At 53.6% G+C, this 57,671-nt stretch carries 47 protein-coding genes (1 of these 47 running past the window's edge); 3 read left to right on the top strand and 44 right to left on the bottom strand.

Annotated elements, in window-relative coordinates:
* The 23 genes from ACTQ52_RS01720 to ACTQ52_RS01610 all read right to left on the bottom strand — a co-directional run.
* Positions 1-19: the start of a transketolase family protein gene (locus ACTQ52_RS01720; RefSeq protein WP_441981595.1), read on the bottom strand. 914 nt of this gene lie to the left of the window's left edge; the window shows 19 of its 933 coding nt (coding positions 1-19); its start codon is at positions 17-19; its stop codon lies off the left edge, out of view.
* Positions 20-24: 5 nt separating this feature from the next.
* Positions 25-825: a transketolase gene (locus ACTQ52_RS01715; protein WP_441226128.1), complete on the bottom strand. Its 801-nt coding sequence runs from the start codon at positions 823-825 to the stop codon at positions 25-27.
* 120 nt (positions 826-945) lie between these two features.
* A complete protein-coding gene (locus ACTQ52_RS01710) occupies positions 946-1,779 on the bottom strand; it encodes a carbohydrate ABC transporter permease (protein ID WP_441226129.1) in 834 nt (277 codons plus the stop codon).
* On the bottom strand, positions 1,779-2,651 hold the full coding sequence (locus ACTQ52_RS01705) for a carbohydrate ABC transporter permease (protein ID WP_441226130.1): 873 nt from the start codon (positions 2,649-2,651) through the stop codon (positions 1,779-1,781). Before ACTQ52_RS01705 ends, ACTQ52_RS01710 begins: the two co-directional genes overlap by 1 nt.
* A gap of 122 nt (positions 2,652-2,773) precedes the next feature.
* Complete coding sequence (locus ACTQ52_RS01700; protein ID WP_441981594.1) at positions 2,774-4,117, bottom strand: ABC transporter substrate-binding protein; 1,344 nt, start codon at positions 4,115-4,117, stop codon at positions 2,774-2,776.
* Positions 4,114-4,818 carry a FadR/GntR family transcriptional regulator gene (locus ACTQ52_RS01695; protein WP_441226132.1) on the bottom strand — a complete coding sequence of 235 codons (705 nt, stop codon included), beginning with the start codon at positions 4,816-4,818 and terminating at the stop codon, positions 4,114-4,116. Before ACTQ52_RS01695 ends, ACTQ52_RS01700 begins: the two co-directional genes overlap by 4 nt.
* A gap of 372 nt (positions 4,819-5,190) precedes the next feature.
* Entirely contained in the window at positions 5,191-6,555 is a 1,365-nt protein-coding gene (locus ACTQ52_RS01690; RefSeq protein ID WP_441981593.1) for an MATE family efflux transporter, read from the bottom strand.
* A gap of 99 nt (positions 6,556-6,654) precedes the next feature.
* Positions 6,655-8,616 (bottom strand): fructose-1,6-bisphosphatase, encoded by a 1,962-nt coding sequence (locus ACTQ52_RS01685; protein ID WP_441981592.1) that lies wholly within the window; start codon positions 8,614-8,616, stop codon positions 6,655-6,657.
* Positions 8,617-8,897: 281 nt separating this feature from the next.
* Positions 8,898-10,970, bottom strand: coding sequence for an ATP-dependent zinc metalloprotease FtsH (gene ftsH / locus ACTQ52_RS01680; RefSeq protein ID WP_410042482.1), 2,073 nt, complete (start codon positions 10,968-10,970; stop codon positions 8,898-8,900).
* A gap of 209 nt (positions 10,971-11,179) precedes the next feature.
* Positions 11,180-11,494, bottom strand: coding sequence for a metal-sensing transcriptional repressor (locus ACTQ52_RS01675; RefSeq protein ID WP_410042481.1), 315 nt, complete (start codon positions 11,492-11,494; stop codon positions 11,180-11,182).
* Positions 11,495-11,620: 126 nt separating this feature from the next.
* Positions 11,621-14,212, bottom strand: a complete 2,592-nt coding sequence (locus ACTQ52_RS01670; protein WP_441981591.1) for a heavy metal translocating P-type ATPase — start codon at positions 14,210-14,212, stop codon at positions 11,621-11,623.
* A 171-nt stretch (positions 14,213-14,383) separates the two neighbouring features.
* Complete coding sequence (locus tag ACTQ52_RS01665) at positions 14,384-15,883, bottom strand: hypothetical protein (RefSeq protein ID WP_441981590.1); 1,500 nt, start codon at positions 15,881-15,883, stop codon at positions 14,384-14,386.
* Positions 15,884-15,961: 78 nt separating this feature from the next.
* Positions 15,962-17,107 (bottom strand): lactaldehyde reductase, encoded by a 1,146-nt coding sequence (gene fucO / locus ACTQ52_RS01660; protein WP_410042478.1) that lies wholly within the window; start codon positions 17,105-17,107, stop codon positions 15,962-15,964.
* Positions 17,108-17,370: 263 nt separating this feature from the next.
* Positions 17,371-17,934 (bottom strand): phosphodiesterase, encoded by a 564-nt coding sequence (yfcE, locus tag ACTQ52_RS01655; protein ID WP_410042477.1) that lies wholly within the window; start codon positions 17,932-17,934, stop codon positions 17,371-17,373.
* Between the two features lie 25 nt (positions 17,935-17,959).
* Entirely contained in the window at positions 17,960-19,774 is a 1,815-nt protein-coding gene (gene argS, locus ACTQ52_RS01650; RefSeq protein ID WP_441981589.1) for an arginine--tRNA ligase, read from the bottom strand.
* 171 nt (positions 19,775-19,945) lie between these two features.
* Positions 19,946-20,503, bottom strand: coding sequence for an elongation factor P (gene efp / locus ACTQ52_RS01645; RefSeq protein ID WP_410042475.1), 558 nt, complete (start codon positions 20,501-20,503; stop codon positions 19,946-19,948).
* Between the two features lie 303 nt (positions 20,504-20,806).
* The gene (locus tag ACTQ52_RS01640; RefSeq protein WP_441226139.1) at positions 20,807-21,979 is read right to left on the bottom strand and encodes a [citrate (pro-3S)-lyase] ligase; all 1,173 of its coding nucleotides are present in this window, start codon (positions 21,977-21,979) and stop codon (positions 20,807-20,809) included.
* Between the two features lie 10 nt (positions 21,980-21,989).
* Positions 21,990-23,099 (bottom strand): triphosphoribosyl-dephospho-CoA synthase, encoded by a 1,110-nt coding sequence (locus tag ACTQ52_RS01635; protein WP_441981588.1) that lies wholly within the window; start codon positions 23,097-23,099, stop codon positions 21,990-21,992.
* A gap of 108 nt (positions 23,100-23,207) precedes the next feature.
* A complete protein-coding gene (citX, locus tag ACTQ52_RS01630; RefSeq protein ID WP_441981587.1) occupies positions 23,208-23,741 on the bottom strand; it encodes a citrate lyase holo-[acyl-carrier protein] synthase in 534 nt (177 codons plus the stop codon).
* A 242-nt stretch (positions 23,742-23,983) separates the two neighbouring features.
* The gene (citF, locus tag ACTQ52_RS01625; protein ID WP_441226142.1) at positions 23,984-25,546 is read right to left on the bottom strand and encodes a citrate lyase subunit alpha; all 1,563 of its coding nucleotides are present in this window, start codon (positions 25,544-25,546) and stop codon (positions 23,984-23,986) included.
* 2 nt (positions 25,547-25,548) lie between these two features.
* Positions 25,549-26,451, bottom strand: coding sequence for an aldolase/citrate lyase family protein (locus ACTQ52_RS01620; protein WP_441226217.1), 903 nt, complete (start codon positions 26,449-26,451; stop codon positions 25,549-25,551).
* On the bottom strand, positions 26,451-26,750 hold the full coding sequence (gene citD, locus ACTQ52_RS01615; protein WP_441226143.1) for a citrate lyase acyl carrier protein: 300 nt from the start codon (positions 26,748-26,750) through the stop codon (positions 26,451-26,453). Before citD ends, ACTQ52_RS01620 begins: the two co-directional genes overlap by 1 nt.
* A gap of 325 nt (positions 26,751-27,075) precedes the next feature.
* A complete protein-coding gene (locus tag ACTQ52_RS01610) occupies positions 27,076-29,373 on the bottom strand; it encodes a hydratase (RefSeq protein WP_441981586.1) in 2,298 nt (765 codons plus the stop codon).
* Positions 29,374-29,657: 284 nt separating this feature from the next.
* Here ACTQ52_RS01610 and ACTQ52_RS01605 point away from each other — a divergent pair, with 284 nt between their 5' ends.
* Positions 29,658-30,575: a LysR family transcriptional regulator gene (locus tag ACTQ52_RS01605; protein WP_441981585.1), complete on the top strand. Its 918-nt coding sequence runs from the start codon at positions 29,658-29,660 to the stop codon at positions 30,573-30,575.
* On the opposite strand, the gene ACTQ52_RS01600 is transcribed toward ACTQ52_RS01605, so the two are convergent.
* Together ACTQ52_RS01600 and ACTQ52_RS01595 are read right to left on the bottom strand one after the other, a co-directional pair.
* Positions 30,553-31,842, bottom strand: coding sequence for an aconitase family protein (locus tag ACTQ52_RS01600; protein ID WP_441981584.1), 1,290 nt, complete (start codon positions 31,840-31,842; stop codon positions 30,553-30,555). The genes ACTQ52_RS01605 and ACTQ52_RS01600 overlap by 23 nt on opposite strands.
* A gap of 148 nt (positions 31,843-31,990) precedes the next feature.
* Positions 31,991-32,962 carry a LysR family transcriptional regulator gene (locus tag ACTQ52_RS01595; RefSeq protein WP_441981583.1) on the bottom strand — a complete coding sequence of 324 codons (972 nt, stop codon included), beginning with the start codon at positions 32,960-32,962 and terminating at the stop codon, positions 31,991-31,993.
* A gap of 177 nt (positions 32,963-33,139) precedes the next feature.
* Here ACTQ52_RS01595 and ACTQ52_RS01590 point away from each other — a divergent pair, with 177 nt between their 5' ends.
* A complete protein-coding gene (locus tag ACTQ52_RS01590) occupies positions 33,140-33,355 on the top strand; it encodes a type II toxin-antitoxin system Phd/YefM family antitoxin (RefSeq protein ID WP_441981582.1) in 216 nt (71 codons plus the stop codon).
* 136 nt (positions 33,356-33,491) lie between these two features.
* Here ACTQ52_RS01590 and ACTQ52_RS01585 read toward each other — a convergent pair whose 3' ends face one another.
* The 6 genes from ACTQ52_RS01585 to ACTQ52_RS01560 all read right to left on the bottom strand — a co-directional run bounded on the left by ACTQ52_RS01585 (position 33,492) and on the right by ACTQ52_RS01560 (position 40,713).
* Complete coding sequence (locus ACTQ52_RS01585) at positions 33,492-34,436, bottom strand: AEC family transporter (RefSeq protein WP_410042464.1); 945 nt, start codon at positions 34,434-34,436, stop codon at positions 33,492-33,494.
* A gap of 239 nt (positions 34,437-34,675) precedes the next feature.
* Positions 34,676-35,851, bottom strand: a complete 1,176-nt coding sequence (locus ACTQ52_RS01580; protein WP_441981581.1) for an isocitrate/isopropylmalate family dehydrogenase — start codon at positions 35,849-35,851, stop codon at positions 34,676-34,678.
* 220 nt (positions 35,852-36,071) lie between these two features.
* On the bottom strand, positions 36,072-36,947 hold the full coding sequence (locus tag ACTQ52_RS01575; protein ID WP_441981580.1) for a LysR family transcriptional regulator: 876 nt from the start codon (positions 36,945-36,947) through the stop codon (positions 36,072-36,074).
* 192 nt (positions 36,948-37,139) lie between these two features.
* Positions 37,140-39,122 carry an aconitate hydratase gene (locus tag ACTQ52_RS01570; protein WP_441981579.1) on the bottom strand — a complete coding sequence of 661 codons (1,983 nt, stop codon included), beginning with the start codon at positions 39,120-39,122 and terminating at the stop codon, positions 37,140-37,142.
* Positions 39,123-39,459: 337 nt separating this feature from the next.
* Complete coding sequence (locus ACTQ52_RS01565) at positions 39,460-40,044, bottom strand: nitroreductase family protein (protein WP_410042460.1); 585 nt, start codon at positions 40,042-40,044, stop codon at positions 39,460-39,462.
* Positions 40,045-40,059: 15 nt separating this feature from the next.
* Positions 40,060-40,713, bottom strand: coding sequence for an HAD hydrolase-like protein (locus tag ACTQ52_RS01560; RefSeq protein ID WP_441981578.1), 654 nt, complete (start codon positions 40,711-40,713; stop codon positions 40,060-40,062).
* A 268-nt stretch (positions 40,714-40,981) separates the two neighbouring features.
* On the opposite strand from ACTQ52_RS01560, the gene ACTQ52_RS01555 reads away from it, so the two are divergent.
* Positions 40,982-41,908, top strand: a complete 927-nt coding sequence (locus tag ACTQ52_RS01555; protein WP_410042458.1) for a LysR family transcriptional regulator — start codon at positions 40,982-40,984, stop codon at positions 41,906-41,908.
* 142 nt (positions 41,909-42,050) lie between these two features.
* Here ACTQ52_RS01555 and ACTQ52_RS01550 read toward each other — a convergent pair whose 3' ends face one another.
* The 13 genes from ACTQ52_RS01550 to ACTQ52_RS01490 all read right to left on the bottom strand — a co-directional run bounded on the left by ACTQ52_RS01550 (position 42,051) and on the right by ACTQ52_RS01490 (position 57,442).
* Entirely contained in the window at positions 42,051-42,911 is an 861-nt protein-coding gene (locus tag ACTQ52_RS01550; protein ID WP_441981577.1) for a YitT family protein, read from the bottom strand.
* Between the two features lie 205 nt (positions 42,912-43,116).
* Complete coding sequence (locus ACTQ52_RS01545; RefSeq protein ID WP_410042456.1) at positions 43,117-44,025, bottom strand: hypothetical protein; 909 nt, start codon at positions 44,023-44,025, stop codon at positions 43,117-43,119.
* Between the two features lie 127 nt (positions 44,026-44,152).
* Entirely contained in the window at positions 44,153-45,490 is a 1,338-nt protein-coding gene (locus tag ACTQ52_RS01540) for a 2-hydroxycarboxylate transporter family protein (protein WP_441981576.1), read from the bottom strand.
* Positions 45,491-45,746: 256 nt separating this feature from the next.
* Positions 45,747-46,553, bottom strand: coding sequence for a type I 3-dehydroquinate dehydratase (aroD, locus tag ACTQ52_RS01535; protein WP_441981575.1), 807 nt, complete (start codon positions 46,551-46,553; stop codon positions 45,747-45,749).
* A 43-nt stretch (positions 46,554-46,596) separates the two neighbouring features.
* Positions 46,597-47,073: a transcriptional regulator NrdR gene (nrdR, locus tag ACTQ52_RS01530; protein WP_410042453.1), complete on the bottom strand. Its 477-nt coding sequence runs from the start codon at positions 47,071-47,073 to the stop codon at positions 46,597-46,599.
* On the bottom strand, positions 47,070-48,044 hold the full coding sequence (locus ACTQ52_RS01525) for a DUF975 family protein (protein ID WP_441981574.1): 975 nt from the start codon (positions 48,042-48,044) through the stop codon (positions 47,070-47,072). The genes nrdR and ACTQ52_RS01525 overlap by 4 nt, the downstream gene beginning before the upstream one ends.
* Before the next feature lie 158 nt (positions 48,045-48,202).
* A complete protein-coding gene (gene nrdG, locus ACTQ52_RS01520; protein WP_410042451.1) occupies positions 48,203-48,760 on the bottom strand; it encodes an anaerobic ribonucleoside-triphosphate reductase activating protein in 558 nt (185 codons plus the stop codon).
* A 106-nt stretch (positions 48,761-48,866) separates the two neighbouring features.
* On the bottom strand, positions 48,867-51,113 hold the full coding sequence (nrdD, locus tag ACTQ52_RS01515) for an anaerobic ribonucleoside-triphosphate reductase (RefSeq protein WP_441226156.1): 2,247 nt from the start codon (positions 51,111-51,113) through the stop codon (positions 48,867-48,869).
* 349 nt (positions 51,114-51,462) lie between these two features.
* Complete coding sequence (locus ACTQ52_RS01510) at positions 51,463-52,410, bottom strand: MetQ/NlpA family ABC transporter substrate-binding protein (RefSeq protein WP_441226157.1); 948 nt, start codon at positions 52,408-52,410, stop codon at positions 51,463-51,465.
* A gap of 83 nt (positions 52,411-52,493) precedes the next feature.
* Positions 52,494-53,156 (bottom strand): methionine ABC transporter permease, encoded by a 663-nt coding sequence (locus tag ACTQ52_RS01505; protein ID WP_410042448.1) that lies wholly within the window; start codon positions 53,154-53,156, stop codon positions 52,494-52,496.
* Between the two features lies 1 nt (position 53,157).
* Positions 53,158-54,183: a methionine ABC transporter ATP-binding protein gene (locus ACTQ52_RS01500; protein ID WP_410042447.1), complete on the bottom strand. Its 1,026-nt coding sequence runs from the start codon at positions 54,181-54,183 to the stop codon at positions 53,158-53,160.
* 162 nt (positions 54,184-54,345) lie between these two features.
* Positions 54,346-55,743: a Sapep family Mn(2+)-dependent dipeptidase gene (locus ACTQ52_RS01495; RefSeq protein ID WP_441226159.1), complete on the bottom strand. Its 1,398-nt coding sequence runs from the start codon at positions 55,741-55,743 to the stop codon at positions 54,346-54,348.
* A 106-nt stretch (positions 55,744-55,849) separates the two neighbouring features.
* Positions 55,850-57,442: a peptide chain release factor 3 gene (locus ACTQ52_RS01490; protein WP_410042445.1), complete on the bottom strand. Its 1,593-nt coding sequence runs from the start codon at positions 57,440-57,442 to the stop codon at positions 55,850-55,852.
* Positions 57,443-57,671 lie beyond the last annotated feature (229 nt).

Here is a 57,671-nt window from a genome sequence, read left to right as displayed (position 1 = left end):
CTCTTAATGACTTTCCCATAATTCTCAAACCTCCTGCTGTGCAAGTGCCTTCTCAAACTGTTCCTGATTCATCGGACTTCCGTGCCACTGGAACTGATCCTCCATGAAATCAACACCCTTGCCCTTGATGGTATGGCAGCAGATAAACTTCGGCTTTCCGTTATGCGGAGCAGCAAGTGCCTCATCGATCGCCTTGATATCATGACCATCTACATCATATACTTCCCAGCCAAATGCACGGAACTTCGCATTCACATCGCCGAGGCTCATAACCTGGTCGTTTGAACCATCGATCTGAAGATGGTTGAAGTCGAGCATCCAGGTCAGATTATCAAGCTTGTAGTGTGCGGCAGACATCGCAGCTTCCCATACAAGACCCTCCTGGCACTCACCATCACCGAGAACCGTATAGGTCTGCCAGCTTGCCTTCTTCAGCTTCGCACCCAGTGCAAGGCCGATTGAAATCGATGCACCCTGACCGAGAGAGCCGGTATTCACGTCCACGCCCGGTGTCTTCTTGCAGTCCGGATGACCCTGAAGATGGCAGTGAAGCTTACGAAGATTTGCGAGATCCTCCTTCGGGAAGTAGCCAAGGTCTGCAAGAATCGCATAGAGTGTCGGGCAGGCATGACCCTTACTTAATACAAAACGATCTCGGTCTTCATTCTTCGGATTCTTCGGATCCAGATTCTTCATCGTGTCATAATAGAGAGCCATCAGCATCTCAACACATGAAAGAGATCCGCCCGGATGTCCTGACTGACACGCATACAGCATTTTTAAAATTTCTGCGCGGATTTCTTTCGCCTTCTTCTCGTAATCCATAAAAATTCCTCCTTTTTATCAGCCGTCCTTCTACGACATGATTATATTGTACTTATGAAATGTATGACAATCAATGTGTTTTCCCAGATTCATTATTATAATTTTACAAATTGTAGGATATTATCCCTTTACAGCACCCGCAGTCAATCCTTCTACCAGCCTCTTCTGTGCGAAGAAGAACATGATACATACCGGAATGATCGTAAGGATACCTCCCGCCGTCAGCAGATCCCACTGAACACCCAGCTGACCGATCAGCGACTTCAGTGCCACCGGAATCGTTCTGCTTGATGTATTCGTAAACATCATCGCAAAAGTATACTCATTCCAGGACTGCATGAAGATATATACGCCGGTCGCAATGATACTCGGTCGAAGTAACGGGAAGATAATTTTCATAAATGCCTGCCCACGGTTACATCCATCCACCATCGCTGCTTCCTCCAGCGAAGCCGGCAGATCGTTGATAAATCCGATCAGAAGCCATACAGAGAATGGAATCGTAAAGGTGGTATAGGAAAGGATCAGCGATACCGGTGTAAACAGAAGCTGAAGCTTTCGCATGATAGAGTACAGTGGAATCAGAAGCAGTACGGTCGGGAACATGTTGTTGCACAGGAAGATACTCATCAGCACCTTTCGTCCCACAAAATCGTATCTCGAAAACGCATACGCTGCCATCGTCGCCACAACCAGTGTCAGCAATGTAGTACATGCCGCAACCAGAAGACTGTTTTTCATCGCAGACAGGAAATCTACCGTACTGGTAAACAGCTTTTTATATGCTTCAAAGGTCGGATGTACTGTCCAGTACGTCACAACCTTTCCATATAGCTCATTTTCCGGTTTGATCGATGTAAGGAACGTCCAGTAAAACGGAAAGAGCAGGAACAAGAGCATAAGCGCCAGAAGCACGGTCCGGAGGATGCGGATACTCATCGATTCACATTTCATCACTTCTCCTCCTTAAAGCTTGATTTCAGATACGGGATGACGACCACCAGAAGCATGATGGCGAGACTGATCGCCATGGCGGATGCATACCCCAGGTTCAAAGCATTGGCCTTATTATAGATATATACAGACAATGTCTGCGTGCTGTACGCCGGACCACCCTCCGTCATATTAAAGATGACATCAACAGAATTCGCCACCCAGATGATACGAAGAAGACCGGTAATAAAAATCGTATTTTTAATCGACGGAATCGTAATATAGAACAGCTTCTGCGACTTCGTTGCGCCATCGATTTCCGCAGCCTCATACATATCCGTCGAAACGCCCTGCAGCGCCGCGAGAAGCATCAGTGCGAAGAACGGAATTCCCTGCCAGATGATGGTCACGATAACAGACGGAAATGCCGTCGTTGTCTGACTCAGGAAAGCAATTTTTCCGTCGGTCAAATGCAGCTTCATAAGAATATCATTCAGCACGCCGGAGTTTCCATCATAAATCCACCGCCACATGAGGCCGATCAACACACCTGGAGTCACCCAAGGAACCATACTGATTGCTCTGACAACTCCACGTCCGCTGAAGTGCGAGTTCAATATAAGTGCCAACATGAATCCAAACAGAAACTGTAATCCAACACCGAATACGACCCAGATAATCGTACGGATGACCGCATTCAGGAACTGTGGATCACCGAATGCCTGAATGTAGTTTGCCAGCCCGATAAACGCAATCTGCTTCGGTCTTCTGAGATCATAGCTCTGAAAGCTCATCATAATGGCGTTTATAACCGGCACAAACACAATGCAAAGGATGATCAGTGTTGCCGGTGCGACCAGCAAATATGGCCATATTGAACGTTTTTTACTCATGTCCATCTTCTCCTATTTATCTTTACATGATTTGTGAGAATGCAAATGCATTCTCACAAATCCGTAATTTACAAGTCTACATATATAAGTAACAAACGAGGTCAAAAGAACATGCAGAAGTATTAATTCTCCCAAAGGCCACTCTGGAGCGTCTTCATGGCATCCTCTGCAGAAATGGCACCTGTCAGAGCCTGTGAAACGGTATTCGGCCAGAGATTACTGATCCACTCCGTTGTCGTATCACGAATCGGAAGGATACCGGCATAACCCTCTCCTTCAATCGATGCCTTCATGAAACGGTTGCTCTGGAAGTAGTCACCCTGTGCTACGGTCTTAGAAACAGGAACATTACCTGTACCCTCGCACCACATCTTCTGACCTTCACCGGTTGCGAGATACTTACACCACTCAAAGGCAGCATCCGGATTCTTGCAGGAACTGAAGATAACGGTCTCGGTATCGCCCATGGATGTCCACTGGCCCTTACCTGCCGGGAAAGCAAATGCAGATACATCATCACCGAAAATCTCTTCCATCTTCGCAGAAGAACCAGTGTGATGAATGGTCATCGCCGTAAGGCCGGACTGGAAGTTTGCGATAATCTCATTAAATCCATCCGATGTTGCTGTAGACGGAACATATCCATTCTGATAAAGATCGATGAAATCCTGCATACCCTTTACAGATTCTGCAGAAGTAAGATCTTCGAAGGAACCACCCTCGCCATAAATGAAGGAACCCCATGGCTCCTGACCACCCTTGGCGCCTCTCATACCGAAGCCATATACATCGGTCTTGCCATCACCATCCGTATCCAGTGTGCACTTCTTCACATCCTCAAGGAACTCTTCATAAGTCTTCGGAACATCAGTAATTCCGGCCTTCTCAAAAATAGATGGTCTATAGTAAACATACAGCACCTGGATGTTCCATGGCATAACGAACATCTTTGTGTCGTCACCGCCAGCTTCTCTCATAACGCTGTAGATATTGTCATCGATATCCGCCTTGGTATCCATCGCATCGACATACGGTGTGAGATCCAGAAGGAGATCATTGTTTGCAAAAAGCGGTGTGGAAGTCAGCTTCCAGGTAGAAACATCGACATCGGATCCACCCATCTTTGCATTGAACAGGTTTTCCGCATACGCGCCGCCATCCCATGGCTGCTCTTCACCGACAACCGTAATGCCCTTACCGTTTTCATCGTTAAACTTTTTGATGATGTCCTGCATCAATGCAGAATAGTCTGTATTATCTGCCCAGTACTGAAACTTGATGGTCACCGGCTCTGCGCTTTCTTCCTTCGCAGCCTCGGTCTCTGCCACCTTCGTCTCAGCTGCTGCCTGTGTTGCGGCTGCCGTCGTCTCTGTCTTCGATGATCCACAACCCGCAAGCATGCTTACAGCCATAGCCGTCGTCGCAGCAATTGCGGTCACTTTCTTTGCCAGAAGTCTTTTTTTCATGATTTGTCCTCCTTGGATTTAATGTCGTTCAGAGTTTCCCAGATATGGCGTTCCACCAGAAACTTCGCTTCCATATAATCCCGTTCTGCGATGGCTCTGTAGATGCCGAGATGACTTCGTTTCGCTCTATAGAAGCTGGCCGTGTCATCATGGGTTTCCACATGTCCCCGCCGGATAGATTCGTTGATGATCGGAACCACTCTTGTCAGCACATCATTATGGGTACACTCTGCAATTGCAGTATGAAAACGTATATCCATTTCCTCCGTATAAGAGTCATTGGAATCCGACGCATACATGGCATCCACAATCGTCTTCAGTTTTTGAATGTCCGATTCTGTCGCCCTGTGCGTTGCAAGCTCTGCAATCTGCGGTTCAATCATCATCCTTGTTTCCAGAAGATTGTAAAGAAGTTTGTCCTGATTTGTAAAATGAAGTCCCAATGGGTCTTCTCCGATGCCTGTTTCCTGGCTGATAAACGTTCCGGAACCCTGACGGGAAACAATAACATTTTCCGCCTTCAGAATTTTCATAGCTTCACGTAAAGTCGAACGTGAAATGCCAAATTCTTTCATAAGCTCTTTTTCCGTCGGAAGCTTATCACCCGGTTGCATCTTGCGCTTGATAATCACTGCTTTCAACTGCTGCGCAACAGACATATGGAGAACAGAATCCTGAGGGTTCATTATTACATCCTGCATATCTTTTCCTCTCCAAGCCGTTCTAATTTGTATGTCATTATGATAACACCTTGTCCGACTTTTGTAAAACAGTTTTTATGCATTATTACTTATTTTTATCGTTTTTTTCACAGTCTTTAGTGTTTTTTGTTGGCTATCATGAAGTTTATGTTATATATTTGTATGACCTTTTAATAGACTTGATTATACAAAAAAAGTGGCTTCCGCGTTTTTCCAGTGAAAGCCACACCAGCATGTCCGATTTCCGTGTTTCAAACGAATATCACATCGTTTAAATTCACACATCCACTCTGATAACTTGTCGAAAATTTGTATTTTATGAAAATTATTTTCATCTTTTTAGACAGCAAAAATGTAATTAGAATTTTTACGTCATGACATCGAATTTGTTTCTTCTTTTCCCAGTTTACGCACGCAGCGGTAGAAGCAGGGAATCAAAAAGGCATCGGCAAACAGCCATGCAAGCGGTGCCGCCAGACAGGCTGCTGTATATCCGAAATAACGAACGCCCAGAAATCCAGCCAGCCCTCTGCCGAACATCTCACATATGCCCGCGATAATCGCAATACCGGAAAATCCCATGCCTTGAATAGAAAAGCGAAATACATTTACCGCACAAAGCGGAATAAAAAACAGCACCTGCGTCATCAGATATTGATGTGCACCGGCCACAACCTCTGCATTTCCATTGGTTACAAACAGAAGTGGTAATTTCCAGCCAATCGTCGCAAGAACAGCCACCGCAATCACAGAATACACGGCGCCAATCTTCATCGCCGATGCTGCGCCTGCTTTCAGACGGTCGTATTTAAGCGCACCTCGATTCTGCCCCTGATAGGTTGCCATTGTACCGCCCAGAGAATCAAAGACGCATGCAAATAAAACGATGATACGATCACCTGCCGTGACTGCTGCAACCGAAATAACACCCAGTGTATTGACCGCCGTCTGCAGGATGATGTTTCCGATACTTGTGATTGAATACTGAAGTCCCATCGGAATCGCCATCCACAGTAAGCGCTGAACACATTCTGCCCGCATACGCAAGTCATCCTGTTTCAATTTCAGAATGTCGAATCGTCTTACCATATAAAAGAAGCAGAGAACGCCGGAGACCAGCTGACTGATAATCGTCGCCAGCGCCGGGCCGCGCACGCCCATTCCTAAACTTCGAATCGTTACGTAATCAAGAATAATATTCAGTACAGACGAAATCATCAGGAAATATACCGGCGATTTCGAATCTCCCAGAGATCGCGCGATGGAAGCCGTAATATTATAGAGGTAGGTCGCCGAAAGCCCCATAAATATAATAACGATGTAACTATACGCCTGTTCCAGAATTTCATCCGGTGTATGCATCCATACCAGCACCTGATGTGCGAGCACGCTCATGCACGCCGTCATCACCGCGGAAAACAATATCGTCAGCCATACGATATTTCCGACATACTGCCGCATCCCATCAAAATCACGCGCACCGAATCGCTGAGCGACCGGAATCGCGAATCCTGCTGTCGCACCGATGACGAAACCGTTCACCATAAAATTGATGGCACCGGTAGATCCCACTGCCGCAAGTGCATCCGCGCCGAGAAAGCGTCCGACCATTACGGTATCCACCATGCTATAAAGCTGCTGGAAAAGAATGCCTAGAAGCATCGGCACGGCAAAGCCGAGAATTAAACGCATCGGACTCCCTGATGTCATATCCCTGATTGTCTTTTTTGTATCCACTTGTTTCCTCTTCTTTTCTGTCAGCGTTCTTGATGAAATCATCAAAAAACGAGATCTGTAATTTGATCCCGTTTTTTATAGCACCATTCTTTTTTTGAATCAACGTCTCTTTTGCACAATTTCGCCCTTTTCACGGATATCACCGTTGCGATACGCTGTGAGCAGCTCCTCGAGGTCGGCGATCTGACGCTGCAGCTCCTGTCCATTATCGGTTTCACCGACATGGATGCGGTGCTTCATCTGCTCCACGATCTGAATCTCCGGCGTATTCTCGGATCCCTTTCGGAAGCCCTTATGCTCTGCCAGTGCCAGATGGCGGGAGTTGAAGATGAGCGTATAGCCGGCGATGCCGGTGCGGGAATGGTAGGCCTTCGAGATACCGCCATCGATGACGAAGAGCTTGCCGTTTGCCTTGATCGGAGACTCGCCACGCTTCGTTTTCACCGGCACATGGCCATTGACCACATGGCCCCTCTCCGGATCCACACCGAATTCCGCGAAGATCCGGTCGACATAGCGCTCCTCCTTCGAGAATTCATAGTAGATGTTAAACTTCTCCACATGTGTATCCGGATCCTCGATGAAGCAGTGCTCGAAGGTCGTCATCTTATCCTTTCCGAAGAGTGGTGAGCATGGTCCACACCACATGTACCAGAAAAGATCCGTTGCATAGATCTTACCCTTCGGGTCATTTTCTCCATTCAGGAAATAGGCATCGATCGCCCGCTCATAGAAGTAATCCATGAGGGCCTTTCCGCCGACACTGCCCTTCGCCGTCTCGAGCTGCAGGAAGGAGCCGTCCATATTCATCGGGATACAGCCATGGTAAAGGATGTTGTTATTGACCACCTTATACATCGCGCCATTCGTAAAGAAGAAACGGATGTGCTTCTGCAGCAGCTGCGAGTGGGTGAAGCTGTACACCAGGGTGTTCATCAGCTCCTTTTCCTTCTCTGTCATCTTATACGGATCCTTCGGGTCGATGGTCGGGAAATTCGTATCCCGGAGCGGATAGCTCTCTCCATCGATGGTCACCGTGCCCTTTTCATAATCGATCTTATCGAGGAGCATACGGTGGTCGAGCTTATACTCCGGATGGCGGCGGATCAGTGCCCCCTCCTCCTTAAACAGGATGATACTGATGGCCTTGCACATCTTCGCGGCGAGGCGAGGATCTACCGAGTCAGAGACATTGGTATCCAGGAGATGCGGCTGAAAGCAGTCACATGGATCATCACCATACACCTCCTCCGCATACATCGAAAGCGGGCGCAGATTGATGCCATAGCCATCCTCGAGCACATCGAAGGAGTTATAGGAGGTGGCGATGCGGAGAACGCTTGCGATGCAGGCCGGATTACCACAGGCGGCCCCCATCCACTCGGCATCATGATTTCCCCACTCGATATCCACATCATGGAAGCTCATCAGCTCCTCCATGATCTGGTCCGCATGCGGGCCTCGGTCGAAGACATCGCCGATGATATGGAGATTATCGACGACGAGGTTCTGGATCAGCTCCGACAGGGCCACGATGAAATCATCGCCCATGTCGATGTCGATGATGGCATCCATGATGCCGCGGAGATAGCCCCGCTTATCCTCATCATGACTGTCGAGGTGCAGGAGCTCATCGATCGCGTAGGCATACTGCTGTGGCATCTTCTTACGCACCTTCGAGCGGGTGTACTTGGAGCTGACGCAGCGGCAGATATTCACGAGACGATTGATCGTGATGCGCTGCCACTCCGGTGTATCCTTCGCCTTGTGTGCCGGATTCGAAAGAATGTCTCTCGGATAGTAGATCAGGTTCGCAAGCTCCAGCTGTTCCTCCTCCGGCAGCAGATTTCCGAAGGTTTCATCGATCTTATCACGAACGATTCCGGAGGCCGACCGCATCAGGTAGATGAAGGCGTCACTTTCACCATGCAGGTCTGAAAAGAAATACTCTGTACCCTTCGGGAGTGCACAGATCGCACGCAGGTTGATAATCTCCGCACCTGCAGCCGTTGCAGTCGGAAACTGCTTCGCGAGCAGCTTCAAATAATCAAGATCACGCATAATACTTCCCTTGTAAAAAAATCGCAGATACCCCTTCCGCGAAGGCCCTGGCGGTCCCTGCCCGAATGGTATCTATAGTTGGTTTTATTATACGTAAACTAAATCGGTTTTGTCACCGTTCCGGCAGATTGTTCAGAATAAAAAAAGGCTCGTTACAGTTTTCTCAAACTGTAACGAGTCTTCACATTCTACATATATGGCCATACGGGATACGATTCGGTTTATCCGGATTTTCTATCCGATGTACACATCCTCCATCCGCATCCTTTCAGGCAGGATGCTCAGACCTGTGTGCCCGGTGCCACTACCGACGGATCGATCTCCTTCCGGTTCAGGATCTCCATGAACTCTGCGCCGGTGATGGTCTCCTTCTCATAGAGGTACTTCGTGATCTCGTGGAGCTTCGTGATGTTGTCACTCAGCAGCTGATAGGCCTTATCATGCTGCTTCTTTACGAGGTCCACGGTCATCTGGTCGATCTTCGTCTGCGTTTCCGGCGAGCAGGTGAGGGATGCATCGCCACCGAGGTACTGGTTCTGGACCTGCTCCATCGCCACCATACCGATATCATCCGCCATACCATAACGGGTAATCATCGCACGGGCATACTTCGTTGCCTGCTCGATGTCGTTGCTTGCACCCGTCGTGCAGGTATGGAAGATCAGTTCCTCGGCACAGCGTCCACCGGTGAGCGTCGCGATCTTATTCTCCAGCTCCTCCTTCGAGTAGAGGTAGTGGTTTCCTTCATCCTCGACCTGCATGGTGTAGCCCAGTGCACCGGAGGTTCTCGGGATGATCGTGATCTTCTGTACCGGTGCCGAGTTCTTCTGAAGTGCAGCGACCAGTGCATGACCGACCTCATGGTAGGAAACGATCAGCTTCTCCTTATCCGTCATCACGTTGTTCTTCTTCTGATAACCGGCGATGACGACCTCGATCGACTCCTCGAGATCCGACTGGATCACGCGCTCACGACCGGCACGTACCGCACGAAGTGCTGCCTCGTTGATGATGTTCGCAAGCTCGGCACCACTCGCGCCGGCGGCTGCCTTCGCGATGGCACTGAGATCGACATTTTCCGCCATCTTGATGCCTCTGGAGTGCACCTTCAGGATGTCCACACGTCCCTGGAAATCCGGAAGCTCGACCGGTACACGACGGTCGAAACGGCCCGGACGAAGCAGTGCAGGATCCAGGGAATCCGGCTGGTTCGTCGCTGCCAGGATGATGATGGCCTTCGAGCTGTCGAAACCGTCCATCTCCGTCAGGAGCTGGTTCAGGGTCTGCTCACGCTCATCATTGCCCCCCATCGCACCGTTGCCACGCTTCTTACCGATGGCATCGATCTCATCGATGAAGATGATACATGGCGACTTTTTCTTCGCCTGCTCGAACAGGTCACGTACCTTCGCCGCACCCATACCGACGAACATCTCGACGAACTCGGAGCCGGCGATGGAGAAGAACGGTACGTTCGCCTCACCGGCTACGGCCTTCGCAAGCAGGGTCTTACCGGTTCCAGGAGGGCCGACGAGCAGCGCGCCCTTCGGGATATGCGCACCGATCTTCGTATACTTATCCGGCTCCTTCAGGTAGTCGACCATCTCGGACAGAAGCTCCTTCGCTTCATCCTCGCCGGCGACGTCCTTAAAGGTCACCTTGTTTCCGTCCTTCGCCTCGTACTCACGGGCGTTCGACTTGCCGAAGCCACCCATACCGCCGAAGCCGCCGCCCGCACCGAGCGAGCTCGCCATGCGCTTGCTGAGCCAGTTGCCGAGCGCCCAGAACAGAAGAATCGGGAAGATCCAGGTCAGCAGGAAATTCAGCAGCGGGCTGGTCTCCACTGGGATCGTCTCATCGAAGTTGACACCCTGCCGGTAGAGCTCCTGCAGTACCTGTGCCTCGGTGTACTCGTTCTTCAGTCGGCCGGTCTGGCAGGTGAGATCCTCCCCGTTTACCGTCGCGACATATGTGATGGTATCATCACTCAGATTCACCTTCGTGATGGCCTGGTTGTTCACGGCGTTCATGAACTCCGTATAGCTCGTCTGCCGGATCGACCGTGTCAGGAGCGACGGAAATACGAAGGTATTCAGCAGCAGGATGATGAGAAGCGCGATGAAATAATAGAAAATCAGCGGCTTTTTATTCTTCGGTTGATAGCTGTTATTTCCGTTGTTCCCATGATTTCCACCATTCGCGCCGTTCTGACCGTTCGTGAACTGGTTAAAGAAATCATTGAAATTACCGAAACCATGATCGTCCTCCGGATGGTTCTGGCCGTTATTTCCATTTGCGAGCGTCATCTGCCTTTTCAGCCGATGCCGCTGGAAGATCTGTACTATATTTCCCATAAGATTCATCCTTTCATGTGACAGAGGATACCTTTCCTCCATCTGATGCTCCTAAATATAAAGCAGAAATGTGTTAACTATGTGAACGAAGCAAAAAATTAGCAGTCTTTTCAAAAGACTGCTAATCACGCTATCCTTATGTCACATGCACAGAGCCGACGCCATCAAATGTACCGGTGGCCCAGGCACCAGCGGACGCTCTCGTGGGCCTACTTCATCGTTTTCTTCAGCAGCTCGCAGAGCTCGTCCACCGCTTCCTCCTTCCCCTCCCGGATGTCATCGACGACGCAGGTTTTGATATGCGTCGCGAGCAGCTCCTTATTAAAGGAATTCAGCGAGGACTGCACGGCGCTGACCTGCATCAGAACATCCGGACAGTACCGATTTTCCTCGATCATTTTTTTGATGCCGAGGATCTGCCCGTCGATGCGGTTCAGGCGCGTCACCAGCGACTTCACCTGCTCCGGCGTCCGCGGCTTATGCTTCTGTCTTCCGCTTTCATCCTGTCCACAGCAGCATGCCATGTTTCCACCTCCTCTTTCCACAAGCTTTCGACAGCCATACACAGAGCAGAGGCCAACGTCATCGCCCGGGGCGGCAACTACCCTCCCGCTCGTCTGCATTGTCCTCCGCCCCATGCGGCACAGCGTTTACTTTACGATCGATACGAACTCGAAATCGAGGGCCTCGATCGCCTTCTGAATCGCCGCATCGTCAACCGGCGCACTCAGCTTCAGCTCTGCGGTACCACTGGTGTGGGAAACCACGGCCTCCTCGACACCATCCAGCTTCTCGAGAGCCTTCTTTACGCTGGCCTCACAGTGTCCACACATCATACCCTTGATATTTACAGTCTCTGTCATCTTTTTACTCTCCTTTTTCGTTCTCTTTCTGATTTTTCTATCCTGTGAAGCGTCATGTACCTTACAGAGGTTGAGACGCAACGCATTCATACATACGGTGAAGCTCGACAGGCTCATCGCCGCCGCGCCGACCATCGGGCTCATCTCGAATCCGAGTCCCAGCACAGCCGTGTAGAAGCCGGCCGCCAGCGGGATACAGATCACGTTATAGAAGAAGGCCCAGAACAGGTTTTCATGGATGTTCCGAAGGGTCGCCCGCCCGAGACGGATCGCCGCCGACACATCCGTGAGCCGGTTCTTCATCAGTACCACATCCGCCGCATCGATCGCGACATCTGCACCGGCACCGATCGCGATGCCGAGATCCGCGCGGGTGAGGGCCGGTGCATCGTTGATGCCGTCTCCGACCATCGCGACACGCCCCTCGGTCTTCAGTCGACGGATCACCGCTTCCTTCCCATCCGGCAGGACACCAGCGATGACATGTGTGACACCAGCCTGCTGCGCGATGGCCCGCGCCGTTTTTTCATTATCGCCCGTGATCATATAGACGTCAATGCCCATATGCTGAAGTTCTGCGATGGCCTGCGCGGAATCCTCCTTGATGGCGTCCGCGACCGCGATGATCCCCACCGGATGCCCGTCACGCACGAAGAAAAGCGGGGTCTTTCCCTGCTCCGCGAGGGCCTCATACTGCTGCTCCATCCCGTCCGTGACACCGAAGCGCTTCTTCATATACGTATAGGAACCTCCGCAAAGCTCCGCCGCATCCTGCATCGCGTGCAGTCCGTTGCCGGGCAATGCGGAGAACTCCGTCACCACGCGTGGGGTCATGGCCTGCGTCTCCGCGTAGCGCACGATGGCACCTGCCAGTGGATGCTCGGAGTACTGCTCGAGGTCGAGGGCCAGCTGCAGGAGCGTTTCCGCCGATACCCCGGCGGCCGGAAGAACATCCGTCACCACCGGCTGCCCCGACGTAATGGTACCGGTTTTATCCAGCGCGACGATCTCGATGCGACCGGCCTGCTCCTGCGCCGCTGCCGTCTTGAACAGGATGCCGTTTCGTGCGCCCTGTCCGCTGCCGACCATGATGGCCACCGGTGTCGCCAGGCCGAGCGCGCACGGGCAGGACACCACCAGCACGGCGACGGCTCGCGGAATCGCAAATTCCACACCCTTCCCGGCCAGCATCCAGGCGATGAAGGTCAGCAGCGAAACGAGGATCACGGCCGGCACGAAGATACCGGCCACCTGATCCGCGATCCGGGAGATCGGTGCCTTCGTCGCAGCTGCGTCCGACACCATCCGGATGATCTGGCTGAGCGTCGTGTCCTCTCCGACACGCGTCGCCCGCAGCTTCAGGAAGCCATCCGTGTTGATGGTCGCCGCGGATACAGGATCACCGACGGTCTTATCCACCGGGATGCTCTCACCGGTGAGGGCGGCTTCATTGACCGCACTGCTGCCCTCGAGGATGACGCCATCGACCGGGATGCTCTCGCCCGGACGTACCACGAAGAGATCCCCGGACTGCACCTCTGCGATCGGCACCGTCACTTCCTTCCCATCCCGCAGCAGCACCGCGGTTTTCGGTGCCAGCTTCATGAGACTTCGAAGCGCATCCGTCGTCCGTCCCTTCGACATCGCTTCCAGCATTTTTCCGACCGTGATCAGCGCCGGAATCATCGCCGCGGTTTCGAAATACAGATTGTGGTGCAGGTGATGCACGGTCTCCATCTGTCTGCCCGCCAACGCAAGGCTCATCAGAAAGAGCTCCACCAGCGAATACAGAAAAGCAGCACTCGAGCCCAGTGCGACGAGGGCATCCATGTTCGGCGCCCGGTAAAGGAGCGAGCGGAAGCCACCGACGAAGAATTTCCGGTTGATATACATGACGGTGAGCGCGAGCAGCATCTGTACGATGGCACCATTTACCGGATTTTCAAAAACAGTCGGAAGCGGCCAGCCCGCCATATTATGGCCCATGCTGAAGTACATCAGCACGGCGAGCAGCAGAACGGACTGAAGGAGACGCTTCTTCAGCTTCGGCGTCTCATGATCCCGCAGGGCCTCTTCCTCTGCCGCCATCGGATCGAGACCGCAGCCCGCAGCGGAGCAGGCTGCCCCCTGCATCCCCACATCCTGTTTACTTCTCGGGCGGATGCCTCCATCTGGATGCCCGCCCTTCTCGCTGGCGCCATAGCCCGCGTTCACCACGGCCTTTATGATGTCCTCCGGTGCCGCATCGCCCTCGACGGCGAGGGTATTGGTCAGCAGAGAGACCGTCGCCTCCCGCACCCCCGGCACTGCCCGCGCGGCCTTCTCGACACGCGCCTGGCAGGCTGCACAGCTCATACCGGTCACGATATACTGTTTCATAGATGCCTCTTTCTGTGTACAAGTCACGGTAGGGATATACCCCCACCCCGTATATTCAGCCGATATCAATATACCCATTAGGGGTATGCGTTGTCAACAGAAAATATACTGTTGCCTGCCATACCGGAAGCCCAGGAGGGCAGCCGGCTTCGCAGCAAGTGGCTGTATTCATCAACCCATCGGGCCACCCTGGAGGAGATCATCGGATGCGCCCGGACCGGCGGGTGCGGCGGATGGATCCGGGCCGACCGGTGCGGCTGGCTGTGGTGCAGGAGAAGCGGCGGTTTCTGCCGGCCTCTGCGCCTCTTCGATTTCTACATGCTTTTCGCTCGTTTCGGTTTTCTTCTCGGATTCGTGCGTTTTCTCGCCCTCTTCCTTCTTTTCATCGCTCTTTTTCTTCTCGCCCTCCTCTTCTGTTTCGTTTTCGCGTTTTGTATGATTTTCGCGCTTTATGTCATCCTGCTTCTGATCCTGCTCTGTATCTGTGTCCTCACGCTTCTTCGATTCGGTATTCTCGTACTCGTCCTCATCTTCGTCTTCTGAATCATTTCCATAGGATGCCGCATCATCGTATCGACTCACGGAACTGCTTTCCTCCGGCTCCGTCACAACATATCCATAGTAGAAGTCTTCACCTGGGATACTGCGGCCGATGGCTGCCGAATCAGCCTCCGCGATGGCGATGAGGTAGGCACCGATCTGACTCTTCATCTGGTCACCGGTGATGCACTTGAGATTCGCATACGGGAGGGCCAGCGGAACGACCGCAGCCTGTGTGATACCGAACTTTCCGGCGAGCTTCGCCGTCTGATTTGCAGCCCGCTCCGCCTTTACGATCGACATCGCGGTCTCTCGAAGAAGATGATCTACAGATGAGCGCTTATTCTCATAGTCATTCCGGTGTACGAGGGTCACACTGGAGATCAGGCTGCCAGTCGCGGTGACATTCTCCCAGCTGTCCTTCAGTGAAAACGCACGCACGGTACCCGGCACGCCGGCCAGAAGGCTCGAGGCATCCGGCTCTGCGACGATGGCGGCCTTCGACGGATCCGCCGTAAGCTGCGCCGTGATGTCCTCGATGCTCGTATACTGTACATCGAACTGCGTGCCATATTGACTCTTCAGGTACCGAAGCACATACTCCGGCTGCTCGCCCTGTCCGACGCTCAGTACGGTCTGTCCCTTCAGTCCCTGAAAGCTCTTCAGTTCGCTGTTGCCGGTGATGCAGTACAGCTCGTTGCCTGCATTGATATTGACGATGACCGCACCGTCCTTCGCATCATGGTAGGCCCGTGCTGCACTTTCCGGTGAAAGGACCGCGACATCCGCCGCTCCGGTGATGAAGTCCGACAGGACCTCTGCTTCACTGCTCTTCAAATCGAAATGGTAGTCTCCCTGTGTCGCACCCAGCTCGGACTCCTCCATGAGATGCGCGAAGCCGAGGGCTGCTGCCCCCTGGGAAAGCTCGATCCGCATCGCATCTGAATCTGCCGGCTCCACGACCTGTTCCGCCGGGATGGTCGTTTCCAGGATCGCCTGCGTTTCTTCCGCCGTCGTCTCCTGCTTCGACGCGACATGCTCCACAAGCTCCGTAAAGTGTCCACATCCGGACAGGAGCAGCATCAGGGCTACCGGGATCATCCTGTATTTCCATGCTTCTTTCATCATCATCTGGCCTTTTCTTTCTGATAAACTCTGATGCCTATGGTAGCACAAAAAAGCCCCCGGAGAAAACTCCGGGGGGAATATTTACATTAACTTTCTGAACATAGCTTCGAAGTCAGCGATGCTTGCCTCTCTCGGGTTACCAGGTGCACATGCATCAGCGGCAGCGGACTCACACAGGAACGGAAGATCCTCTTCCTTGAGTGCCTCCAGCTTCGTCGGGATGCCAACATCTACAGAGAGCTGCTTCACGGCATCGATGGCCGCCTTACGATAGGTCGCTGCATCCATACCGGTCGTGTCGATACCAAAGGCCTCTGCGATGGCCTTGAACTTCTCGCCAGTGTACTCCTGGTTGAACTCCATCACGATCGGAAGCATCATCGCACATGCAACACCGTGCGGTGTGTCATAAACCGCGCCGAGGGTATGTGCCATGGAGTGTGCGATACCGAGGCCTACGTTCGAGTATGCCATCGCGGTTACATACTGTGCAAGTGCCATACCTTCACGTCCATCCGGATCGTTCGTTACAGCCTTACGAAGGTTCTTTGCGATGAGCTTGATGGCCTCGAGGTCGAGTACATCTGCGAGCTCCCATGCACCCTTGGTGGTGTAGCCTTCGATCGCATGTGTCAGCGCGTCCATACCGGTCGAAGCCGTGAGGCCCTTCGGCATGGAGGACATCATATCCGGATCAACGACGGCGATATCCGGGATATCGTTTGCATCGACGCAGACGAACTTTCTCTTCTTCTCAACATCGGTTACGACATAGTTGATGGTGGACTCTGCGCCGGTGCCACCGGTTGTCGGAACGGCGATGGTGAATACGGTACGATGCTTGGTCGGTGCGACACCCTCGAGCGAACGGATATCTGCAAACTCCGGGTTGTTGATGACGATACCGATGCCCTTACCGGTATCCATGGAAGAGCCACCACCGATGGTGATCATGCAGTCTGCGCCGCAGGACTTGTATGCCTCTACACCGTGCTGGATGTTCTCGATGGTTGGGTTCGGCTTGATGTCATCATACAGGAAGAAGTCGATGCCGTTCTCCTTCAGAAGATCCGTCACCTTGGCTGTTACGCCGAACTTTACGAGGTCAGGATCGGATGCAACGAAAGCCTTATGATAGCCTCTTGCCTTGATGAGACCCGGGATCTCCTTGATTGCACCATGTCCATGATAAGAAATACCATTTAAGACGAAACGATTCACAGCCATAATTCTACTCCTTTAAAATAATATGAATGCCCTGGCAGAAAGACCCATTCTTCCTGTGCAGGCATAATGATACCAACCATTCGATTACGTTGTGCACTTTGTCTACTATGCACAACCAAAACCTTTTTTATCTTAACAGATTGTAGATTAATTATCAATAAGCTCGCAGAATATGACAAAATTCTACTTCTTCGGCTTAAAAAAATACCCTTCGGCCGTCAATATGCCGAAGGGTACGATAAAACATCTCGTCAATATGTCGTTTACGCATTCAGTGAAATCGAGGCGATCGTGTGGTCATCGAAGTCATATACCGTGAACATATCCTCATCGAGGATGGCATAGGTATTCGGGTTTCCACCCTTCGGAAGGGAGGTGCTGCCCGGATTCAGATGGAAGAACGTACGTCCATCCTCTGCCGTCAGCTTCTCCGCCTTCAGAAGATGGGTATGGCCATGCAGCAGTGCATCGCCCGCCATCAGTGGCGGAAGCTTCGTCTCATCGAAAAGATGCCCATGGGTCGCAAAAATCGTATGACCGTTCAGTGCGAGGATCGCATAATCCGCCATCACCGGGAACTGCAGCACCATCTGATCGACCTCCGCCTCACAGTTGCCACGTACCGCCCAGATTCTGTCCTTCAGCGGATTCAGCATCGCGATGACCTCCTTCGGTGCATACTCCTGCGGAAGGTCGTTACGTGGTCCGTGATAGAGGATGTCTCCGAGGAGGATCAGGCGCTCTGCGCCGCTCTTCTCGAACTTCTCCAGGGTCCTGCGGCACCAGTATGCAGAGCCGTGGATATCACTTGCAATGAAATATTTCATATTCTGTCTTCTCCTTTATTCTCGATTACATCCGCTCTGGTGCACCGAATCCCAGTGTATGGATGCAGGTGCTCAGTACACGGAAGGTCAGCATCAGAAGCGCCATGCAGCTCTCCTTTTCCTTCTCCGGCAGGCTCAGGAACTTCACATCATGGTAGAGACTGTTGAAGTTGTTCGCCAGTGCATAGATATAGGAACAGATGCGGTGCGGCGCGAGATCCTTCCATGCACCGTTGATCTCATCCTGATAACGTGTGAGAAGCATCTGGACATCATGTGCAGACTTCTCCTTCATCGGCAGGATCTGGAAGTCGGTCGCATGGGCCTTCACATAATCCTTTACATGCACATCATCGCTTACGCCACGCTCCTGCATGAACTTCCGAAGGATCGAGTTGATCCGTACGATGGTGTAGAGGATGTATGGACCGGTGTTGCCCTCGAAGGACGTGAATTTATCGATGTCGAAGATGTAATCCTTCGTCGCCTGATTCGAGAGATCACCGTACTTCAGTGCGGCGAGACCGACACGAACGGCGATGGCGGCTGCCTCCTCCTCGCTGAGCTCCTCCCCACGGGATGCGCGTACACGCTCGAGGACCTTTTCATTCGTCTCCTGGATCAGCTTCTCGAGACGGAGCACACCACCCTCGCGGGTCTTAAACGGCTTTCCGTCCTTGCCGTTCATCGTACCGAAGCCGATGAAGCGAAGCTCCTCCTCCGAACGTACGAGGCCTGCCTTCCGTGCCACACGGAAGAACTGGGTATAGTGAAGAGACTGTCGGCTGTCCGCGATGTAGATGTACTCATCCGGATGATACAGCTTCTCACGCTCGACGATGGTGCCGAGGTCAGAAGTCGCATACAGTGCCGCACCGTCCGACTTACGGATCATGCATGGCGGAATCTCCTTCGCATCGCTCTCCTCCGCGACATCCACCACCAGCGCGCCCTGGGACTCATACGCAAGTCCTTTATCAATCAGTTCCTGAATCAGACCAGGAATGTACTGCTGCGCATCACTCTCACCCTTCCAGAGGTCGAAGTGAACGTCGAGGTTTCCATAGTTCTTCTTCAGATCCGCGATGGAAACCTTCATGATTTTATTCCATACCGCACGGTAGGTCGGATCACCATTCTGCAGCTTCAGCGTCGCCTGATGTGCACGCTCGGCATACTCCGGGTTGATCAGCTCACCCTTATGCGGGCCATCCTCATACTTCGCCTTCGCCTTTGCAGAGGCGAACGGATAGATCTCCTCCAGCTGGGAGATCTCGAGATCTGCATCGAGCTGTCCGCGGTCCTCGAGCTCCGTGATGATGAGGCCCATCTGAAGACCCCAGTCACCGAGATGTACGTCACCGATGACATCATTGCCCTGCTGAATCGCCATCCGCTTGATCGCCTCACCGATGACGGCCGAACGAAGGTGGCCGACATGGAGCGGCTTCGCCGCATTGGCTCCGCCGTAGTCGATGATGATCTTCTTTCCCTCATGGGCATCGAGACCGAGGTCCTCATGGAAGTTCATCTCATTCAGATACTTCGTGGTGAGCTCCTCGGACACGTTCAGGTTGATGAAGCCCGGCATCACCGCAGACACCTCGGAGAACATCACGATATCGCCCTGCTGCATGGTCTTCAGCTTCTCCACCACCTCGCCTGCGATATCCATCGGCTTCTTATGATACTGCTTCGCACCGGCCATCGCTCCGTTCGACTGGTACTCACAGAGGTCCGGACGGTTGGAAATCGACACGCGGCCGAGCTCTGCGTCATAGCCGGCCAGCACAAACGCAGTCCGCACGGCGTCGGTGATAACATTCAGAATCGTAGTCAAATCAATACTCCTTTAACTATGCCATGAGAGGCGCGGCCTCCCATGAATCGACGGTTTCTTAAGAATTTCGTAAGGGGGTCTGACCCCATAAACTCGAAAAAAAGAAGGCTTCCCGTTTGGGAAACCTTCTCACAAACGGATCGCTCCGTATATGTTCTGATCACGCAGATATCAGCCGCGGGACTCGTACTCACCGGTCTGGGTAGATACGATAACCTTATCACCGATGTTGATGAACAGCGGAACCATGATCTCTGCACCGGTCTCAAGGGTTGCCGGCTTCTGAGCACCGGTTGCGGTGTTGCCCTTTACGCCCGGCTCCGTGTGGGTAACCTCGAGGGTAACCTTCAGAGGCGGCTCAACAGCGAATACCTTACCCTGGTAGGAGTCTACACGAACGGTCTCGTTCTCCTTTACGAACTTCATCTCATCTGAAATCTGCTCGTGGGAAAGGGAAATCTGCTCGAAGGTCTCCGGGTTCATGAAGTTGTACATGTCACCATCATCGTAGAGATACTGCATATCCTGACGGTCGATGTGTGCTGGCGGGAACTTCTCGGTCGGACGGAATGTACGCTCGATTACACCACCGTTGATAACGTTTCTAAGCTTCGTTCTTACGAAAGCTGCGCCCTTACCAGGCTTTACATGCTGGAACTCGACGATCTGAACAACCTGACCATCAATCTCAAGTGTGACACCGTTTCTGAAATCACCTGCTGATACCATAAAATCCTCCTAAAATGAAAAACCAAAATATCTCTATTCTGGAAACATGAAGTTTTTATATTCTAATCGTACTTTCAGGCCCGAATCAACGTCCCTTCGGATGCGCCAAGCTCACAAAATACTGATGTATTTTAATATAAATACATCAGCAATGCAAGCATTTCTTAGGTTTCCGGCCTATTCTCCACTGTTTTTCCGTAACTGTTCAGATCGAGGAGGCCGGAGGGCGGCAACGGAGGCACAGTACTTCGAGACTGTCCCTCCGGGTCCGCCGGTCTGAACTGCTGCCATTTTCGAAACCAATCAGTAATGTACGACCTCTTCTGCTGCCCGGATCCGCCCGATCACGGGTGCTGCTTCCGGCGATGTGAAGTAGCGGTAGGTCGTTTCCGGCACGAGGCCGCGGATCTCCTCGAGCCGTCCATCATGGATGCAGCTCCGTACCGTGGAGGCTGAAATGGCCTTTCCGTCCGCTTCCTTCCGCGGGATGATGTGACACGCCACGCCGGCCTCCGGCAGCGCCGTCGACAGGATTTCATTATAGATGCCCGTCACCACCGACGTCGGTTCATCCCCGACGAAGCGATCCGTGATGCCGAGCGCCGCCGCGATCTGTGTGAAAATCTGTGCATCGATGCCCGCCTGGCTTCGGATCACCGCGTTGTCTCCCTTCTGGAAGTACGCTGGAAAGGTCGCGGAGCTGATGATATATGAGCCGGCTTCATGGTAAACGATGCCCGGGATATCCTTCGTTCCTTCAATTATCAGCTTCTTCCGCACGGAAAACGGTACGAGGCTCACATCCTCCGACACCATAAACAGATGCAGGACCCCACAGGCCGTCCGCGCCTGCTCGACGAGGTAGCGGTGCCCGAGGGTAAACGGATTCGCGTTCATGACGATCGCCCCGACACGTCCGCTCTGGTTCAATGCTGCAGGGCCGACTGCACATGACCCTCCCGGGAGCACAACGGCTTCGGCCGGGTGCGACGGATCCGGCTCGCCTGCATTGGCCTCATCCCGGGCGGTGATCTCCACCTGCTGCGTCTCCCGCTGAAGCGCCGCGAGGTAATCCCGGAAGCCGGTCCGCTTATTCTCCATGAAGACGATGTTCTCCTCCGGCACGCGCGTGATCTCATAGAAGCCGAGGTTTCCGAAGAAGCGCGCGGAATCACACTTCGTATACAGGAAGAGATGGTAGTTTCCACGGCTGTACTGCACCTCGACGAGATGGGAAACGATCGCGTTCATGAGGGACTCGCCCTGGTGATCGGAGCTCACCGCCATACAACGGAGGGTGTTTCCGAACAGGCTGCCAGTCGCGATGACATGATAGTCCTCGTCGAGCATCGCAGCCGTATAGTCGAGATGCTGATCCCGGTGGATACCCTCCCGCTCGAGGAGCGCGTCCACCTCTGCCTGTATGTAGCGGTCACCCGGACCGACCGATGAGATCGCATACGTTGTATCTGACATAATTACCTCTTTACAGTTTCAAAAGCAGGATCGCTACCGCGAGGATATCCGCAGCGCCCCCCGGACTGATGTTCTTTTCGATGCAGGCCATGTTCAGTGCTTCGATCGCCCGCACCCCCTCCTCCGTAAACATCGCACCCATGCCGAGGATCGTACTGCTTTCTGCCTGCAGCCAGCACATATCCTCATAGGAGCTTCGGATGAACACGTTCGTGTCGTTCAGCACCGACATAATCGCGATCAGTGTGCTGACATGCACCGCATTCTCGAAATGCTCGGCGTGCATGCTGCCGGTATCCTGCAGGAGTCCGCGGCGGAGCGTCGCATGCGCAGCGAAGGCCTGCTGCAGCGCCTCATCACTGCTCAGATTCCGAAAACGACGCAGCCATGGCACGGCGGTATCCCGGAGGATCGGAAAGCCCTCCATCGCCTGTCCGCGGATGCCCCGCTCCCCATACGCCTGAAAGAGCCGCTCCCCATGCGTCTTCGGCGGGTGCCCGAGCATCTTCCGGAAGTCCTCTGCCATACTCCGTGCGGTCATCTGACGCGCCATGTCGAGGATCGCATCCACCGTGATCTGCCCGGCGATGATGGTCGAACTCGGCATCACCGACTCTCCGGCAGCGTCCATCGGCTGCACATCCGCTGAAGCCAATGCTTCCGGCGTCACATCGTCACTCGGCTGTAATTCTTTTTCCACCAGCTGCTCGCTCGTCGTATCCGCGCGTGCGTACAGTATGCCCGCCGCCGCCAGCACGATGCCCATGGTGAAGATCATGCCCTTATGCGTATTCACGCCATCGGTCGCCGCATACATCGCCTGCTCCGCCTCGAGGCCGATGCCGCGAATCGCCCGGAATACTTCTTCCGGCGTATGGCCAACTGCTGTCGCATCCATCCCCTCCGCAAACATGCGCACCATGTACGGTGTGATGGCTTCCGTGCTCGCGAGGAAGGTCTCATAATTCATATCACGATGCGCGCCGGTATCCCGACGATCCACGAGGCCCGGCTTCGGTGTCGCATAGACCTCGCCGAGCAGGGCGTTCCGCACCTGCCAGCCGATGCGCTCGAGAAGAGCCGCACGTGCTGCCGGGTTTCTGTCTGTTCCTGTCCTCACATCTGCCCTCCTCATCCTGCGCACGCAGCGTGCGCTCCATCGATCCAGATGATCTGCCACTTCCCGAGCGTCCCTATCGTCTCCACTACACTCGTCACTGATCAGCTCTCAGCCTCTCGCCTGTTCGATGATGCGGTGGATCTCCGCGACCATCTCCGGCACCGCATGGGTTCGATTTCGTGCACAGAGATGCGCCTCCTCTTCACACATGAGGCACTTCCGCGGTGGCATGCCGAACTCCTCGCGGCTCACCTTCTGTCCATCCTTCTGAATGACGTCGATGTCGAAGATGCGTCCGAGCCGGTCCGCATCCTCGATGAGACACATGAGTTCCTTCACACGGATCGCCTCCGCATCCACGGAAGCGTAATACACATATCCGGTCACCTCGACGTCCTTCTCCTCTGCTTCGATACGGATACCATTCTGGTCGAGGCTGTGCCCTATGCGCTGCAGCCCGGTTTCGAAGGCCCAGTAGAAATCCTCTCCCACCTTATGTGGGCCCGGGATGTTCAGCATGAAGCAGATCACCGGATGATGGAAGCGCGTGATGAAATCCCGCTGCTGCTCCACCCGATGATCCCGCGCGGCCAGCATCTCCGGCACTGTCACCTCATGTGTAAAATCAAGTTTCCTTTCCATAGCAGGCCTCCTCTTCTTTCTGTTTACAGCCTATTCTAACACACGACAGGGATATGAGGCGAAGAAAATCCCTCCGTTCGAAATCATCCCGGCACAGCGTTGCACAGCGCCCGCATGGACGGATACGAAAAAAGCGCTCTAGTTATCCCCCTAACCAGAGCGCCTTCGTTCATGAGAAGACCGTGTTATGCACGGAGAGGTCATGATCTGCTGACCCGAATCAAAACTCAGGTCCTGTATGATCAGTCTTTAAACTCGAATGGCTTGATCTGACGAACGACATCCATGACAGAGCCGTCACGTGCTTCGATGATACCGACAACACGATCACCGAACTGAACCTTCTCCGGCTCACCGGTGATGGAGTATGCGATGTCACGAAGCTCCTCGATGGTCTTGATCGGAAGACCCTTACCAGCGACAGCGTCGATGAGATCCTGACGCTTCGGATTGATGGCGATACCATAATCGGTTACGACGACATCGACATCCTCACCCGGAGTGGTGACGGTCGTACAGTCGCTGCAGATCGTCGGGATTCTTCCCTGCATGATCGGAGCGATCACGATGGTGCACTTCGCACCGGCAGCCGTATCCGGATGTCCGCCCTGTGCACCGGTGATGACACCGTCAGAGCCTACAACCACGTTACAGTTAAAGTGTGTATCGACCTCAAGTGCAGCGAGGATGACGAAATCCAGCTTGTTGACGTATGCGCCCTTGTTGAACGGGTTTGCATACTCATCTGCGGTGATGTAGAAGTGACGCGGATTGGTCGCTGCGGAGCGGATCGCATCCTGGTCGAAATCCTGGGTATCCACGAGGCAGCCGATGAGGCCTTCCTCGAGGAGGTCACACATTGGCTTCGCGATACCGCCGACGCCGAAGGACATGTGGATATTCCGCTCACGCATGATCTCTGCGAGGTACTTGGTGGAAGCGATGGAAGCACCGCCGACACCGGTCTGGTAGGAGAAGCCATCCTTGAAGTACGGTGTGTTGACAACGAAGTCTGTGCAGTACTTCGCCATGAGCAGCTTTCTCTGATCCGTCGTCGGCTTCGCTGCGCCGGTGGCGATCTTCGTCGGATCACCGATCTCGTCGACCTTTACGACATAATCGACCTTCACCTGAGAAATCTGTGCAGGAAGGTTCGGGAATGGTACCAGTGTATCGGTGATCGCAACTACGCGATCTGCATACTCTGCATCCACTGCGGAGTAGGAAAGCACACCACAGTCTGCCTTACCGCCGTTGGCGTTCAGGTTACCATACTCATCCGCGGTTGGTGCGCCGATGAAGGCGATGTCGATGTGGGTCTCGCCGCTCATGATGGCTCTGGAACGGGCACCGTGGGAACGCATGATCGCAAGTCCCTGAAGACGACCGTTTGAAATCGCCTTACCGATCTCACCACGCACACCGGAAGACTCGATGTTTGTGATGGTGCCATCGTCGAGCATGTACACGATCGGATCGTTCTGTCCGCCAAGGGAAGAAGCACAGATCGTGATGTTCTTGATGCCCATGGCATGAACCTCTTCCATGACCATGTTGAGCACCTTGTCACCATTACGGAAGTGGTGGTGGAAGGAAAGGGTCATACCGTCCTTGATGCCGCACTTTACGAGTACATCATGGATGGAATCTACGAGCTTGGAGCCGTTTGAATTGATCACGCACTTCACCTTATGGGAAGCGGTCTCATACTCATGGCCGTCGAAATGGTGGGTTCCCTGGAATACTTCCTTACCGGTTGCCTTTAAAATCTCCTCCGGAATATCTCTTCCTACTGCATTTATCATAATTAAAGATCCCCCTTATACACACCGGCTGCCTTTGCGAGCTTGATGGTTCTCTGTGCGCCGTCATAGAAAGCGATATCGATCATCTTACCGTCAACGGTGAAGACACCGATGCCCTTTGCCTTCTTGTCATCGATTTCCTTAATTACCTTCTCTGCGAAGATGATATCCTTTGTGGTCGGTGTGAAGATCTCATGCACGACATCGATCTGACGAGGATTGATGCAGGACTTTCCGTCGAAGCCCATGTCATGGATCATCTGAACGTCCTTACGGAAGCCCTCCATGTCATCGAGGTTCGTCCATACGGTATCGAAGCACTGTACGCCAGCGGCACGTGCAGCGATGATCATCTGCTGACGGGCACCCATGAGCTCAACGCCGGTACCGGTGATGTGTGTCTGCAGATCCTTTGTGTAGTCACCACCAGAAAGTGCGACACCGATCATACGGTCTGAAGCGGTGCAGACCTCGTAGGCATGCATGATGCCCTTGCAGGACTCGAGTGCAGACATGATGAGGGTGGAACCCGGCTCACGGTCGAACTCTTCCTCGGCTGCTACGACCTTCTCTTCTACGGCACGTACCATGTCGGCCGACTCGGTCTTCGGGATACGGATGACATCCGCGCCTCCAGCTACGACGCAGCGGATATCCTCCTGCCAGAGGTCGGTATCGAGGCCGTTGATACGAACGACACGCTCAGATCCACGGTAGTCGATGGTGGTCAGTGCATGGTAGAGTGAGAAACGCGCGGTATCCTTCGCGGTTACCGCAACCGCATCCTCGAGGTCCAGCATGAGTGAATCACACTTGTAGATGTACGGATCCTTGATGAGTGACGGCTTCTGTGCGTTCAGGAACATCATGGATCTTCTCAGTCTCTTCTTGTTCGGATTCTCAATCATCGGATGGCACCTCCCCATGGTAAATTCGTGTACTGATCTACCGAACGGTATACAGCACCTTCGATACGCGCCTTGATCGTGCAGTCGAGTGCACCCTTGTCGACGATGGAGATCTTGACATTATCGATGCCCAGATTCTTCAGGGTTTCCATGGTGACCTTGCGGATCTCGTTACCAAACTGATGTGCAACTGCGGAATCGAGAGTGAAATCGATCTTTCCGTCTCCCGGCTCAACCGTTACCTGGCAGTCACTGGATTCCATCGTGCCCGCTACAGCAGGTTTCTTAATTTCCATAGTTTCCTCCTTGTCAGCAGAAGCGATCCCCCAATCGCTCCCGCAGCTCCATAAGTTACGTGTTTCGACTTAACCAACGCTTTTCTGTGTTTAGGCTATAGTAATTATACACTTCAGAGCGCCGGATAATTCTTATTTTTTGTGGTAATTCCATAATATAGCAGTCGGGAGATATAGTAAAATAGTTATATCATTATGGATGGCATAAGTTGTTCCTATATTTATACAATTCTGTATACACGAACGGGGAGATGACATGAATCTCCCCGTTTTTCATCATCCGAAGCGAGTTCAGAACGCCCTGGCTCTGTGATGATGGCGTGTTTTAAGCATTGGCATGGCCCAGCCTGTTAAAGTTGATAAGGCAGCCATCCATGACGATTCTCCGCTCGTTCTCGGTCATCGGAAGGACATAGAGCTCGATCTCGGTCGCCTGGCCATTCTTCAGAACATAAGCCTTGATATCGTCGAGTTTATTCTCCGTGAGTGCATGACGGATGCCTGGTACGTAGATGTAGTCGCCGACCTCGAAGCTGTCCGGCTCACCCTTCAGGTGGAACGGGACCATACCCCAGTTCATGCAGTTACTTCTGTAACGCTTGGTCGCATACTCCTGCGTGATGTTTGCGAGGGCACCGAGTACACGCTGGCAGGAAGCGGCCTGCTCACGGGCAGAGCCGTCACCCGGCTTGTTCGCGTAGATGGTGGAACCGATCTCGACCTCGGACGCCTGTACGTTCTCCTGGCCCGGGATCTGGTGGATCAGCTTGAAGACTTCTTCTACCTCCGCAGCGTTCTTACCGGCCTTACGTGCATCCTCGAGATCACGTACTGCCTTCGCACGGGCTACGTACTCCGGATCACGTCTCGAAAGCGTGAACTCTGCGAGGCCGAGCGGGTTCGAACGATAGGAGGAGGTTTCGCCGGACGGGATGAGCTCATCGGTCGTCGTAACCGGATCGAGGATCTTCGAAGCGACCTTGAGAAGGATGTGATCGGTCATCTCCTCCTGCTCCGGCCAGTCCTTGATGTTCGGTCCGAAGCGAAGCGGAAGCTCGAGATCGGCCTTGCCCCAGCCCTGGTATACACGGTTCTGGTAGGCCTTATCATCGTAGTTATACTCCGGGATATCGCCCCAGCAGTCGAGTTCCTCGGCAGAGGTCAACTTACCGCCGTTGGCTGCGGTCGCGGCGATGGAACGAGCGTCCATGAGGCATACGGCCGACATCTGACCTGCGCCCGGCTTCGAGCCCTCACGGTTCGGGAAGTTACGGGTCGTATGACGGATCGAGAGTGCGTTGTTCGCCGGTGTGTCACCTGCACCGAAGCAAGGTCCACAGAAGGCGGAACGGATGATGGCACCCGCATCCATGAGGTCTGCGAGCAGGCCCTTGCGGTCGAGGTCGGTATAGACCGGCTGCGAGGACGGGTAGACGCTGAGATAGAACTCGCTGTCGCCAATGTTTCTGCCCTTCAGTGCATGCGCCGCCTCAACAACATTGGTATAATTACCGCCTGCACAGCCGGCGATGATGCCCTGCTGCACCTGAAGCCGGTGATCCGCGGTGATCTTATCGAGGAGAGTGAAGTGGGCTCTTCCCTCTGCGACCTTCTCGGCTTCCTGCTCGGTCGCACGGAGGATGTCCTCGAGGTTATCATAGAGCTCGCTGATCTCGTATGCGTTCGACGGATGGAACGGAAGCGCGATCATCGGACGGATGCTGGAAAGATCGACCTCGACGCAGCCGTCATAGTATGCGACATCTGCCGGATTCAGCTCCTTAAACTCTGCACCTCTGTGATGCTGGTCAAGGAACGCCTTCGTTGCGGCATCGGTTCTCCAGATAGAGGACAGGCAGGTGGTCTCCGTCGTCATGACATCGACACCGTTACGGTAGTCTGCCGTCATGCTGGATACGCCAGGGCCTACGAACTCCATCACCTTATTCTTCACATAACCGTTCTTGAAGACCGCACGCTCGATCGCGAGTGCGACATCGTGCGGACCGACGAATGGCTGTGGCTCACCGGTGAGGTAGATGGCTACCACGCCCGGATAAGCGACGTCATAGGTCTGCTGCAGGAGCTGCTTACTGAGCTCTCCGCCACCCTCACCGATGGCCATGGTACCAAGTGCACCATAACGGGTATGGGAATCGGAGCCGAGGATCATCTTGCCACAGCCGGCGAAGTTCTCACGCATGAACTGATGACATACGGCGATATGAGGTGGAACGTAGATTCCGCCGTACTTCTTTGCAGCGGAGAGTCCGAAGTAGTGGTCGTCGTCATTGATCGTACCACCGACCGCGCAGAGTGAGTTATGGCAGCAGGTCAGCACGTATGGAAGCGGGAACTTCTCCATACCGGATGCACGTGCAGTCTGGATGATGCCGACGAAGGTGATATCATGAGATACCATCGCATCGAACTTGATCTTCAGCTGATCCATGGTCTCCGCCGTATTGTGAGACTTCATGATACCATAGGCGATCGTGCCCTTCTTCGCCTCTTCCTGGTTTGCCGCCTTTCCGGTCAGCTGCTCGACTCTTGCGGACTCCGATGCCGGAATGATCTCGCTTCCGTGCACCAGGTAGACGCCACCTTCATGTAACTTTACCATATGTACCTCCTTGGGTTTTATGTTCCTGTTCAGACGAGAAGATCAGAAGGATGCACGACCTCTTCGTATGGCTTCTACTGTGCGTCCTCCGCGTTTCCCTGACTGAACGGTTAATTATTAAAATGAATAACTTTGTTATCGATATAGTATCTCAAATGCAGGTATCGCAGAGTTCGATATTTTGTTATACTAGTTATCGATAATTCCGATATAATACGTAATTCTGTCAGGTACAGATATAATTAATAATAATTATTAGAATAAGTTCGAGAGGAGCTGCTCAAATGGAACTGAAGGATCTTAATTTTCTGATTGCGATTTATGAGGAGAGGAGTATTTCGCGGGCGGCGGAGCGTCTCTATATGGCGCAGTCGAGTCTGTCGCAGTTTCTCTCGAATTATGAGCGGGCGCTTGGGTACCGGATCTTCGTGCGCACGGCGAGTGGTGTGCGTCCGACGGAGGCGGGGGAGCTGCTACTCTCCTATGCCTATAAAGCGACGGCGGAGTACAAGCGCGTCCAGGATGAGATGCAGGATACAGCGAATCTGAAAAGCGGCAGTGTTATTCTCGGCATCAATACATTTCGGGGATCCTATATGCTGCCTCCGGTGCTGAATGCCTTTCATATGAAGTATCCAAACATCCATGTGAAGGTCGTCGATGGTCGTACGCGTATGCTCGAGCAGCTCCTCACGAATGGAGATCTCGATCTCGCCCTGCTGGCCACTCCGGACAAGCACAGTCGGATCGAATCCGAGTACCTGATGACCGACGAGATCTGTCTCATCACGAGTCCGACGCACCCGATCATGAAAAAGGCGAAAAAAAATCGACAGCACAGCGGAACCTCGCAGATTCCGATGTACGTCGATCTTCGGGATGCGGCGAACTATGAATTTAATCTCTGTGGTACCGATACGATGCTCGGACAGTACGCCCGCCGGATCTTTCTGAAAAACGAGCTGACACCCATCACGTATAATGATAACATGTCGGTCCTGCTGGCCTCTTCCCTCGGAGCCGCCGGGCAGGGGCTCGCCTTCACCTACTACAGTTCCCGTCACTACTTCCGAAACGCAGAGTTCCTCTCCCTCGGGAAGGACGGCGGCACCATCGAGATCTCGACGGCACTCGCCCCTGGCCGCTATCATAGCAAGGCCACGCTCGCACTTCGGGATATCATGCACGAGATTCTAACGTGAATTTCCCATATAATGCATAACCGGGTGTATAGAAAAAACCGCCGAGAACCTTCTGGCAGGAGGCCGCCTGCTCACGGCTGGAGCCATCCCCGATCTGGTCGGAAACCATGAGGGAACCGAAGGTTACGCCATTCGGATCACCCGCATCCCGGGATGTTTTCGGCGCCTGCTCGAAGTTTGGTGCTGCTTCGAGGACACGAATCGCCTTTGCCGTCGATACATACTGCGGATCACGTGAAATCATCGTGAAGCCGGAAATCTTCTCCGGATTCGAGCGATAGGAGCTGGCCTCACCGGATGGCACCAGCTCATCCGTGGTGACAGAGCCCTGATAGGAGCCGGCCACCTTCAGAAGGAGATGCTCCTTCAGCGGGGCCATCTCCGGCCAGTCCGCGATGTTCGGGCCCTTCACGAGCTTGACCTTCGGATCGGCATGACCATAGTTATCGTAGATCTGATGCTCATAGATCTTCTCGTTAAAATGAGGATGAAGGTTCCGATACTCTACGTTCGTAAGCTCGGTCGCGGCAGTAAGACGGCCGCCGTTTCGAACCGTTGCGGCGATCGAACGCGCATCCATGAGGCATACCGCCGCCATCTGTCCCTGCCCAGGCTTCGAGCCCTCTCGGGTCGCGTAGTTTCTCGTCACATGACGGATGCTCAGCTGGTCGTTCGCCGGTGTATCGGTGACACCGAAGCATGGTCCGCAGATGCATGGTCGCATCGTGACGCCGGCGATGGCCAGCTCTGAGCCGATGCCCTGGCGCATCAGGTCCTCCATCACCGGAAGGGAGGCCGGGTTCACGTGCAGGTTCAGGCCGTTGCCCGGGATACCATTGATCTTTCCGCCGCCGGCCATCTTCTCACGCATATACTGGTGGAGGACACCGCGATAAAGCGGCACGAAGATACCGCCGAACTTTTCAGCATTGGATAAGCCGAAGGCATGATCGTCCTCCAGGATCGTACCGCCGACGGCACAGAGGGTGTTGTGGCAGTTGGACAGCACATACGGCATCGGGAACTTCGTGAGTCCGGATGCGCGTGCCGTCTGCAGGATATTGACATAGTTGTTGTCCGGGGAGACCATGCTGTCAAACTTCAGCTCGAGATGCCGCATGTCGCCACTGTGATTGTGGGCCGCCAGGATACGATAGGCCATGGTTTTCTGACGACCAGCCTCGACCGCATGGGAAGGTGCCGCACTGGCGTCGGAAACATTGCCCGCCGCATCGAGGATGACGCCGTGATCAAATAAAGTTACCATCTTTTCTCCTTTTACGATGTTCCGGTGCTCATCACCTGAATCGCAGGAAATGATATCAAAAGAGCACCCTGTACTTGAGTCTAATTATACGGGTGCTCCTTCCTATAAGTAAAATATATTGATTTGTATATTTCGTATGCAGTTTTTTCTATCCGTTATTGCTTTTGCTGCTTTCTGCTTCAAACACCTGCTGCATCGTTTCGATCAGGCCGCGCTCTGCCTCGCCGAGGTAAATGCTTTCCTTAAAGACTGCATTGACCTCCCAGCAGTCCGGCGTCGGACCGTAATTATAAACACGGAAATTTGGATTCTGGAACGGCACGATGGCACGTTCCGGCACGATGGCCACACCGAGCCCGGAGGCCGCCAGCTGTGTCGCAGAGATGCAGCTCGATACCTCCATGATTTCCTTCGGAAGAAAATCGAAGCGACGGAAAACATCATCTACCTTCCGTCGGATGTACTGACCACGCTTCATAATGATGAACGGAAGCTCGCGAAGCTTCATAAGGTCGACCTCCGGAAGATCCTCGAGGATGTTTGAGGCATCGCGTACCATCTGACCACCCGGGGAAACGAGCATCTCCTCCGTAATCATATCCTTTCCGGCGACGAGAAACAGGCGCTCCGTATAGATGTACTCCGTCTTCACGCCGACCGGCAGATGATCCGTGCCTCCCGGCAGCACACAGAAAGCAATCTTATCATTCATGAGATTCGTGATGATCTCCTCAGACTTCGATTCCTGAAGATGGATCTCGATGTTCGGAAACTGTGCCCGGAACGGCCCGATCACCTTCGGCAGCATGTAGCCCGCCCGCTCCGTCGGGATGCCAATGTTGATGCGCCCTTTCTGCCCATGGCCGATATCTGCGAGCTCCCGCCGGAGATTATCCTTCAGCAGCATAATCTCCCGCGCTGTCTTCACATAGCGCTCACCGGCATAGGTCAGCGAGATCGGATTCGTCTTCCGGTCAAACAGCTTCACCCCGAGATCCTCCTCCACCTTCGAGATGATGTAACTCAGGGAAGGCTGTGAAATATACAGCTTCTTCGCCGCTTCCGTCACGCTATGATGATCCGCCACCGCGATGATGTAGCTCAGCTCCCTGAAGTCCATACGCATGCCTCCGTCAGATAAATGTCAAAGTCTATTATATATTAAAACCTGTATTATTCATAGATTAATTCTATATGCTAGTATGGAATCGTACAAATCTCAAAATAAATAGTGCGTAATATCGAAGAAATCGTACGGTGATGGTATGATGAAGACGCAAAAGGGAGGGACAGTCATATGTTGATAACGGCTACGGAATTAAAGAGTAACCTGGGAAAGTATCTGATGCTTGCCAGAACGGAAGATATTTATATAACGCGTAATGGAAAAATCGTTGCAAAGCTGTCGAATCCTCAGCAGGACAAAATTGACGTTGCAAAGTCTCTGTTTGGTGTGCTTCCAGCTGATATGACACTTGAAGAAGCAAGAGAGGAGCGACTGAATCATATATGAATATTACAGCAAATCGTCCCTACCGGTTTTTACTCCGAAAGAATTTATCGGCCTCCTCGTAAATCGTGAAGAAGGATGATGTACTAAAAACCGCCGATGACCGGCGGCTTTTTTATACAGCAAAAATAAAGGAAGTTCAGATCAGTCCCAGCGTCTTAACAAGCCATAACCAGAACGTCAGCGAAAATGCGCTGAAGAGGGTCGTCAACATGACGACCGACGAGGTCAGTGTACCCTCATGGTGCATGTTCCGCGCCATCACATAGCAGCTCACGGTCGTGGCAGAGCCGAGCATGACGAGAATCGCCACCAGCTTCTCGGTACGGAAGCCGAGCGCGACCGCCATCGGCAGAAAGAGGATATTAAAGCCGATGAGCTTCAGGAACGTGGCTCCGAAGGCCGGACCCAGCTTGCCGAAGGCCTTCTTAAAATCAAACATCGCGCCCATCGCCATCAGGCCGAGCGGGGTGCCGAGTGCCCCGACCTTGCTGCAGGTCGTGATCAGGATCTTCGGCTGCGGGATACGGAGAAGCGACCAGAGAAGACCCACCAGAATACCGATGATGATCGGATTCGTCACGATACCACGGGCGGTCTTTGAGAGCGTCTTCTTATCGAGTCCCGTATTCTCCGGATCGGTCAGGCTGAGTGCCACGACGGCCATCACATTATAAAGCGGTACCGCACCGATGATCATAAGCGGCGCCATGCCGGCGGTACCATAGATATTCTCGATGAAAGCCACCCCGATCAGGGAGGCACTCGAACGGTACGCCGCCTGTACAAATTCGCCGCGCTCTGCATGGTTATGAAGCATCCGTGACAGAAGTGCAGCGATGAGGACGCTCAGCAGCGTCGCGACGAAGCAGAATACGACGAAACGGGTATCCCAGGCTTCGCGGATGTCGAGTGCCGATACCTGCACGAACAGGTTCACCGGCAGTGGTATCAGAAATACAAACTTGTTTAACTTACTTGCAAAATCTGTATCAAGCCAGCCGATCTGGTGCAGCGCATAGCCCAGTACCATCATAAGAAAGATCGGCATCGTTGCATTGAGACTGAAGATCAGATTTTCCATAGAATTCTCTATATCCTTTCACATCATACCCCAAAGGCTGTCCCTTGAGCTGCGCCCGATTTCGGAAGCATACCCGATTCGGTCCGGCACAAGGAGCTGTCCCCTAGTATACGCCGACTTTTCTTCGATGGATAATCGATATTTCATATCGAAGTCATACAGACTGCTTATACAATCTTTTTGATTTTCAACATGTGCTTTTCGGTCTCACGCAGTTTCTGGTGCTGTTCCAGATTCCGTTACTTCTCCAGACCCTGGATGGTCTCGATGAGGTAATCGGTGAACTCGGCTGCTGATGCATCCTTCGTCTCGGTGGTCAGTACGACCTTGCGCTCAGTGACGGTGCAGATCTCCAGTGCCTGATCGAGGATGGCCTTCCGGTCACCATAGCCGATGTGCGCCATCATCTCACCCATCGCACGGATGAGGGAGCATGGGTTTGCGTAATTGCCACGACCATGACTCATGAGGTATGGTGCGGTACCATGGATTGCTTCGAAGAGTGCGTACTGATTACCGATGTTGGAGCTGGATGCGGTACCGAGGCCACCCTGAAGCTCCGCTGCGACATCGGTTACGATATCACCGTAGAGGTTTGGAAGAACCACGACCTGGATGCCGGCGTTAAACTCCGGATCCGTCATCTTCGCTGCCATCGCATCGACGAGTTTGTCCTGAACCTCGATCTCCGGATACTCCTCGGCACCGATGCGGTGAACGGTCTTCAGGAAGTTACCATCCGCAAGCTTTACGATGTTGGACTTTGTAACGACGGTCACGTTGGTCTTTTCATTCTTACGCGCAAACTCGAACGCGGCACGTGCGATGCGCTCTGCGCCCGGCTTCGTGCAAACCTTGAAATCGATGCCGAGATCCTCATTGACCTCGATGCCCTTGTTTCCCCAGATGTACTCACCCTCGATGTTCTCGCGAAAGAAGGTCCAGTCGATGCCCTTCTCTGGCATCTTGATCGGACGTACGGCTGCGAAGAGGTTGAGTCCTCTGCGAAGCAGGGAGTTTGCGGATACAAGGTTTGGATATGGATCGCCCGGTCGCGGGGTCACGAACGGACCCTTCACGAGTACGTCACACTGCTTGCACTCCTCCATGACATCTGCCGGAAGAGACTCCATAAGCTCAGATCTGCGCTCGATGGTCATGCCCGGGATCTCGTGAAGCTCGACACGACCGGAGGCGATCTCCTCCTTCAGAAGCTCATTTACGACACGAACCGCCTGCTCCATGATGATCGGGCCGATGCCATCACCCGGCAGGATGCCGACCTTGATATGTGAAAGCTTCGAAAAGTCCTTCACCTCACTGTCCTTCTTCATCGCCTCGATCCGTGCATTTTCGTTACGGATCAGCTCACCAAACTTCGCCTCCGCTGCCTTGATCTGCTCTTCTGTAATCATCGTTTGTCTCCTTTTCACTCGCCTTTTCAGACGCTTTGCTGTATTCATCACCGAATGCACTACCTTCTATCCGTACATTCTTTTATAGAAAGTATAATGGCGAGCTCATATATAGTAAAATATATAAAGAAGTATGTATATTATCGCATTTCTTCTATGATGGAATCAATGACTGATGCATCACAACGGCTACAGTGATGATAAATTTCTGTCGCATCGATCATCTTCTGATCTTTACATTTTTCTCTACATAACGAATCAGTTCATCGACCACCGCCCGCCGGTTTTTCTCCTTTTTATAGATAAACCAGCTGTTACGCGAAATCTGCTTCCTATCTTTCGTAAAAAGAGGCGTCAGCGTCAGATGATACTCATTGACGAAATTATCCGGCAGAAAACACAGAAGATACTTGTTTCCTTCGGCGATGCTTCGGAATGCAAATTCGATATAACCTGCATCCTCCGATGGTGCCGGAAGTTCCGTACCGAAGCGTTCTGTCCACCAGTCCGCAATCTGGCCGATGGTCTTCTGATTTGTCTGGTAGGCCACCTGATCCATCGCGGGCAACTGGTCCATATCCACAGGATCCTTCGTCACACAGTATGCTGCGGTATGATCGACGAGCTCATGGTATACACCGGCGGTATAGTCCGAGCGGATAAACGCCGCATCGAGCTTCCCCTCCATCAGCATCTCATACAGATAATTACTCTGTTTATTGATGACACGTATACTGATGTTCGGATGCGCTGCAGTAAACGGATTCAGCACATCATAAAGTGAGTACTTCGTATAGGTATACGCTGACCCGAGAAGAATCGTCTCCTTGTGTTCCTCCCGAAGCTTCCGAAGCCCCTCCTGCGTCTCATTTTCCAGCTGCAGATACTTTTCCGCCATCTGAAACAGGAACTCCCCCTCCTTCGTAAACGTCACGCCCTGTGGCGTCCGCTCCACGATCCGGCACTGGAGCTCCTCCTCCATCGACTGCAGCCGCTTCGTGATCGCCGACTGCGACTTATAGAGAAGCCCCGACACCTTCGTGATGCTCGGATTCTGATGCAGCTCGTAGATGATTTTCCAGTCACTGTCCCGCATAAAAAACCTCCTTCGTGATGTCATCTATCATACCATCACGAGGGAGGTTTTCCTCATACTATTCTACTGATTCGACGTATCCGGTTTTTTCTATCGGCCTGTCCTTCACACCATACAGCCAATGCTTCCGGCGCGACATCCTCACGATGCCTCTGCGGTCACGAAGCCGCCGCTTCCAGCATCACATTCTCTTTACTGTTCGAGCTCCTCTGCCTTGAGAACCCCCATCTCGACGAGCTGCTGCTTGAGATAGCGGAGCTGTCCACCGGCGAGCACGACGGCGAGCTCGGCATCGGAAAGCTCGAGGCGGCACTTGAAGCTGAAATCCTTCGTCACGTCGCGTACGATGACCTCTCTCGTCGGAATCTGCGCGGTGAAATCATCGATAGCGAGCTCATCCATCTGATCGAGCTTGTCGTAATCCGCCGGATTCTCGAACATCATCGGCACAACGCCGTGATTTATGAGATTACCCTTATGGATACGGGCGATGCTCTTTGCGATGACGGCCTTCACACCAAGGTACATCGGGTTGATGGCGGCATGCTCACGAGAGGATCCCTGGCCATAGTTCTCACCACCAACGATGATCGACTGCACGAGTTCTCTTGCACGCTCTGAAAATTCCGGATCATAACGGTTATAGCAGTACTTCGACATGAGCGGAATATTTGATCGCATTGACGAGAACTCAGCACCGGCCGGTGTGATATCATCGGTCGAAATATTGTCCCCAGCCTTTAATGAGATTCGTACGTTCAGATTTTTCTTCGGCTTCTCCGGTACCGGAAGGAAGGCGATATTCGGTCCCTTCAGAACCTTCACCTTCGCACGCTCCTCTTCCGGAAGTGGCGGGATGATCATCGCATCATCGACGATGTAGTGTACCGGCTCCTGGATCGCAGCGAGCTTTTCCACATCCGCGCCCATGATTTCCTCCGCCGTTGCGAATGTGCCCTTGATGGCCGTTGCTGCCGCCGTCTCTGGAGACACCAGATAAATATTGGCATTCGGTGAACCAGCGCGGCCACGGAAGTTACGGTTCGAGGTACGAACGGCGACACCATTCGTCGGCGGCACCTGACCGATGGCACAGCATGGTCCACAGCTCAGCTCCAGGATACGCACACCGGCATCGATCAGCATGTCGAGGTAGCCGTCCTTCAGAAGCTGCTTATAGATCTGCTTGCTGGCGATCCCTGCCGTACACTGCAGATTTTCGCTGACATGGCGGCCCTTCATCACGAGGGCGGCCTTCGCAAAATCGCTGTAGGAGCCGTTGGTGCAGGAGCCCATGAAGACCTGCTGCACGACCGGATGCTCCTCGAGGGTGCTCATCGGTACAACATTATCCGGCTGATGTGGCAGCGCGATGAGTGGCTCGAGACTGCTCAGGTCGAGGTTCATCTCCTCATCGTACTCTGCATCTTCGTCTGGAAGGAATTCTCTATACTGCTCACCACGCTCCTGTGCCTCCATAAACGCCTTCACGATTTCATCCGCCGGAAAGATCGAGGTGGTGGCACCCATCTCCGCACCCATGTTCGCGATGGTGAGACGCTCCGGTACAGACAGCGTCTTTACACCCTCGCCGACGTACTCGAAGACCTTTCCGAGACCGCCCTTGATGGTGACACGGCGAAGCATCTCGAGGACGACTTCCTTTGCGTTCACACCGGCCTTCAGCCTGCCCGTGAGGTTCACCTTGACAACCTTCGGCATCGTAAGACGCATCGGAATGCCTGCCATCGCGGTCGTGATGTCCATGCCACCGACACCGATCGACAGCATGCCGACGGCACCACCCGATGGGGTATGGCTGTCACCACCCATCAGAAGCTCACCCGGGATCGCGAAACGGGAGGTCTGTACCATGTGGCAGATACCGTTTCCCGGTCTCGATACATATACGCCGGTCTTCTCTGCGATGGTCCTAAGATAGTTATGATCGTCCGGCGTCTTGAAATCGATATACAGCAGATTATGATCCAGATACGATACTGAAGTCTTCACCTGCGTCGGAATGCCCAGCTGCTCGAAGCCGAGATAGGTCATGACCGCATTGATATCGTGGGTCAGGGTCTGATCGACCATTACAAATACATCCTCGCCCGGTACCATCGCCCCCTTCACCATGTGGGAACGGATGATCTTTCTCGTTAATGAATCGCCCATGTTTACCTCCTGAAATAAACCATGTTTCCATCCACTCTTTTCATGCGGCCGTCTGTCCTCAGATATTCTCGCATGTGCGACGCAGGGGCAAAAAGAAATAGTTTATGTCACTATCCGTCATGAAAGTGGTTATTTATTTATCATTCTGTACTTCGATTGTACTGTGCCACGCATGTGAAAAGGAAATGCAATTAACAAATAAGGGCATTCCATAATGGAATGTCCTTACCTGAATGTTCCTTTTATTCATAGATTTCATCTGCTCAACCGTCGTATTACAGTTTACCAGTGTTTACTCAGTTTTACCTGACTCAAGTAAAACTGAGTAAAATCGATTTTATTCCTTTTCCAGCACGATGTCCTCGAGCGCGCGCTTCGGCACGTAGTGGGTGCCGTTTTCATCGCGATAATAATTCACGTCGCCGTTCTCCAGTACCGGAACCAGCTCGATCTTCTCTGCCGGCGCACCGATGGCGATGACCAGCACCGGCACGAGACTCTCCGAAAGTCCCAGCACCTCGGTCAGTGGCTTCAGACCGAAGTTCCGAATCATGAGGCAGCCGAGACCCTTCTCCGTCGCTGCCAGCGTAATCGTCTGTGCGGCGATGCCGACGTCGATCATCGCCGCCTGCATGTTCGGCTGAATGTCACTATCCTGCAGGATGATCACGAACGCGGTCGGATGCGTGCCCGGCTTCGGAAGGTGGAGCTCCGGAAGGGCGGCTGCCCACTTCGTCGTCGCGAGGATGGCCTCCACCTCCTCGTGTTCCGTCGAAATATAGTACTTAAGTGGCTGCTTGTTACCGCCGGACGCGGTCAGACGGGCCATATCCACCATATCGATGAGCTCGTCTCTCGTCACCTTGCGATCCTCATGATAGCCACGATAGCTTCTGTCTTTTAATACCAGATCCTTCAGCATAGCTTTCTCCTTTTACTAAATCCCGATCACGGAGAGGATCTCCTTCGGGGAATCCACGATGTACATGGCGCCTGCATTGACCAGCTCTGCACGGTCGCCGAAGCCGTAGGTGACGCCGATGGAATCGACACCTGCCTCGACGGCACCCTCGATATCAAACATGCGGTCACCGATCATGACGCAGTCCGCCTTGTCGAGCTTAAGCGCATCGACGGCCCGGTTGATGAGGCGTGCCTTCCGGCTGTCATGGTCACCAAGCTCCGGGCCGGTCTGATAGCAGAAGTACGGCGCGAAGCCGAAGTGCTCGAGGATACGCTCTGCGAAGATGTGCGGCTTCGAGGTCACGAGGACGAGCTTACGCTCACTCGCCTGAATCGCACGGAAAACGTCCTCGATACCGGCATATGGGGTGGCGTCAAAGATGCCATCGGTCGGATAGACCTCGCGGTAGAGGGCGACGGCACGCTCCGCGTCCTGCGGATTCATGCCATAGAAGTTTGTGAAGCTGTCCATAAGGGACGGGCCGACAAACTTCCGAAGCTTTTCCTCCGGCTCATTCGGGTAGCCGAAGTGGTCGAGCGCGTACTGTACAGATTTCATGATGCCAGGACCGGAGTCCATGATCGTTCCATCGAGGTCGAAAAGAATGGCAGTATAGTTCTTCTTCATATCATTTCTCTTTCTGCTTTCTGATGATCCCGTAATGAGAATGATCGAAGATAGCGTCTCTCGGTTCGTTCTCAGTCGGCATCCGTAAATGCTGATTTTATTTCGTATGCAATTTATCTTAGCATATTGATTCCGGCTGTGGTACAGTTAAGTTTATCTGTTTGTATAAAACGCAAAGGCAGTGATGAACTCCCGGTATACATCTGTATCTTTCGGGAGCAGCAGGCATGTTTTTCCGCCACACGTAAACCAGATGGAAGGATAGATTATGACCACACGTGAACTTCTCTATGTAAAAACCACCGCCGACACCGGCAATATCTCGAAGGCTGCAAAGAAGCTCTTCGTCACGCAGCCTTCGCTCTCGCAGTCACTGCAGCGCATCGAGGACTCGATCGGCACGAAGATCTTCGTGCGCAGCCCCGATGGTCTGAAGCTCACCTTCGCCGGTGAAAAGTACTATCAGATGGCCTGCCAGGTGCTGAAGATCTATGATGACTTCTCATCGGAAATCACGGATATCAATGATCTGAAGGTCGGTCATATCAGCTTCGGTGTCACGCATCACCTCGGTGCGATCGTCCTGCCGCAGATTCTTCCAGAGTACAATGCACTCTATCCGGGCATCTCCATCGACCTGTTCGAGGGCTCCACTGAACCGCAGGAGCAGCATCTGATCTCCGGCGAGATGGACTTCTCCATCATGCATGCGCCGGTCTACGATGTGCTCGCGAACCCGTCACTTCAATACGAGGTACTGAAGCGCTATTCCTTTATCATCGCGATGTCCCGGAATAATCCACTGACTGAAAAGGCTGTACCGACGCCGGGCTATCCTTATCCGGTGCTGGATGTAAAGCTGCTCGCCGACCAGCCGCTGCTGACGCTGCATAAGGAGCAGCGTATCCGCCATGTCACGGATTCCGTGCTGCGGAAGGCCGGGATCCAGCCAGAGATCCGCCTTCTGTGCCGAAACTACATGAGCCTCGAGAAGCTCGCCGCCGAGGGCATGGGCGTGACCATGCTCCCATCCGAGTATGTCGCCGCAAACAGTTTCGAAAACCCGCCGGCCTTCTTCTCGATCGATGCCTCCTACCCGGCCTACTGGGATCTCTGCATCGCGACACTGAAAGGTGCCTTTCTCTCGAAGGCCGACGAGTACCTGCTCGAGATTCTCCGAAAGAAATTCAGCTGAGACTCCCGTCCTCGCCGCCCGGAGTCGCCGGGCGAAGCACGAAATTCCCGTGACGAGATGACATACCCGCCGGAGACATTGCCCGGACATAAAAAGCCGCCCACAGCATACGACTGTGCGCGGCTTTTACGTTTATTCAGATTTAATCCTTCGGCTTCATGTAGAAGCGTCCGGAGAGCTCGGTCGTGCGGATGGAGTTCACGAAGGCATGCGCATCGATATCACGGATGCGCTTGATCACATGACGGGCGCTGTCCGTCGCGATGACGGAGTAGAGCACCTGATGATCCTTATGCTCATGGGAACCCTCGGCGTGCATGATGGACGCACCGTGATGGGTTTCATCGAAGATCATCTTCGCGATCTCCTCTGCCTTATCCGTAACGACAAAGAGCGTCTGGCGCTGGAAATCACGGTAGAGGGTATGCAGGGTCTGGGTGGACACATACTGGAACACGATCGAATACAGCGCCTTATCCCAGCCGAAAAGCACACCAGCGGCACCGAGAATCAGGACATTGAAGCCGAGAATCAGGTTCCAGGTCTCCATGCCGCGCTTCTGGCTGAGGTAGATGGCGATGAAATCCGTACCACCGGTGGTCGCATCTACACTCAGGCAGAGGCTGATGACCACACCGTTGATGATACCGCCGAAGACGGCGATCAGCAGGGTGTCATAGGTGATTACATGCGCCGGCATCATATCGGTGAAAAAGCCGGTCAGGAGAATCATGATCAGCGAGAAGAAGGTGAACTTCTTTCCGATGAAGCGGAAACCGATATAGACCGGGATCGCATTCAGCAGGATATTGATCGGCGAGTATGGAATCTCATGTGGCAGATACATCTGGCTGATACGCTGGATCAGGATCGTCAGTCCCGTCGCACCACCCGGATAGAGTCCACCGGTACGGACAAATGTTTTGATATTGATCGCCATCAAGAGCGAGGCCAGCACCACGGTAATCAGACGGCGCAGATCCTTCTTCGCTTCGATTTTCATTTCTACTCCTCCTGCCCCATGGCAGATATGATAAAACACATAAAAAGCAGGCCCATCAGAACCCGCAAACATATTAGTCATAGCAGATATTCATATATCTTGCAAGATAAATCCACTTTTTTCTCTATTCTCTTTATCGTTCGGGTAACAGTTCAGCTAAGGGGCCCCTTAGCTGAACGCTTACGCTTAAAAGACGCACCGGTCATCACTCCCGGATAACCACGAAGCCGTCACTGTCCTCTTCGCCGATTTTCTCACCGTGCTCGTCGCGGAAGGCCTTCGTATATTTCGTATATGCCTCCGGATGTGCGAGGAGTTCATCGGCGCGTTTCTCGGTATACAGACCCTTCCGGTCTGCGATGATGGCCTCAAGATAAGCATTCGCCTTCTCCTGATCACCGGTACGAAGCGCATACTCGGCGAGCTCAAGCTGCATCTCCTTCCGGTAGATGGCATTTCCGGCGTACTGAACCTCCTCCTCGAGATACGGGATGTCCGCATCCAGGCGTCCCTCTGCCGCCGCGATCCGCGCCTCATGCACACGAATCTGCTGCGCGAGGTTTTCAGCGAGCCGTGCGGCACGCTTTTCCGAAACCACCTTCAGCTTCTTCAGATCCTCGATCTGAAAGCTCGCCGCCTCGAGATCACCGCGCAGAATCTGCAGATTTGCCTTCTGATTTACGATGAGCGCAGAGCTCGTCAGCGCATGGATACGAAGTTCGTCCGGCTTCAGATCCTTCACCGCATCCCAGGCACCCTCGAAATCACCGAGCGCTTCCTTCGCAAAGGAAATCCAGTGCTGACCGTTCGCATACTCTGCGAGATTCTTTGGGACACGGGCATTGACCGCCTCGAAGTTCTGCAGGAAGCCGGCCGGATCCGTATCGGTATAGAGCTGTTTCTGCACGGCCTGCAGACGCTTATTCGCGAGCATCGCGGCGAGCAGACGCCCGACGATGACGCCGGTGAATACCCAGAGTGCCCAGACGAACACCGCTGTCTTATCCGGATTATTCAGAATCCGCCCGTGAAAATAGATGAGGCCGAAGACACCGCCGAGCACCGCGCCGAGAAGCATGATGGCGTTCGCCATCCGCTTGTAGTAAACGATCATAGAAAATCCCCCTTTATGGATGTGATGAAGCTCTTATCAAAAAGGGTCGCCCGCGATGGACGACCCATACTGAACCAGCTGCTTATGGTTCTGCCATATTCAATTGTCAGTTTCTCTACAGCGCGTATTACAGCATGAAGGAGAATACGAAGGCTGCGATGATGAGGACGATACCGCCACCAAGACGAGAAGAAAGCTGTGAGTAAGCGATCAGATCCATACGGTCTGCAGCACCGAGGCACGCGAGGTCGCCGTTACCACCACGGTTTGCCATGCAAAGACCAGCGGTGATCGCGGAATCGATCGGATAGAAGCCTACGAGGTAACCAACCGCTGCGGAACCGATGATGGCACCGATCACGATCATGAGTGCCATGATGATGTTCTTCGGAGCGATCGCGTTAAAGAGCTCTGCGAGGTTGAAGTCTGCGCCCATGCCGACCATGATGATGATACCGAGCTGACCGGAGAAGAAGCTCTGCAGTCTCTTCGCACCAGCACGTACTCTGGCAGGGATGAGACCGGTTGCTGCAAGGATAACGACGAACACGATCATGTACGCATACTTATGAATCGGTGCACCTGCGATCTTCGGAAGGATCTTACCGCTCATGAGCTCGCCGACAGCGAAGCATGCGAATGCAAGAAGAAGTGCGCCTGCGAGGTCGTTGTTGTCGGTCTTCACCTTCTGATCGTCTCTTGCAAGCTCCTCTGCACCACGGATCAGGGTCTTCTTATCACCGGTCAGGGTCGGAACCTTCTCACCGAGTGCGTTCAGCGCTGCGGAAGCGATGATACAGAAGATGTTTGCGATGGTCAGTACGATGATCGCGAAGGAATAGTAGTTCGCTGCAGCATCACCGGTTACCTGCTCATAAATCTGAGAAAGTGGAACGGCACCTGCACCATTACCACCACCCATGATCGGAAGTGTGTACTTGATCAGGGTATCTGAAAACGGAATACCGAAGATGGCACCTGTGATACCACCGAGAATCGCTGCTGCGAGAAGTCCGCCGAGGATCGCCGGGATATAACCTGCGAAGGAACGGATCAGGATGTCACGCTCAAGTGAAAGCACAGAGCCGACAATCAGCATAACGATGAAGAGTTCAAGGAAATTCGCATCATCTGAGATGAAGGAGTTGATTGCATCGAGTCCTGCCTCCGGAATCAGACCGAACTGTCTGAGGAGAGCGACACCGAAGAAGGTTGCGAGAAGTCCGCCACCGATGTACTTGTTCCAGATCGGAACACGCTCACCGATCTCGTTAAAGATGACTGCGAAGCCGAAGCAGATACCCAGTACCGATGTCATGGTCGTTGCGGCCAGCATCACCGGGTTACCGTCCTTCATCTTCGTCACATAGACCGGAAGAAGTACCAGTACGATACAAATGAGAGCCTGCCACCAAGGAAGGCCACCGAGCCAGAGCCCACTTCTAGAGTTTTTGTCTTCTGCCATATTAAAATCCCCCTTTAATATGATTGGAACGAAGCAGCACGTTCCATTTTGATATGACGTTCCAGGAGCTACCTGGATGAATCCTGCGTAAGCAGAGCAGGATTCAATGTTGAATACCGTAACATATTACCATAAGACATTTGCTTTTACAATCATAACTGGTAAATATGGCCATACACTGTTCCCCTGGATGCACAAAAAGGGCTGGCGGCAGAAGCTTCACTCTTCTGTCGCCAGCCCTCCGGTCTCTCCATCGCTAATGAAGCGAAAGCTGTGTCAGCGCTGCCCGCACCGCTTCGATCGGCATCTGTCCAGGTGCACTGCTCTCTCCGACCGTCGCAAAGGTGAGCATGGAGCCAAAGGCCCCACCGACGAGTCGGCTGATTTGACCGATCTCTCCCATCGACATCGTGATGAGCGGATGCGTCGCCGCATCCTCCTCCCGGAAACGGGCCGTCGCCAGAAGAAGCGTGGCGACATCCGAGGTTTTCGTCGGCATGTAGGCCGCTTTCAGGATATCGGCGCCCGTCGCCCGAAGCGCGCGAAGCTTCTCGAGGATTTCCTCGACCGCCGGTGTTTTCTCGAAGTCGTGGTAGGACGCGATGACGCGAACGCCCATTTCATGGGCAAGCGTCATCAGCGCACGGCTGTCCTCTGCCGGTGTCGTATCCTCGAGATCGAGGTAATCGAGCCGCGCGGATGCAAGCGCCAGGGTGCAGAACCGCCGGTACGCTGCCGCATCGTTCGGGAAGCTTCCTCCCTGTCGCTGTGTACGGATCGTGAAAAGCAGCTCCTTTCCGGGAAGCAGTGCCCGAAGGCGTGCGATCATCGCCTGCAGCTGCCGGGCGTCCTCCGAAGCCGCATCGATCTCTGCACTGCTGCCGTCTTCCGCGGCATCCCGAGTGTGTGCAGCGGCCTCCTGTACCGACGGATAGAGCGCCATCGCGAGGTCGAAACGCCACTCCACGACGTCCGCGTCGGTCGCTGCGATGGCGTGGGCCTGCTGCTCAATCTCTGTCTGATTCTGTCCGGTAATCGGAACACATACCTTCACTTTTTCCATACTCTCTCCGCCTTATTCTGTCTCGTCTACGCTTGTCCTGCGCTTACTCCGCACTGCTGTGCTGTGCCTGATTCGTAAGCAGCTTACCGATCTCCTCCACGAAGGTGTTCACGTCCTTAAACTCCCGGTAAACCGAGGCGAAACGGACATAGGCGACCTGATCCACGGACTTCAGCTTATCCATGACGAGCTCTCCGATGCGGGAGGTCGGAACCTCCTTCTCCCCGGTCGAGAAAATCTCGTTCTCGATCTCGTCCACCATCCGGTTGATCTGCGCCGTGGAGATCGGGCGCTTGTGGCAGCTGTGGATGATGCCGGCCTCGATCTTCGAGCGATCGTATGGCACGCGACTCTGGTCCTTTTTGATCACCATCATCGGCATGGTTTCAAGCTTCTCATAGGTGGTGAAGCGCTTGCCACACAGCTCGCACTGGCGGCGTCGACGGATGGCTGTGTTCTCATCCGCTGGTCTGGAGTCGATGACCCGGGTATCCTCTGCATTACAAAACGGGCACTTCATAGATTCTCTCCTTCTGTATCCGTGTCTGTTCCTACGCTTTCCTGCGTATATTCTCTACGTACATCATCGAAGCTTCGAGATGCGGTTTTCTCATCGGTCGGGTGGACGCCCGTATCCTGCGTCGCCTGATCGGCAGGCTCCTTCACTTCACGATAGTCTGCCTCCTCCACCTCGCGGTACTCTGCCTCCTCGACACCGGACGGATAGTCGTCACTGTAGGCGCTGAGGTAGAAGATCGTCACCGCCTGACTGAGGTAGGGCTGCACGAAGATGCCGGCGAGGCCGAGGGTGAAGACCATAAGCAGTACCCAGCCGAAAAAGCTGAGATACAGACCGAGCAGCTTCATCTTCTTATTTCGCATCATATGGAGCGAGGTCCGGAGTGCCGTCCAGGTGCGCATCGACGGATGGTCCGCGGAGGCCAGCGCTGCCATCGAGAAGTACAGCCCGATCACATACACGATGAAGCTTGTGATCGTCTGCGTCACGCGGTAATCGAAGGTGCCGGTACCGTAGTGATGCCCGATCATGATCTGTGGGATCTCCAGCACGATCTGGATGAACCAGATCACGAGAAGCGTACCGAAGAAGTGCGTCATGTGCGGAAGGTTCCGGAAGCCATGAAACACATCCGTCACGCGGACGCGGCGGCCACGTGCGACCGCGAAATACATCTGCTGCATCCCCAGTGACAGGCCGGCATAGAGCCAGAGCCCGAGAAAGAGGAGCGCGGCGATCACGATGCCGAGCAGTGCCTGGATGGCGAGTGGCACAGCCGGATCCATCCGAAGTGACCAGACGGTGGAGTGCCCGAACAGCGGCGAAAAGCTGCCGAGAACAACGACCGCATACAGCACTACGAAATATGCGAACATCGAAAACAGAATCAGAAAGCCGGCACCGATCACCGCGCCCCAGTTGCCACGCAGCTGGTTCCGGGCGAAGGCACGAATCTGAGTATTTGTCATCATAGGCTCTATCCTCCATGGTTATCTTAAGCATGCACGCATGTTCCTTTCATCCAGCTATCCGACATCGTCTTCACCCGCCGAAGCAGGTACGAAGCCGGACGCTTTGCGTGCATAATCAAAACGGAGCTGTTCTTCACAGCTCCATAAGTATACCACATCTAGAGATGTGCCGTATGTGAAATTGTTGTGTCTTCACCCGGATCCCACTGTATGATGTGGCCGGCCTGCAGCGACTTCTGCACATCGATGGTCCGCTGATTTGACGAGCCCTTGAACAGCAGGGTCACATCCTTCTCCGCCATGATAAACGGCCCATCCACGAGAACATCGATGTAGCTTAGAAGCTCCTTCGTTTCCGGCACCTCTGTCACCATCTTTCCGAGAAGATCGCGGTCATAGAGGTAACCGCTGAAGCACCAGAGATCCTTCTCCGGATACAGGGCCTTAAAGCGGCGTACGAGGGACAGCACAGCCGGCTGGTTCTGCGGCTCCATCGGCTCCCCGCCGAGCAGCGTCAGACCCTGGTATGCCGGGTCTGCAAGGTTCCGGAGAATCTCATCCTCCGTTTCCTTCGTGAATTCCTGTCCATAATCAAACGGCCAGGCGATCTCGTTGAAGCAGCCCGGGCACTTATGTGTGCAGCCCGAAACAAACAGGCTCACACGAACCCCCGGACCGTTCGCGATATCAAAATACTTTATTTCTGCGTAATGCACCTCTGCACCTCCCGCCGTTTCCAGAACAGCTGGACCGGTCACCCGATCCAGCTGTTCTGCGTCTTACTTGCGATAGCGTTATTATATTTGAGATAGAGTTATAGGTTTACAGGTGAAGCACTCTGTCCTTGATCTCCTGTGTACGGCCCTGGTTCCAGAACTGGGTACCGATATAGCCACAGGTTCTGCGTGCAACCGACATCTTCGTCTGATCACGGTTTCCGCAGTTCGGGCACTCCCAGACGAGCTTTCCATGCTCATCCTCGATGATCTGGATCTCGCCGTCGTAGCCGCAGCACTCACAGTAGTCTGACTTCGTGTTGAGCTCGGCATACATGATGTTATCATAGATGAACTTCATGACACTGAGCACCGCCGGGATGTTGTTCTGCATGTTCGGCACCTCGACATAAGAGATGGCACCGCCCGGTGACAGCTTCTGGAAATCCGCCTCGAACTTCAGCTTCGTGAAGGCATCGATCTTCTCACGAACATTCACATGATAGGAGTTCGTGATGTAGTTGTGATCCGTAACACCCTCGATCATACCGAAGCGCTTCTGAAGGGCCTTCGCAAACTTGTAGGTCGTCGACTCCATCGGTGTGCCATAGAGTGAGTAGCTGATGTTTTCTTCCTTTCGCCACTCGGCGCACTTGTCATTCAGATGCTGCATAACCTTCAGTGCAAACGGCTTCGCCTCCGGATCGGTATGGGACTTGCCGGTCATGCGTACGCACATCTCATAGAGGCCGGCGTAGCCGAGGGACAGGGTGGAGTAGTTTCCGAAGAGAAGCTTATCGATCTTCTCGCCCTTCTTGAGACGAGCCAGTGCACCATACTGCCAGAGGATCGGTGCGACATCCGAGGTGGTGCCCATCAGGCGCTCATGACGGATACGGAGTGCACGATGGCAGAGCTCCAGGCGCTCATCGAAGATGCGCCAGAAGGCTTCCATATCGCCATGGGCGGAGCAGGCCACGTCCACGAGGTTGATCGTCACCACGCCCTGGTTGAAGCGGCCGTAATACTTATGCTGACCCTTCACGAAGTTGCCGGCATCGGCCTTATTATCATCGTTGCAGAGGCCCTCCGGCTGCTGCTCGTTATCCGGTGTCAGGAAGGAACGACAGCCCATGCACGGATAAACATCGCCCTTATACTCCCGCATCTTCTTCGCTGAGATGTAGTCCGGTACCATGCGCTTCGCGGTGCACTTCGCTGCCAGCTCCGTCAGGTAGTAGTACTTGCTCTCCGGATAGATATTGTCCTCATCCAGTGCGTAGATGATCTTCGGGAAGGCCGGTGTGATCCAGACACCCTTCTCATTCTTGACGCCCTGCATGCGCTGCTTCAGAACCTCCTCGATGACCATCGCGAGGTCATCACGGGTCTGCCCCGCCGGTACCTCATCGAGGTACATGAACATCGTAACGAACGGTGCCTGGCCGTTACAGGTCATGAGGGTGATCATCTGATACTGGATGGTCTGTACTCCACGTACGACCTCCTCCTCCAGGCGCTTCTCCACGACCTTCCGTACCTGCTCGTCGGTCATGCTCACGCCGGCCTCTGCATTCTCCTCCAGCACGCGGCCCGTGATCTTCTGACGGGATACGTCCACGAACGGTGCCAGGTGGCTGAGGGTGAAGGACTGTCCGCCATACTGGTTCGATGCCACCTGCGCGATGATCTGTGTCGTGATATTGCAGGCCGTATAGAAGCTGTGCGGCTTCTCGATCATGGTGCCGGAGATCACGGTGCCGTTCTGCAGCATATCCTCGAGATTCACGAGATCACAGTTGTGCTCACGCTGTGCGAAGTAATCAGAATCATGGAAGTGGATGATGCCCTCGCGGTGTGCCTTCGTGATCTCCTCCGGGAGAAGCACACGGTTGGTGAGGTCTCTCGATACATAGCCGGCCATATAGTCACGCTGTGTGGAGTTGATCACCGGATTCTTATTCGAGTTTTCCTGCTTCGCCTCCTCGTTTGACTGATCGAGAAGGGACAGGATTTCTTCATCGGTGGTATTCGCCTTACGCGCCAGCTCACGGGTATAGCGATAGCGCACGTACTTCTGTGCGACCTCATAGCCACGCATCTCCATGATGCCGGTCTCGACCATATCCTGGATCTCCTCGACAGAAACCGCACGGTCCAGCTTCGCGCATTGGCCCGCTACGTTTTCCGCGATGCCCTTGATCTGGTACTCATTCATCTGGTAGATCGGATCGACCTCCTTGTTCGCCTTCCGGATCGCATTCGCGATCTTCGAGATATCGAAGTTTACCTCCTTACCATTTCGCTTGATGACGTTCTGCCTCGACGCGAGGTCCTTTTCCTGTGTTCCCATGACTGTTCTCCCTTTTCTCTTTTATTCCGTCCGACGGATTTTTCTTTTTTATAGTTAACGGTTTACAAAATATTGTTTTTATGCTACTGCTCATATACTATATCTTGTGTGCAGAGTCTACTATACTACGACAGGAGCAAAATAGGAAGGGTCAAATGCAAAAGTTATGGCACCCGCTCTTTCCATTCTCTTTTTTATATCCGTCCGCTTCACGCGCCCGCGTGACTCGTCGAACGCACGAAAAAACAGGCCCTGGAGCTTTCTCCAGAGCCTGTCGCCTGTTCACTTTTTTCTGGCCAATGCAGTCGAAATCAACACGGATGGCTGCTTCCTGTCTGCACGATCCGTTTTACTGAAGAGGGATGACACCGCCCTCATACTTCTCGTTGATGAAATCTGCAACCTTCTTCGACTGAAGAACCTCGACGAGCTTCTTCGCCCAGTCCGCGTCCTTATCCTTCTCTGCTACAGCGACGATGTTACCATAGGTCTGTGCAGCCTCGGAGTTCGGATCCTCCTGAACCAGTGCGTCGGATGGCTTGAAGCCGGCCTCGATCGCGTAGTTACCGTTCATGCAAGCGAAATCTACGGAATCAACCGATCTCGGAATCTGCGCAGCCTCTACCTCGAGGAGCTCTACATTGTGCGGATTCTCGACGATATCCTGCTTGGTGGCCTTGAGACCAGCACCATCCTTCAGGGTGATGATACCGTTATCCTGCAGGAGGAGAAGCGCACGTGCCTCGTTGGTGGTATCGTTCGGAACCGCGATCTGTGCACCATCGGCGATGTTTGCGAGATCAGAAGACTTGCCGGCGTAGATACCGAACGGCTCATAGTGGATCTTGCCTACAGATACGAGGCTGGTCTTGTTCTCTGCATTGAAGTCATCGAGGTATGGCTGGTGCTGGAAGTAGTTTGCCTGGATCTCACCCTGCTCGGTCGCGAGGTTCGGCTGTACATAATCGTTGTAGGTTACAATTTCAATGTTTACACCAGCGGCCGCAAGGTCATCCTTCGCTGCCTCGAGGATCTCTGCGTGTGGGCTTGGTGTCGCACCGATCTTGATGTCGACCGGCTCAGCGAGCGGCTCGATGGCGTCGGATGCCTCTGCAGCAGCGGCGGTCGTCTCAGCAGCCTCTGTCGTCGCTTCCGTTGCAGCCTCTGTCGCTGCCTCGGTTGCAGCGGCGGTCGTAGCAGCTGCAGTGGTTGCCTCTGGTGTGCTGGATGAACCGCAGGCTGCAAGGGATGCAGCAGCGAGAACAGCAGCAAGTGCAAGTGTGATGTTCTTCTTCATAATTTTTTCCTCCTCACCGGTCCTCGACCGGTTCTTCGATACCATATGCATCGTTTATTTATATCCAGTGGGATATACAAATGTTAATTTCTGGCCCGCTTATCGGTTTTCGCACTTAAGCGCATCCAGAATTCCTGAATGATCTGTACGAGGATCACCAGTACTGCGACCGCGATCAGCATGATGTCGGTCTGATAACGATAGTAGCCATAGTTCAGTGCGATCGCACCGAGTCCGCCACCACCGACGAAGCCGGCCATCGCCGAGTAGCTGAGGATCGTCGTGATACAGATGGCTGCACCGACGAGAAGACTCGGCTTCGCCTCCGGCAGCAGCACCTTGAAGATGATCTGCGTGTTCGTCGCACCCATGGACTTCGCTGCCTCGATGACGCCAGCATTGACCTCCTTCAGACTCGACTCCACCATACGTCCGATGTACGGTGCCGATGCGATGATCAGCGGTGGAATGATGGCCTTCGGTCCCAGTGTCGTGCCGACGAGCATCTTCGTCAGCGGCAGCACCATCACCAGCAGGATCAGGAACGGAATCGAACGGAAGATGTTGATGAGCACCCCGAGCACCGTATGAACCGGTGTCATCGGATGGATGCCATCCTTATCTGTCACCACCAGGATCACGCCCAGCGGGATACCGATCAGGTACGAGATACTGCTCGAGATCAGGGTCATATATATGGTGGCCCAGGTTTCCTTCAGATACATGGAAATCGATGATGCATCCATCTTACTTCACCTCCTCAAAGCGGATATCGTTCGATCTCAGATAGTGGGTGATGCGTTCTGCCTCCTCCACACTGTCCGGAAGCTCTACGACCATCTGTCCGACGGCCTGGCCCTCTACCTCCTTCGTGTTGGCGAAGAGGATATTGACCGGCGCGTTGCAGCTCAGTACGATGTCCGAGATGATCGGGCGATGTGCCTTCTGTCCATCGAAGATGATACGGATCTTCGGATTTGCGCTGTCGCCGAAGTTCACCGGCTGGATCGCATTGGCATTGCCATCCCCGAGGATCAGACGGCGTCCGATCTCTGTCTTCGGATTACTGAAGACCTCCGATACCGGACCGCTTTCCGCGATGTGACTGTGGTCAATGATGGCGACATTATCACAGATGGCTTCGATGACAGACATCTGATGCGTGATGACGATGACCGTGACGCCCATCTCCTGATTGATTTTCCTCAGAAGATCGAGGATCTGCTTCGTGGTCTTCGGATCCAGCGCTGAGGTCGCCTCATCACAGAGGAGCACCTTCGGATTCGTCGCGAGCGCCCGGGCGATCGCCACACGCTGCTTCTGTCCACCCGACAGCTGGGACGGATAGTTCTTCACCCTGTCCTCGAGGCCGACGAGCTTCAGCAGCTCCATCGCCCGCTCCTGTGCCTTTTTCTTCTCGACCCCTGCGATCTCCAGCGGGAAGGTAACATTCCGAAGAAGATTCCGCTGATCCAGCAGGTTGAACTGCTGGAAGATCATGCCCATCTTGCGACGCGCCTCCCGGACCTCCTTATCGCTCATATCCCCAAGGGACTTTCCCTCGAAGAGAACCTGTCCGCTCGTCGGGACCTCCAGATAATTGATACAGCGGACCAGTGTCGACTTGCCCGCGCCGGAGAGACCGATGATACCCTGTACCGAGCCCTCCAGAATGTCCAGATTGATGTCATCGAGCGCATTCACGTCCCCACTCGAGGTGTGAAAGGTCTTGCCCATATTCACCATCCGGATGATCTTATCACCCTTTGCCATACTACATCCTCCCGAGGCCGCGGGTTCGACGTCTTTCACTCGCCGCCTCTTTTTAATGTCCACAGTTTACGACTTCTATAAGTTAAAAGCAAATACATAATAACAATAATCCGCTATAGGGCATGCCTATAGCGGACTCAACTCTCGATGTTTCTTTATGTATTATGAGCAGAGCTCGATGATGGCTTCTGCATAGACCTTGGTCGCCAGCACGATGTTCTCGAGATCGAAAAACTCATCCGCACCATGCATGTGCGTGTCGATGCCAGGAAGAACCGCACCGAAGGCCACACCATTCTTGATGTCATGAACGTAGGTACCGCCGCCGATGGCCATCGCCTCACCCTTGAGACCAGTCACCTGCTCATAGGCACGAAGCAGCTTCTGAACGAATTCACTGTCTGCAGCCACTCTGTGTGGCGGAATCATACCCGGGGTCTCGAAGTCGAAGCCATGGGCATGCGCCGTCTTCTCCGCTGCATCCTGACAGTTTTCCTTCGTCGCCATCACCGGTGTACGGCTGTCGAACTTCACCTCGACATAGCACGGATCCACATGATAGAGGTCCGGTGTACAGGTCAGTGCATGGGACTCCGCATCCTCCATCTTGATACCGAGGTGCGCACCGTCGGTCTCCGCCCACGGGAAGATCTCCAGCATAGCCTTAATCGCATCGATCTGTGCACAGGCAGCGAGCGGAAGCTTCGTCGCCAGGATCATCGCAGCGAGACCTGCGTTCTTACCACCCTCTGGGGTAGACGCATGTGCAGATACACCGACGATGGTGATTTCATCCACACCGGTCTGTGTGCACTCTACACCGCAGAGCTCGCTGACCTCGTTCATCGGTGCCTCTGCGAGGTTCATATCGAGACCCTCGAAACGAAGGGTCGCCTTCTGAGGAACGGCATTCAGTGCAAGACCTGCCTCGAGTGAAACGAGACGTGGGAGTGCGGTCGACTCCTCTACCGTCTTCGAAATCGTGCCACGGAACTGGCCCTTCTCGATGTTGATGAGCGGGAACTCAGCATCCGGAGAGAAGGTCATCTCAGCCTCCGGCTCGGTCGCATAGTACTTCGCGATATCGGTACCGGAGCCGGTCTCCTCGTCCGCACCCATGATGAGACGAACGCCCTTCTTCAGCTCGACACCGGTCTCCTTCAGTGCACGCATCGCATACAGCGCACAGAGAAGCGGTCCCTTATCATCGGAGGTGCCACGGCCATAGATACGGCCATCCTTCACGATCGGCTTGAACGGCTCCGTCACCGTCCAGCCCTCGCCTGCCGGTACGACATCGGTATGTGCCAGCATATCGAGGCATCTCGGAAGAGAAGGATCGAAATCGGCGGTACCTACATAGCCGTCGTAGCTCTGCACAGGGAAGCCGTACTTCGCTGCCAGATCGATACCGAAATTCAGCGCATCGAAGGAACCATCACCATACGGCTTTCCTTCCGCATATGCGCCCTTTACAGAATTGATCGAGCAGAAATCGATCAGATCCTTTGTATACTCGTCGATGTGCTCTTCGATCCACTTATTTACTTTCTCATTCATAACAGTCTGTCCTTTCAACTATGATAGCTCCTGTCAGATGACAGTTTTTTCATCGAAAACCCGCGTGCACAGCCGCCGGCTTTCGTTTTTAATAGTAGAAGCCGCCTTAGTTCCGGCTGAATTCCGTCAGCTTCAGTTCCTTATTCCGCTCGAGTACCATACCGACGGACCACTCGTGTGCAAACAGCAGCAGCGGACGATCCTTCAGATCCTTTACGATCTTCATGTCGGAGGTTCCCTGGATATGATCGATATCGACCTCGGTGTAGTTCTCCACCCAGCGGATATAACCATATGGCAGCTGATCGAGCTTGATCTCAACATTGTACTCGTTCTTCAGACGGAAGCTCAGTACCTCGAACTGGAGAACGCCGACCACGCCGACGATGATCTCTTCCATACCGGTGTTGTACTCCTGGAAGATCTGGATCGCACCCTCCTGTGCGATCTGCGAGATACCCTTCACGAACTGCTTCCGCTTCATGGTATCCACCTGACGCACACGTGCGAAGTGCTCCGGTGCGAAGGTCGGGATGCCTTCATACGAAAACTTCTTATTGGAAAGCTCCAGTGTATCACCGATGGAAAAGATGCCCGGGTCGAAGATACCGATGATATCGCCCGCATACGCCTTCTCCACGATCTTACGCTCATCCGCCATCATCTGGGTCGGCTGGCTCAGCTTCACCTTACGACCGGTCTGCACATGGTTGACTTCCATGCCGGCATCAAACTCACCGGAGCAGATACGCATGAATGCCACACGATCACGGTGCTTCGGATCCATATTGGCCTGGATCTTGAACACGAAGGCAGAAAATGCCTCGTCCACCGGACTGATGATGCCCTGGTCACTGCTTCTCGGAAGTGGCGGCAGCGTCATCTTCAGGAAGTGCTCCAGGAAGGTCCGAACGCCGAAGTTGGTAAGCGCCGATCCGAAGAAGACCGGTGTCAGGTCGCCACGATCGACACGCTCCTGGTCATACTCGTCAGAGGCACCATCGAGAAGCTCCAGGTCCTCCTGCAGCTTATCATAATACTCGAAGCCGACCATGTCCTTGAGGCCAGGATCATTCACCGAAACATCCTGCTCGGCCACGGCCTTCGTACCGCCGGCGTTTGCCGTAAAGAGCTCCACCATCTCGGTCTCACGGTCATAGACGCCCTTAAAGTTACGCCCACAGCCGATCGGCCAGTTGATCGGGCAGGTATGAATACCGAGGACGTTCTCGATCTCATCAAGCAGCTCGTATGGATCCCGGGCCTCACGGTCAAACTTGTTGACGAAGGTAAAAATCGGGATATGGCGCATCACACAAACCTTGAACAGCTTGATGGTCTGCGGCTCGACACCCTTCGCACCATCGATGACCATGACCGCACTGTCGGCTGCCATGAGTGTCCGGTAGGTATCCTCCGAGAAGTCCTGGTGTCCCGGTGTATCCAGGATGTTAATGCACTTTCCTTCATAATTAAACTGAAGCACAGAGGAGGTAACCGAAATACCTCTCTGCTTCTCGATCTCCATCCAGTCGGAAACCGCATGCTTGGTTGCCTTACGCCCCTTGACGGTACCTGCGAGATTGATCGCGCCTCCATACAGAAGGAACTTCTCCGTCAGTGTCGTCTTGCCGGCATCCGGGTGAGAAATAATCGCAAACGTACGTCTCTTCTCGATTTCTTCTTTTAAACTTGCCATTCTATCCTCAATAATCTAAAAACACACACAAAATCGTCAATCATCATAGCACAAAAAAGGCTATGCCGTAAAGACATAGCCTCTCATTTCTATCTTCAGGGTTGAAGTGATTACTTTCAGTGACTTGTCAAACTAACTTCCACCCCTCTTCTTCCAAAGATGGAACTTACTTATTCCAAATGCCATAGTGGAATTAAGTAATTCCAAATGCTATTCTTTGCAGGTTCAT

Source organism: Oribacterium sp. Sow4_G1_1 (assembly GCF_052116105.1).
Taxonomy (GTDB): Bacteria; Bacillota; Clostridia; order Lachnospirales; family Lachnospiraceae; genus Oribacterium.
Note: the sequence above shows the minus strand (reverse complement) of the source record. Positions and strands in the feature narration are given on the sequence as shown.

Excerpts from the sequence above, each read along its gene's own strand:
- ACTQ52_RS01715 (WP_441226128.1), bottom strand. The coding sequence starts at position 825 with ATGGATTACGAGAAGAAGGCGAAAGAAATCCGCGCAGAAATTTTAAAA.
- ACTQ52_RS01710 (WP_441226129.1), bottom strand. The coding sequence starts at position 1,779 with ATGAAATGTGAATCGATGAGTATCCGCATCCTCCGGACCGTGCTTCTG.
- ACTQ52_RS01705 (WP_441226130.1), bottom strand. The coding sequence starts at position 2,651 with ATGAGTAAAAAACGTTCAATATGGCCATATTTGCTGGTCGCACCGGCA.
- ACTQ52_RS01700 (WP_441981594.1), bottom strand. The coding sequence starts at position 4,117 with ATGAAAAAAAGACTTCTGGCAAAGAAAGTGACCGCAATTGCTGCGACG.
- ACTQ52_RS01695 (WP_441226132.1), bottom strand. The coding sequence starts at position 4,818 with ATGCAGGATGTAATAATGAACCCTCAGGATTCTGTTCTCCATATGTCT.
- ACTQ52_RS01685 (WP_441981592.1), bottom strand. The coding sequence starts at position 8,616 with ATGCGTGATCTTGATTATTTGAAGCTGCTCGCGAAGCAGTTTCCGACT.
- ftsH (WP_410042482.1), bottom strand. The coding sequence starts at position 10,970 with ATGGGAAATATAGTACAGATCTTCCAGCGGCATCGGCTGAAAAGGCAG.
- ACTQ52_RS01675 (WP_410042481.1), bottom strand. The coding sequence starts at position 11,494 with ATGGCATGCTGCTGTGGACAGGATGAAAGCGGAAGACAGAAGCATAAG.
- ACTQ52_RS01670 (WP_441981591.1), bottom strand. The coding sequence starts at position 14,212 with ATGAAACAGTATATCGTGACCGGTATGAGCTGTGCAGCCTGCCAGGCG.
- ACTQ52_RS01665 (WP_441981590.1), bottom strand. The coding sequence starts at position 15,883 with ATGATGATGAAAGAAGCATGGAAATACAGGATGATCCCGGTAGCCCTG.
- fucO (WP_410042478.1), bottom strand. The coding sequence starts at position 17,107 with ATGGCTGTGAATCGTTTCGTCTTAAATGGTATTTCTTATCATGGACAT.
- yfcE (WP_410042477.1), bottom strand. The coding sequence starts at position 17,934 with ATGAAATATTTCATTGCAAGTGATATCCACGGCTCTGCATACTGGTGC.
- efp (WP_410042475.1), bottom strand. The coding sequence starts at position 20,503 with ATGGTATCAGCAGGTGATTTCAGAAACGGTGTCACACTTGAGATTGAT.
- ACTQ52_RS01640 (WP_441226139.1), bottom strand. The coding sequence starts at position 21,979 with ATGTCAGATACAACGTATGCGATCTCATCGGTCGGTCCGGGTGACCGC.
- citX (WP_441981587.1), bottom strand. The coding sequence starts at position 23,741 with ATGGAAAGGAAACTTGATTTTACACATGAGGTGACAGTGCCGGAGATG.
- citF (WP_441226142.1), bottom strand. The coding sequence starts at position 25,546 with ATGATAAATGCAGTAGGAAGAGATATTCCGGAGGAGATTTTAAAGGCA.
- citD (WP_441226143.1), bottom strand. The coding sequence starts at position 26,750 with ATGGAAATTAAGAAACCTGCTGTAGCGGGCACGATGGAATCCAGTGAC.
- ACTQ52_RS01610 (WP_441981586.1), bottom strand. The coding sequence starts at position 29,373 with ATGGTAAAGTTACATGAAGGTGGCGTCTACCTGGTGCACGGAAGCGAG.
- ACTQ52_RS01605 (WP_441981585.1), top strand. The coding sequence starts at position 29,658 with ATGGAACTGAAGGATCTTAATTTTCTGATTGCGATTTATGAGGAGAGG.
- ACTQ52_RS01600 (WP_441981584.1), bottom strand. The coding sequence starts at position 31,842 with ATGGTAACTTTATTTGATCACGGCGTCATCCTCGATGCGGCGGGCAAT.
- ACTQ52_RS01595 (WP_441981583.1), bottom strand. The coding sequence starts at position 32,962 with ATGGACTTCAGGGAGCTGAGCTACATCATCGCGGTGGCGGATCATCAT.
- ACTQ52_RS01590 (WP_441981582.1), top strand. The coding sequence starts at position 33,140 with ATGTTGATAACGGCTACGGAATTAAAGAGTAACCTGGGAAAGTATCTG.
- ACTQ52_RS01585 (WP_410042464.1), bottom strand. The coding sequence starts at position 34,436 with ATGGAAAATCTGATCTTCAGTCTCAATGCAACGATGCCGATCTTTCTT.
- ACTQ52_RS01580 (WP_441981581.1), bottom strand. The coding sequence starts at position 35,851 with ATGATTACAGAAGAGCAGATCAAGGCAGCGGAGGCGAAGTTTGGTGAG.
- ACTQ52_RS01575 (WP_441981580.1), bottom strand. The coding sequence starts at position 36,947 with ATGCGGGACAGTGACTGGAAAATCATCTACGAGCTGCATCAGAATCCG.
- ACTQ52_RS01570 (WP_441981579.1), bottom strand. The coding sequence starts at position 39,122 with ATGGGCGATTCATTAACGAGAAAGATCATCCGTTCCCACATGGTGAAG.
- ACTQ52_RS01565 (WP_410042460.1), bottom strand. The coding sequence starts at position 40,044 with ATGCTGAAGGATCTGGTATTAAAAGACAGAAGCTATCGTGGCTATCAT.
- ACTQ52_RS01560 (WP_441981578.1), bottom strand. The coding sequence starts at position 40,713 with ATGAAGAAGAACTATACTGCCATTCTTTTCGACCTCGATGGAACGATC.
- ACTQ52_RS01555 (WP_410042458.1), top strand. The coding sequence starts at position 40,982 with ATGACCACACGTGAACTTCTCTATGTAAAAACCACCGCCGACACCGGC.
- ACTQ52_RS01550 (WP_441981577.1), bottom strand. The coding sequence starts at position 42,911 with ATGAAAATCGAAGCGAAGAAGGATCTGCGCCGTCTGATTACCGTGGTG.
- ACTQ52_RS01545 (WP_410042456.1), bottom strand. The coding sequence starts at position 44,025 with ATGATCGTTTACTACAAGCGGATGGCGAACGCCATCATGCTTCTCGGC.
- ACTQ52_RS01540 (WP_441981576.1), bottom strand. The coding sequence starts at position 45,490 with ATGGCAGAAGACAAAAACTCTAGAAGTGGGCTCTGGCTCGGTGGCCTT.
- aroD (WP_441981575.1), bottom strand. The coding sequence starts at position 46,553 with ATGGAAAAAGTGAAGGTATGTGTTCCGATTACCGGACAGAATCAGACA.
- nrdR (WP_410042453.1), bottom strand. The coding sequence starts at position 47,073 with ATGAAGTGCCCGTTTTGTAATGCAGAGGATACCCGGGTCATCGACTCC.
- ACTQ52_RS01525 (WP_441981574.1), bottom strand. The coding sequence starts at position 48,044 with ATGATGACAAATACTCAGATTCGTGCCTTCGCCCGGAACCAGCTGCGT.
- nrdD (WP_441226156.1), bottom strand. The coding sequence starts at position 51,113 with ATGGGAACACAGGAAAAGGACCTCGCGTCGAGGCAGAACGTCATCAAG.
- ACTQ52_RS01510 (WP_441226157.1), bottom strand. The coding sequence starts at position 52,410 with ATGAAGAAGAACATCACACTTGCACTTGCTGCTGTTCTCGCTGCTGCA.
- ACTQ52_RS01505 (WP_410042448.1), bottom strand. The coding sequence starts at position 53,156 with ATGGATGCATCATCGATTTCCATGTATCTGAAGGAAACCTGGGCCACC.
- ACTQ52_RS01500 (WP_410042447.1), bottom strand. The coding sequence starts at position 54,183 with ATGGCAAAGGGTGATAAGATCATCCGGATGGTGAATATGGGCAAGACC.
- ACTQ52_RS01495 (WP_441226159.1), bottom strand. The coding sequence starts at position 55,743 with ATGAATGAGAAAGTAAATAAGTGGATCGAAGAGCACATCGACGAGTAT.
- ACTQ52_RS01490 (WP_410042445.1), bottom strand. The coding sequence starts at position 57,442 with ATGGCAAGTTTAAAAGAAGAAATCGAGAAGAGACGTACGTTTGCGATT.